At 71.2% G+C, this 57,671-nt stretch carries 43 protein-coding genes and 1 pseudogene (2 of these 44 running past the window's edge); 13 read left to right on the top strand and 31 right to left on the bottom strand.

The genetic code is table 11. The annotated features are described in order from the left end of the window. A protein-coding gene (locus ACZ60X_RS04500) for a sensor histidine kinase (protein WP_469593210.1) crosses the window boundary here: on the top strand, positions 1 to 1,604 show its 3' portion. It extends 85 nt beyond the left edge of the window; the window shows 1,604 of its 1,689 coding nt (coding positions 86–1,689); the start codon falls outside the window, past its left edge; its stop codon occupies positions 1,602 to 1,604. A gap of 4 nt (positions 1,605 to 1,608) precedes the next feature. Further along, on the top strand, positions 1,609 to 2,289 hold the full coding sequence (locus tag ACZ60X_RS04495; RefSeq protein WP_469593207.1) for a response regulator: 681 nt from the start codon (positions 1,609 to 1,611) through the stop codon (positions 2,287 to 2,289). An 18-nt stretch (positions 2,290 to 2,307) separates the two neighbouring features. Here ACZ60X_RS04495 and ACZ60X_RS04490 read toward each other — a convergent pair whose 3' ends face one another. From ACZ60X_RS04490 to ACZ60X_RS04480, 3 genes are all read right to left on the bottom strand, one after another. Next, positions 2,308 to 3,366, bottom strand: a complete 1,059-nt coding sequence (locus tag ACZ60X_RS04490) for an ABC transporter substrate-binding protein (RefSeq protein WP_469593205.1) — start codon at positions 3,364 to 3,366, stop codon at positions 2,308 to 2,310. A 65-nt stretch (positions 3,367 to 3,431) separates the two neighbouring features. Next, positions 3,432 to 4,295, bottom strand: a complete 864-nt coding sequence (locus ACZ60X_RS04485; RefSeq protein ID WP_469593203.1) for an ABC transporter permease — start codon at positions 4,293 to 4,295, stop codon at positions 3,432 to 3,434. Continuing rightward, the gene (locus tag ACZ60X_RS04480) at positions 4,285 to 5,100 is read right to left on the bottom strand and encodes an ABC transporter ATP-binding protein (protein WP_469593201.1); all 816 of its coding nucleotides are present in this window, start codon (positions 5,098 to 5,100) and stop codon (positions 4,285 to 4,287) included. The genes ACZ60X_RS04485 and ACZ60X_RS04480 overlap by 11 nt, the downstream gene beginning before the upstream one ends. A gap of 158 nt (positions 5,101 to 5,258) precedes the next feature. Between ACZ60X_RS04480 and ACZ60X_RS04475 the strand changes: the two genes are divergently transcribed. From ACZ60X_RS04475 to ACZ60X_RS04460, 4 genes are all read left to right on the top strand, one after another. Beyond that, positions 5,259 to 5,951: a response regulator gene (locus ACZ60X_RS04475; RefSeq protein WP_469593198.1), complete on the top strand. Its 693-nt coding sequence runs from the start codon at positions 5,259 to 5,261 to the stop codon at positions 5,949 to 5,951. 190 nt (positions 5,952 to 6,141) lie between these two features. Beyond that, positions 6,142 to 6,279: a helix-turn-helix domain-containing protein gene (locus ACZ60X_RS04470; protein WP_469593196.1), complete on the top strand. Its 138-nt coding sequence runs from the start codon at positions 6,142 to 6,144 to the stop codon at positions 6,277 to 6,279. Beyond that, on the top strand, positions 6,272 to 6,625 hold the full coding sequence (locus ACZ60X_RS04465; protein WP_469594371.1) for a hypothetical protein: 354 nt from the start codon (positions 6,272 to 6,274) through the stop codon (positions 6,623 to 6,625). Before ACZ60X_RS04470 ends, ACZ60X_RS04465 begins: the two co-directional genes overlap by 8 nt. A 163-nt stretch (positions 6,626 to 6,788) precedes the next feature. Then, the gene (locus ACZ60X_RS04460) at positions 6,789 to 7,175 is read left to right on the top strand and encodes a transposase (protein ID WP_469593194.1); all 387 of its coding nucleotides are present in this window, start codon (positions 6,789 to 6,791) and stop codon (positions 7,173 to 7,175) included. Between the two features lie 11 nt (positions 7,176 to 7,186). Here ACZ60X_RS04460 and ACZ60X_RS04455 read toward each other — a convergent pair whose 3' ends face one another. From ACZ60X_RS04455 to ACZ60X_RS04430, 6 genes are all read right to left on the bottom strand, one after another. Next, positions 7,187 to 8,779 carry a solute symporter family protein gene (locus ACZ60X_RS04455; protein ID WP_469593192.1) on the bottom strand — a complete coding sequence of 531 codons (1,593 nt, stop codon included), beginning with the start codon at positions 8,777 to 8,779 and terminating at the stop codon, positions 7,187 to 7,189. Then, on the bottom strand, positions 8,776 to 9,324 hold the full coding sequence (locus ACZ60X_RS04450; RefSeq protein ID WP_469593190.1) for a DUF485 domain-containing protein: 549 nt from the start codon (positions 9,322 to 9,324) through the stop codon (positions 8,776 to 8,778). The genes ACZ60X_RS04455 and ACZ60X_RS04450 overlap by 4 nt, the downstream gene beginning before the upstream one ends. A 69-nt stretch (positions 9,325 to 9,393) precedes the next feature. After that, positions 9,394 to 10,083 (bottom strand): response regulator transcription factor, encoded by a 690-nt coding sequence (locus ACZ60X_RS04445; RefSeq protein ID WP_469593188.1) that lies wholly within the window; start codon positions 10,081 to 10,083, stop codon positions 9,394 to 9,396. Beyond that, the gene (locus tag ACZ60X_RS04440; RefSeq protein WP_469593186.1) at positions 10,080 to 11,231 is read right to left on the bottom strand and encodes a sensor histidine kinase; all 1,152 of its coding nucleotides are present in this window, start codon (positions 11,229 to 11,231) and stop codon (positions 10,080 to 10,082) included. The genes ACZ60X_RS04445 and ACZ60X_RS04440 overlap by 4 nt, the downstream gene beginning before the upstream one ends. Next, positions 11,228 to 11,749 carry a DUF1453 domain-containing protein gene (locus ACZ60X_RS04435; RefSeq protein ID WP_469593183.1) on the bottom strand — a complete coding sequence of 174 codons (522 nt, stop codon included), beginning with the start codon at positions 11,747 to 11,749 and terminating at the stop codon, positions 11,228 to 11,230. The genes ACZ60X_RS04440 and ACZ60X_RS04435 overlap by 4 nt, the downstream gene beginning before the upstream one ends. 1,015 nt (positions 11,750 to 12,764) lie before the next feature. After that, entirely contained in the window at positions 12,765 to 14,888 is a 2,124-nt protein-coding gene (locus ACZ60X_RS04430) for a DNA gyrase/topoisomerase IV subunit B (protein WP_469593181.1), read from the bottom strand. Between the two features lie 438 nt (positions 14,889 to 15,326). On the opposite strand from ACZ60X_RS04430, the gene ACZ60X_RS04425 reads away from it, so the two are divergent. Beyond that, positions 15,327 to 15,557 (top strand): DUF7455 domain-containing protein, encoded by a 231-nt coding sequence (locus ACZ60X_RS04425; protein ID WP_469593179.1) that lies wholly within the window; start codon positions 15,327 to 15,329, stop codon positions 15,555 to 15,557. Between the two features lie 102 nt (positions 15,558 to 15,659). On the opposite strand, the gene ACZ60X_RS04420 is transcribed toward ACZ60X_RS04425, so the two are convergent. The 7 genes and pseudogenes from ACZ60X_RS04420 to ACZ60X_RS04390 form a co-directional block, all read right to left on the bottom strand. Continuing rightward, positions 15,660 to 16,520 (bottom strand): serine protease, encoded by an 861-nt coding sequence (locus ACZ60X_RS04420; RefSeq protein WP_469593177.1) that lies wholly within the window; start codon positions 16,518 to 16,520, stop codon positions 15,660 to 15,662. A gap of 120 nt (positions 16,521 to 16,640) precedes the next feature. Beyond that, positions 16,641 to 18,182 carry an RNA polymerase sigma factor gene (locus ACZ60X_RS04415; RefSeq protein ID WP_469593174.1) on the bottom strand — a complete coding sequence of 514 codons (1,542 nt, stop codon included), beginning with the start codon at positions 18,180 to 18,182 and terminating at the stop codon, positions 16,641 to 16,643. Positions 18,183 to 18,630: 448 nt separating this feature from the next. After that, positions 18,631 to 19,518 (bottom strand): FadR/GntR family transcriptional regulator, encoded by an 888-nt coding sequence (locus ACZ60X_RS04410; RefSeq protein ID WP_469593172.1) that lies wholly within the window; start codon positions 19,516 to 19,518, stop codon positions 18,631 to 18,633. Positions 19,519 to 19,679: 161 nt separating this feature from the next. Continuing rightward, on the bottom strand, positions 19,680 to 22,319 hold the full coding sequence (locus ACZ60X_RS04405; RefSeq protein WP_469594369.1) for an ABC transporter ATP-binding protein: 2,640 nt from the start codon (positions 22,317 to 22,319) through the stop codon (positions 19,680 to 19,682). Positions 22,320 to 22,475: 156 nt separating this feature from the next. Next, on the bottom strand, positions 22,476 to 23,234 hold the full coding sequence (locus tag ACZ60X_RS04400; RefSeq protein ID WP_469593170.1) for an NUDIX hydrolase: 759 nt from the start codon (positions 23,232 to 23,234) through the stop codon (positions 22,476 to 22,478). A 129-nt stretch (positions 23,235 to 23,363) separates the two neighbouring features. Further along, a pseudogene (locus tag ACZ60X_RS04395) lies at positions 23,364 to 25,234 on the bottom strand (glycogen debranching N-terminal domain-containing protein). An 854-nt stretch (positions 25,235 to 26,088) separates the two neighbouring features. Then, the gene (locus tag ACZ60X_RS04390) at positions 26,089 to 27,642 is read right to left on the bottom strand and encodes a DUF4192 domain-containing protein (RefSeq protein WP_469593168.1); all 1,554 of its coding nucleotides are present in this window, start codon (positions 27,640 to 27,642) and stop codon (positions 26,089 to 26,091) included. A 143-nt stretch (positions 27,643 to 27,785) separates the two neighbouring features. On the opposite strand from ACZ60X_RS04390, the gene ACZ60X_RS04385 reads away from it, so the two are divergent. Continuing rightward, entirely contained in the window at positions 27,786 to 29,951 is a 2,166-nt protein-coding gene (locus tag ACZ60X_RS04385; RefSeq protein WP_469593166.1) for a RecQ family ATP-dependent DNA helicase, read from the top strand. Positions 29,952 to 30,217: 266 nt separating this feature from the next. Further along, positions 30,218 to 30,838 (top strand): hypothetical protein, encoded by a 621-nt coding sequence (locus ACZ60X_RS04380; protein ID WP_469593164.1) that lies wholly within the window; start codon positions 30,218 to 30,220, stop codon positions 30,836 to 30,838. A gap of 419 nt (positions 30,839 to 31,257) precedes the next feature. Here the strand turns inward: ACZ60X_RS04380 and ACZ60X_RS04375 are convergent, their stop codons facing one another. The 3 genes from ACZ60X_RS04375 to ACZ60X_RS04365 form a co-directional block, all read right to left on the bottom strand. Beyond that, positions 31,258 to 31,887, bottom strand: a complete 630-nt coding sequence (locus ACZ60X_RS04375; protein ID WP_469593162.1) for a hypothetical protein — start codon at positions 31,885 to 31,887, stop codon at positions 31,258 to 31,260. A 68-nt stretch (positions 31,888 to 31,955) separates the two neighbouring features. Then, entirely contained in the window at positions 31,956 to 32,657 is a 702-nt protein-coding gene (locus tag ACZ60X_RS04370) for a ribonuclease HII (protein WP_469594367.1), read from the bottom strand. Positions 32,658 to 32,738: 81 nt separating this feature from the next. After that, a complete protein-coding gene (locus ACZ60X_RS04365; protein WP_469593160.1) occupies positions 32,739 to 33,362 on the bottom strand; it encodes a TetR/AcrR family transcriptional regulator in 624 nt (207 codons plus the stop codon). 184 nt (positions 33,363 to 33,546) lie between these two features. Here ACZ60X_RS04365 and ACZ60X_RS04360 point away from each other — a divergent pair, with 184 nt between their 5' ends. After that, positions 33,547 to 35,094: an MFS transporter gene (locus ACZ60X_RS04360; RefSeq protein WP_469593158.1), complete on the top strand. Its 1,548-nt coding sequence runs from the start codon at positions 33,547 to 33,549 to the stop codon at positions 35,092 to 35,094. Between the two features lie 351 nt (positions 35,095 to 35,445). On the opposite strand, the gene ACZ60X_RS04355 is transcribed toward ACZ60X_RS04360, so the two are convergent. The 3 genes from ACZ60X_RS04355 to ACZ60X_RS04345 form a co-directional block, all read right to left on the bottom strand. Further along, on the bottom strand, positions 35,446 to 36,351 hold the full coding sequence (locus tag ACZ60X_RS04355) for an ADP-ribosylglycohydrolase family protein (RefSeq protein WP_469593156.1): 906 nt from the start codon (positions 36,349 to 36,351) through the stop codon (positions 35,446 to 35,448). A gap of 12 nt (positions 36,352 to 36,363) precedes the next feature. After that, a complete protein-coding gene (locus tag ACZ60X_RS04350; RefSeq protein ID WP_469593154.1) occupies positions 36,364 to 37,023 on the bottom strand; it encodes a histidine phosphatase family protein in 660 nt (219 codons plus the stop codon). An 86-nt stretch (positions 37,024 to 37,109) separates the two neighbouring features. Continuing rightward, positions 37,110 to 37,715 carry a YdbC family protein gene (locus ACZ60X_RS04345; RefSeq protein ID WP_469593152.1) on the bottom strand — a complete coding sequence of 202 codons (606 nt, stop codon included), beginning with the start codon at positions 37,713 to 37,715 and terminating at the stop codon, positions 37,110 to 37,112. Positions 37,716 to 37,776: 61 nt separating this feature from the next. Here ACZ60X_RS04345 and ACZ60X_RS04340 point away from each other — a divergent pair, with 61 nt between their 5' ends. Then, the gene (locus tag ACZ60X_RS04340; protein ID WP_469593150.1) at positions 37,777 to 38,400 is read left to right on the top strand and encodes a TerD family protein; all 624 of its coding nucleotides are present in this window, start codon (positions 37,777 to 37,779) and stop codon (positions 38,398 to 38,400) included. A gap of 65 nt (positions 38,401 to 38,465) precedes the next feature. Here ACZ60X_RS04340 and ACZ60X_RS04335 read toward each other — a convergent pair whose 3' ends face one another. Both ACZ60X_RS04335 and nrdR read right to left on the bottom strand, forming a co-directional pair. Beyond that, positions 38,466 to 41,363: a vitamin B12-dependent ribonucleotide reductase gene (locus tag ACZ60X_RS04335; protein WP_469593148.1), complete on the bottom strand. Its 2,898-nt coding sequence runs from the start codon at positions 41,361 to 41,363 to the stop codon at positions 38,466 to 38,468. Between the two features lie 166 nt (positions 41,364 to 41,529). Further along, on the bottom strand, positions 41,530 to 42,078 hold the full coding sequence (nrdR, locus tag ACZ60X_RS04330) for a transcriptional regulator NrdR (RefSeq protein ID WP_469593146.1): 549 nt from the start codon (positions 42,076 to 42,078) through the stop codon (positions 41,530 to 41,532). 561 nt (positions 42,079 to 42,639) lie between these two features. On the opposite strand from nrdR, the gene lexA reads away from it, so the two are divergent. Beyond that, positions 42,640 to 43,416: a transcriptional repressor LexA gene (gene lexA, locus ACZ60X_RS04325; protein ID WP_053666267.1), complete on the top strand. Its 777-nt coding sequence runs from the start codon at positions 42,640 to 42,642 to the stop codon at positions 43,414 to 43,416. A 164-nt stretch (positions 43,417 to 43,580) separates the two neighbouring features. Here lexA and ACZ60X_RS04320 read toward each other — a convergent pair whose 3' ends face one another. From ACZ60X_RS04320 to ACZ60X_RS04305, 4 genes are all read right to left on the bottom strand, one after another. After that, positions 43,581 to 45,581, bottom strand: a complete 2,001-nt coding sequence (locus ACZ60X_RS04320) for an ATP-dependent DNA helicase (RefSeq protein WP_469593143.1) — start codon at positions 45,579 to 45,581, stop codon at positions 43,581 to 43,583. A gap of 299 nt (positions 45,582 to 45,880) precedes the next feature. Next, positions 45,881 to 46,669 (bottom strand): GNAT family N-acetyltransferase, encoded by a 789-nt coding sequence (locus ACZ60X_RS04315; RefSeq protein WP_469593141.1) that lies wholly within the window; start codon positions 46,667 to 46,669, stop codon positions 45,881 to 45,883. 121 nt (positions 46,670 to 46,790) lie between these two features. Next, complete coding sequence (locus ACZ60X_RS04310; RefSeq protein ID WP_469593139.1) at positions 46,791 to 48,758, bottom strand: IucA/IucC family protein; 1,968 nt, start codon at positions 48,756 to 48,758, stop codon at positions 46,791 to 46,793. 155 nt (positions 48,759 to 48,913) lie between these two features. Next, the gene (locus tag ACZ60X_RS04305; RefSeq protein ID WP_469593136.1) at positions 48,914 to 50,593 is read right to left on the bottom strand and encodes a diaminobutyrate--2-oxoglutarate transaminase family protein; all 1,680 of its coding nucleotides are present in this window, start codon (positions 50,591 to 50,593) and stop codon (positions 48,914 to 48,916) included. A 395-nt stretch (positions 50,594 to 50,988) separates the two neighbouring features. Between ACZ60X_RS04305 and ACZ60X_RS04300 the strand changes: the two genes are divergently transcribed. Next, on the top strand, positions 50,989 to 52,206 hold the full coding sequence (locus ACZ60X_RS04300; protein ID WP_469593134.1) for a trypsin-like serine peptidase: 1,218 nt from the start codon (positions 50,989 to 50,991) through the stop codon (positions 52,204 to 52,206). Positions 52,207 to 52,291: 85 nt separating this feature from the next. Here the strand turns inward: ACZ60X_RS04300 and hflX are convergent, their stop codons facing one another. The 3 genes from hflX to ACZ60X_RS04285 form a co-directional block, all read right to left on the bottom strand. Further along, positions 52,292 to 53,782, bottom strand: a complete 1,491-nt coding sequence (gene hflX, locus ACZ60X_RS04295; protein ID WP_469593132.1) for a GTPase HflX — start codon at positions 53,780 to 53,782, stop codon at positions 52,292 to 52,294. Between the two features lie 444 nt (positions 53,783 to 54,226). Next, positions 54,227 to 55,801: a M1 family metallopeptidase gene (locus ACZ60X_RS04290; RefSeq protein WP_469593130.1), complete on the bottom strand. Its 1,575-nt coding sequence runs from the start codon at positions 55,799 to 55,801 to the stop codon at positions 54,227 to 54,229. Positions 55,802 to 55,898: 97 nt separating this feature from the next. Beyond that, positions 55,899 to 57,671, bottom strand: the 3' portion of a protein-coding gene (locus ACZ60X_RS04285; RefSeq protein ID WP_469593127.1) for a RelA/SpoT family protein. It continues 615 nt past the right edge of the window; 1,773 of the gene's 2,388 nt are visible here — the last part of the coding sequence; its start codon lies beyond the right edge, outside the window; the stop codon is at positions 55,899 to 55,901.

Genomic DNA, 57,671 nt, shown 5'->3' with positions numbered 1-57,671 from the left:
TCGCGGCGGGAGTGGCGGTGCTCGCGACCGGGCTGTTCCTGGCGCCGCTGAGCAAGCAGCTCGACCAGGAGGCGATGCGCCGCGCGCTGGCCATCGCCCAGACCACGGCCCAGGACCCGCAGATCGCCGAGGGCGTGCGCGACACGGCGCCGGCCCCCGACGGCCCGGTGCAGAAGGAGGCCGAGCGGATCCGCGAGGCCACGCACGCCGAGTACATCGTGGTGATGGACCGCCGGGGCGTGCGCTGGTCGCACACCACCCCGGCGGAGATCGGCGCGCACGTCTCGACCGACCCCCGCGCGGCCCTGGCCGGCAAGCAGGTCATGGAGATCGACGACGGCACGCTGGGCCGCTCGGCCCGCGGCAAGGTGCCGTTGTACGACGCCGACCACCGGGTCGTCGGCGCCGTCTCGGTCGGCATCGCCTACGACAGCGTGCGGGCGCGGCTGATCAGCGCGATCCCGGGGCTGTTCGCGTACGCCGGCGGCGCTCTCGCGGTGGGCGCGCTGGCCGCCTGGCTGATCTCCCGCCGGGTCCAGCGGCAGACCCGCGACCTGGCCTTCTCCGACATCTCGGCGCTGCTCGCGGAGCGCGAGGCGATGCTGCACGGCATCCGGGAGGGCGTGGTCGCCCTCGACCACGGCGGCCGCGTCCGCCTGTTCAACGACGAGGCGCGGCGGCTGCTGGGCATCGGCGACGAGGCGATCGGCCGAACGCCCGACGAGGCGCTCGGCGAGGGCCGTACGACCGACGTCCTGGCCGGCCGGGTCACCGGCACCGACCTGCTCACCGTGCGCGGCCAGCGCGTGCTGGTCGCCAACCGCATGCCGACCGGCGACGGCGGCGCCGTGGCCACCCTGCGCGACCGCACCGAACTGGAGCGGCTGGGCCGGGAACTGGACTCCACGCGCGGGCTGATCGACGCCCTGCGCGCCCAGGACCACGAGCACGCCAACCGCATGCACACCCTGCTCGGGTTCCTGGAGCTGGAAATGTACGACGACGCCGTGGAGTTCGTCGGCGAGGTGGTCGGCGACCACCGGGTCACCGCCGAGCAGGTCACGGAGAAGATCCAGGACCCGCTCCTGGCGGCGCTGCTCGTCGGCAAGGCGACCGTGGCGGCCGAGCGCGGTGTCGCCCTGTGGGTGGCGGAACGCACCCGGCTGCCGGACCGGCTGATCGATCCCCGGGGTCTGGTCACGGTCGTCGGCAACCTGGTCGACAACGCCTTGGACGCCGTCGCGGGCACGCTCCACGCGCGCGTGGAGGTCGAGTTGCGCACCGAGGGCCCAACGGTCGTCCTCCGGGTGCGCGACACCGGTCCCGGGATCCCCGCGGATCAGCGGGATCTGATCTTCACCGAGGGCTGGTCCACCAAGGAGCCGCCCGCGCACGGCAAGCGGGGCATCGGGCTCTCGCTGGTGCGCCGGCTGGCCGAACGCCAGGGCGGCAGCGCGACGGTGGGCCCCGCGGACGGCGGCGGCGCCGAGTTCACGGTGATCCTGCCCGAAGCGCTCACCGAGCCGGAACTGGAACTGGAACCGGCCCGCGCGGATCCGGCGCGGCCGGCTCCGGAACACCTCCCACCGCTGCCGAGGAGATGACGCGATGATCGAGGTCCTGGTCGTGGATGACGACACGCGCGTCGCCCGGGTCAACGCCGCCTACGTGGCGAAGGTCCCGGGCTTCCGCGTGGCCGGCGAGGCGCACAGCGCGGCCGAGGCGCTGCGCCAGGTGGAGACGCTGCCCCGGCTGGACCTGGTCCTGATGGACCACTACCTGCCGGACGACACCGGGCTCGCGGTCGTCCGGGAGCTGCGCCGGCGCGGCCACCAGACGGACGTGATCATGGTGACGGCGGCGCGGGACGTGTCGACCGTGCAGGCGGCCATGCGGCACGGCGCGCTGCAGTACCTGGTGAAGCCGTTCGCCTTCGCCGGGCTGCGGAGCAAGCTGGAGGCGTACGCCGAGCTGCGGCGCACCCTGGACGGCGGCGGGGAGGCCGAACAGGCGGAGGTGGACCGCATCTTCGGAGCCCTGTCCGTGCCGTCGGAGCCCGGCCTGCCCAAAGGCCACTCCCCCACGACGGCCGAACTGGTGCGCCAGGCACTGATCAACGCCGGCGACCCGCTGTCCGCACCGGAGATCGCCGAGCGGACGGGCGTGAGCCGGCAGACCGCACAGCGCTATCTGAAACTGCTGGAGCGGACGGGACGGGCCCGCCTCACTCTCAAGTACGGCGACGCGGGCCGCCCGGAACACCGTTACGTGTGGGCGACCCGCGGCTGAACGGGCGTCCTCGGCACGCTACTTGACGGCCTTGACGAACTCGGTCGTGTATGTCTTGCTCAGGTCGACCTTGGCGTGCTTGATGTTGGGGTTGAACGACTTGAGAACCTTCTCGACGGTCTCGGGACCGCCCTCGGGCATCACGCCGTCCTTGGTGAACATCGGCAGGGTGCTCTTGATGGCCTGTGCGTAGAGCGCCTTGTTGCCCTGGGAGTAGTCGGCGGGCATCTTGGCGGCGATCTCGTCGGCGCTGTGGGTGGACATCCACGTCAACGTCTTGACGAAGGCATTGACCAACTTCTGGACGGTGTCCTTGTGTCCATTCACCCAGTCCGTCTGCATGTACAGACTTGACGACGGGTACGGCCCGCCCAGCGCCTCCTGCGACCCCTCGGGGGTGCGCATGTCGAGCAGGATCTTGCCCGCCTTCTTGTCCAGGATCGTCGCGACGGTCGGGTCGGTGGTCATTCCGCCGTCGATCGCACCCTTCTGCAGGGCCGCGATGAAGGTCGGGCCGGCTCCCACGGCGACCGAGCTGAACTCGCTGACGTTCACGCCGTTCTTGACCGCCAGGTACTTGGTGAGGAAGTCGGTGGAGGACCCGAGCCCGGTCACGCCCAGCTTGCGGCCCTTGAAGTCCTTGGGCGAAATGACGCTCCCCGCCGCCTTGTTGGAGACGACCTCGACCTCGCCGGGGGCGTGCGAGAACTGCACGACCGACTCCACCGACTTGCCCTTCACCTGCAGGTCGAGGGTGTGGTCGTAGAAGCCGACGGCACCCTGCACCTGGCCGGAGACGAGCGCGGTCTCGGCCTGGACCCCGGCGGGCTCGCTGAGGAGTTGGACGTTCAAACCCTCCGCCTGGAAGTAGCCGAGGCGCTGGGTGAGCATCGCGGGCAGGTAGATGACCTTGTCCAGGCCGCCGACCATGATCTTGACCGACTCGCCCTTACCGGCGCCCCCGCCGCTGCCGGCGTCGGCTGTGGAACCGGCCGCGTCATTGGCGCAGGCGGTGAGCGAGGAGAGGGCGAGCAGTCCGGCGGCGGCCAGGGAGGCGTATCTGGGGGTCTTGCGCATGGTGGTGTCACGTCCTTGTGAGAAGGCGGTGCGGGCAAGGCGTGGGGGTGGTCCGGGGAAGGCCGTCAGGTATCGGAACCGGTGGGCTTCCAGCGGAAGATGCGGCGCTCGGCGAAGGTCAGCAGTCCCTCGGCGACGAGGGCGACGACCGCGAGGATCACCATGGCGGCATAGACGCCGGCCGCGTTGAAGGTGTTCTGTGACTGCGAGACGAGCAGGCCGATGCCCTTGGTGGCACCGATGTACTCGCCGACGATGGCGCCGATCAGCGCGAAGCCGAAGCTGACGTGCAGGCTGGTGAAGATCCAGGACGTTGCCGACGGGATGACCACCTGGAGGGTCACCCTGCGGTCGCCGGCGCCGAGGATGCGGGCGTTGGCCACCAGGTTGCGGTCCACTTCCCGCGCGCCCTGGAAGGCGTTGAAGAACACGGGGAAGAAGACCAGCACGACGGCGGAGGCGACCTTGGAGGAGGGCCCGAGGCCGAACCAGATCAGGAAGATGGGGGCGAGGACGATCCTGGGTATCGAGTTGAGCACCTTGATGTATGGACCAAGCACCTCGGCAAGCAATCTGATCCGCCCGAGCGCAATACCGAGCAGCACACCGGCGACCACACCGATGACCCAGCCGAGCAGCGCCTCGTAGAGCGTGTACCAGATCTGCTCGCCCAGGGAGCCGAGCGCGGTGCCGTGCGTCACCCAGGTCCAGATCTGGTCCCAGATCCTGGAGGGCATCGAGAAGTTGAACGGATCGATGACCTTGGCCCGGGACAGCCCCTCCCACAGGCCGAGGACGGCGACCAGCAGCACCACGCGCATGGCGCTGACGAATACCTTGCGGCGGCGGGCGGCCTGGGCGCGGGTCTGCGCGCGGTCGGGGACCTTGGCGGTCTCGACGGCCGGTGTGCTGAGAACCTCAGGCGACACGGGTGGCACCCCTCTCGCGGGTGATGCGGACCTCTTCGCCGAGCGACTCCCAGATCTCGCGGTAGATCTCGATGAACCGCGGCTCCAGACGCACCGTTTCGACCTTGCGCGGTCGCGGCAGGTCGATGTCGAAGACCTGCTTCACCGTCGCGGGTCCGGCGGTCATCACGACGACCCGGTCGGCGAGCGCGATGGACTCCTCCAGGTCGTGGGTGACGAAGACGACGGAGGCACCCGTGCCTTCCCACAGCTCCAGCAACTCGTCCGACATCAGCGCCCTGGTCTGGACGTCGAGCGCGGAGAACGGCTCGTCCATCAGCAGGATCTCGGGGTCGTTGACGAAGGTGGCTGCGAGGGCGACGCGCTTGCGCTGACCGCCGGAGAGCTGGTGCGGGTAGCGATCCTCGAAGCCCGCCAGTCCCACCCGGGCCAGCCAGTCCCTCGCCTTCTCCTTCGCCTCGGCCTTCGACAGGCCACGGAAGCGCGGGCCCGCCATGACGTTGGACAGGACCGTACGCCAGGGGAAGGTGGCGTCCTGCTGGAAGACGAAGCCGACCTTGTCGCCGACGCCGTGGACGGGCTCCCCCGCCACCAGCACCTCACCCTCGCTGGGCTCCTCCAACCCGCTGACCAGCGTCAGCGTGGTGGACTTGCCGCAGCCGGTCGGCCCTACGACGGCCACGAACTCCCCGCGTCCCACGGTGAGGTCCAGGCCGCGCACGGCCGTGTGCAGTCCCCCGGACGGGGTTCTGAAGGTCTTGCTCGCGCCCCGCAGCTCGATGGCGGGGCTGGTGTCTGCGCTCATGGCCCGGGACGGTAGGTGTGTCTCCGGCCACCGCAGGAGTCTTGTGGGCACAAGCCGTTCTTTTGCTCGCAAGAGCCTGTTGTGCTCATTTTGCTCGCGCTACAACTGCGGAGCCGAACACGGGTTTGACGCCCGGTCGGCCTTGAAGGAGAGGCCTGATGATTGACGTCCTGGTCGTGGACGACGACTTCCGCGTTGCTGAGATAAACGCCAAGTACGTGGGAAAGGTTCCCGGGTTCCGGGTGGCCGCTCGCGCGCACAGCGCCGCCCAGGCCTTGGCCACCGTCGAGCGCGGCAGCGTCGACCTGGTCCTGCTCGACCACTACCTTCCGGACCGGACCGGCCTCGACCTCGTCCACCGCATGCGGGAGGAGGGCCACGGCTCCGATGTCATCATGATCACGGCGGCCAGCGAGGTGACGACCGTCCAGCAGGCGATGCGCCTGGGCGCCCTGCACTACCTGGTCAAACCCTTCACCTTCGCCGCTCTGCGCGCCCGTCTCGAGTCGTATGCGGCCCTGCGCCGCACCGTGGACCGGGTCGGCGGTCACGGCCTGACCCGTCAGGAACAGGTCGACCGGATCTTCGGGGCGCTGCGCACGTCTCCCGCACCGCCCGCGCCCGGCCTGCCGAGCGGGCACTCGGAGCCCACCACCGACCTGATCTGCGGCGTCCTGCACCGCGCCGACCAGCCGCTGTCGGCCCACGAGGTGGCCACCAGGACCGGCCTGAGCCGCTCCACGGCCCAGCGTTACCTCCGCCACCTGGAACAGGCCGGCCGGCTGCGGCTCACCCTGAAGTACGGCGACACCGGCCGTCCGGAGCACCGGTACGCCTGGGTGGCCCCGTAGCGGCCCCCGTCGTGACACTAGTGCTGCATTCCTCTTTAGCTGGGTATATGTCCTGGTGGCGGGGTAGTTGTGGGTGCTCGGGGGCGGGTACTGGGCGTCGGTTTTATGGGCACGACCGGAGCGTGATGAGGACGAGCGGGCTGTCGTTCGTCGGCTGGCGCGGGCGCGGAAGGCACCGCGGGATGCGGTGATGCGAGCCCGGATGATCGAGCTGAGCTGGTCGGGGCTGCGGGTGCCGGCGATCGCCGTGGAGCTGGACTGCAGCCAGAAAACGGTTCGCTGCTGGCTGCACCGCTTCAACCGATCGGGCCTGCAGGGGACTGGATGATCTGGGCGGGCAGGGCCGCAAACGACGGATCACCGAGCAGGAGCGATCCCGGATCATTTCCCTGGTCAAGACCGTGCCGCCGGGGCGGCTGCGGTGGGAACCTGTCGGGGAACTGTGGGCCTTCGACGAGTCAGGGCCGTCCGAGTGGACGCTGGATTCTCTGGCCGCGGCGGCGCGGGCCGAAGGGATTGAGGTGGGCCGCTCGCAGGTGCGCCGCATCCTGCTCGCCGAGGGCGTGCACTGGCGCCGCACCCGGTCCTGGATGCGGTCGAAGGACCCGGACTTCGTCCCAAAAGGACAAGGATCACCGGCCTCTACACCCACCCGCCCGACGACGCGATGGTGATCTGCGCCGACGAGCTGGGGCCGGTGATCCCCCGGACCTTCCCGCCTGCACCCGCCTGGTCACCCGACGGGCACCGGATCAAATCCGAGCTCGACTACAGCCGCGGCCCGGAGAAGACCTGGTCTACGGAGCCTTACGGGTCCGGGACGGCCAGCAGATCACCATGACCGCTTCCTCCCGCAACAGCGTGTTCTACCAGCGATTTCTACAACAGGTCGAGGACGCCAACCCGACCGGGGAGATCTGGATCGTCACCGACAACCTGTCCAGCCACAACAGCCTGTCCACCCGGATCTGGCTCGAGGACCATCCCCGCATCCGCCACGCCTTCATCCCCGTCGGCGCGTGCTGGCTCAACCTGCAGGAAGGCTGGTGGCGCATCTTCCGCAAGACCGCCCTCGCCGGTCGGTCATTCGCCACCCCCGACGACGTCGCCCAGGCCACGACCCTCGCAACCGACCAGCTCAACTCCCGTGCCCGTCCCTGGATCTGGGGTCGAACCGCACCACCAACCCGCTCTCTACGACGCCGATATGTGTACCTTCTTTGAGGAATGCAGCACTAGACGGCGCCCGCGCCGGTCAGTGACCGCACCTCCGTCTCGGCGTACTTGCCCTCGTCCGCGATCTCGTCGGAGGTGACGGTGCCCAGCCAACCGGCCACGAAGCCGAGCGGGATGGAGACGATGCCCGGGTTCTGCAGCGGGAAGTACTGGAAGTCGACGCTCGGGAAGAGCGAGTCCGGGCTGCCGGAGACCACCGGGGACAGCAGCACGAGCCCGAGCGCCGGAATCAGCCCGCCGTACACGGCCCACACCGCGCCGCGGGTGGTGAAGCCACGCCAGAACAAGGCGTAGAGCAGCACGGGCAGGTTCGCCGACGCGGCGACCGCGAAGGCGAGGCCGACGAGGTAGGCGACATTGAGGTCGCGGGCCAGCAGGCCGAGCGCGATCGCCGCGACGCCGATGCCGAGCGCCGCGAAGCGTGCCACCGCGACTTCGCCCCGCGGCTCGCGGCGCGCCCGGCGCAGTGATGCGTACAGGTCGTGCGCCACGGACGCCGACGAGGCGAGAGTGAGGCCGGCGACCACGGCGAGGATCGTGGCGAAGGCGACGGCGGCGACGACCGCGAACAGAACCGTTCCGCCGGTGGAGCCCGCGCCGCCGCCCAGGTCGAGGGCGAGCAACGGCACCGCCGTGTTCCCGGCCGGGTTCGAACGGCGCACCGCGTCCGTCCCGACCACCGCGGCCGCCCCCAGACCGAGCACGATCGTCATCAGGTAGAAGCCGCCGATCAGGCCGATGGACCACACGGCGGAGCGACGGGCGGCGGGCGCGGTGGGCACCGTGTAGAAGCGGGACAGGATGTGCGGCAGCCCCGCCGTGCCCAGTACCAGGGCGAGGCCCAGGCTGATGAAGTCGAGACGGGCCGTCCAACTCCCGCCGTACTTCAGGCCCGGCGCCAGGTACGCCCGGCCGTGACCGCTGCGTTCCGCCGCCGTGAGCAGCAATCGGTCGACGTCGCCGTGGAAGCGCAGCATGACGAGCACGGTCAGCGCGACCGTCCCGCTCAGTAGCAGCACCGCCTTCACGATCTGGATCCACGTGGTGGCCCGCATCCCGCCCAACGCCACATAGACCACCATGAGCGCGCCGACCCCGACGACCGTCCAGGCCTGGGCCGCCCCGCCCGTCCGCCCCAGCAGCAGCGCCACCAGACTGCTCGCCCCGACCATCTGCGCCACCAGGTACAGAACGGACACCGTGACCGAGGACGTGCCCACGGCGATCCGCACCGGCCGCTCACTCATCCGCGCGGCCACCACGTCGGCCAGCGTGAACCGCCCGCAGTTGCGCACCAGTTCCGCCACCAGGAACAGCACCACCAGCCACGCCACCAGAAAACCCACCACGTACAGCAGCCCGTCGTACCCGTAGAGCGCGATGAGCCCGGTGACCCCGAGGAAAGAGGCCGCCGACATGTAGTCGCCCGCGATGGCGAAACCATTTTCCATCGGGGAGAACAGCCGCCCGCCCGCGTAGAACTCCTCCGCCGAACCGCGCCGCCGACGGCTCACCCACGTCGTGATCCCCAGGGTGACGGCCACGAAAGCGCTGAACAGCAGCAGCGCCAGAGTCTGATGATCACCGGTCACGAGGCGCCTCCCCGCGCGTCGCGGGTCAGCTCCTGGGTGTCCCAGCGCAGCTCCAGCGCCGCCCGGTCCCGTCGCAGCCGCGCATGCCGGGCGTAGGCCCAGGTGAGCAGGAACGTGGTGAGGAACTGTCCGAGCCCGGCCAGCATCCCCACGTTCACGGCCCCGGCCACGGGCCGCGCCATGAGTCCCGGCGCGGTCGTGGCGGCGACCACATACCCCCCGTACCAGACCAGGAACGCGAAGACTCCCGGCACGACGAACCGCCGGTACCTGCTGCGCACCTCCTGGAAGGCCGCACTGCGCTGCACCTCCACGTATACGTCGCGGACATGCACCGCCGGCCCGCGCCGCTCGCCGCGAGCGGACGGTACCCCCGGCGCCGGCCTGCCCGCGCCGTCCAGCGCGGACCAGCCGGAGGCCAGCCCGTCGTACCAGGGGTCCTCGTACGTCATGTCACGCGAGGGCACCCGGTGATCTTGCTGGTTCCCGGACGAACTCTCGGGGCCCTCCCCGGCTCCGCGGGCACGGCCGTTGCTTGACTGCATGCCCCAGGATGAGCAGACCGGGAAGACCTCTGGCTCTTCTTCACCCGGCTCTTCACCCCATCAGGTGACTCACTGCGTGGGCGGCCTCACCAGGCCCTTGCTGTAGGCATAACGCACCGCCTGCGCCCGGTCCTTCATGCCCGTCTTGGCGAAGAGATTGTTGATGTGTGTCTTCACCGTCGCCGTCGACACATGCAGCTTGCGGGCGATCTCCTGATTGCTGAGCCCGTCGGCGATCAGCAACAGGACCTCGGTCTCGCGCGCGGTCAACCCGTCGGGCGCGGCCTCGGCTGCGGCGGGCGGGACGGGCTCGGGCTGCGACAGCCGCTCCAGCAGCCTGCGCTGGACGCTCGGCGACAGCCCCGCGTCCCCCGACAGCACGCTCTCCACGGCCCGGACGATCTCGTCGCCGCCGGCGTCCTTGGTCAGATAGCCACGGGCACCGGCCCGCAGCGCGGGGAACAGCGACTCGTCGTCCGCGTACGTGGTGAGCACCACCACCTGGGTCCGGGGATACTGGGACCGGATCCGCCGGGTGGCCTCCACTCCGTCGCAGCGGGGCATCCTGAGGTCCATCAGAACGACGTCCGGGTCGAGTTCCGCGACCAGTCGGACCGCCTCCTCACCATCCCCCGCCGCACCGACGACCTCCACGCCGGGCAGCAGCCCGAGCAGCATCACGATGCCTTCCCGGACAACGGTCTGGTCATCGGCGACCACCACCCGCGCAGGCTTCTTCTCCCCCTCCACCTCGGTCATACCGGCACCTTCAACGTCACCACGAACCCCTCCTCGTCCGGCCCCGCGTCCAGCGAGCCGCCCAGCAGCTCGGCCCGCTCGCGCATACCCAGCAGACCGTACCCGCCCCCGGACGCCGTCAGTTCGCCCGGCAGCCCGCCCGAGTCCCGTACGCTCAGCGTCACTTCGTGGTCGCCGTAGTCGAGTCGCAGCCGCACCTTGGCACCCTGGGCGTGCTTGCGAATGTTCGTGAGCGCCTCCTGCGCGACCCGGCGCACGGCCTGGGAGGCCTCGGCCGACAGGGGCCTGCGCTCACCCGTGACAGTGACCTCCGCGCCGACGGTTCCGCTGACAAGTTCGCTCAGGAACTCCTCCAGCGGGGTCAGTTCGCCCCGCAGCGCGGACAGTGCCTGCCGGGTCTCCGCGAGGCCGTCGCGGGCCATGCCGCGTGCGGCCACCACCCGTTCCAGGATCCGCTCGCGGTCGGCGCCGTTCTCGATCAGCAGGCGTGCGGCCTCCAAGTGCACGAGCTGAGCCGAGAGGCTGTGCGCCAGCACGTCATGGATCTCGCGCGCGATCCTGGCACGCTCCGCCAGCGCCGCGGACTCGGCCTCGGCGGCCCGGGCGGCCCGCTCCTGGGCGAGCAGCCGCTGAGCGCCGCCGCGGGCTTCCGCGTCCAGCCGCAGGACGTATCCGGCGAGGGCCATGCCGGCCACCGTGGCGGCCGTGGTCAACCAGACGTCGTTGTTGAACGCGGAGTACGACGCCAGGGCCACCGATGTCACGGGCAGGGCCGCCGCGAGCGGCAACCGCTCCAGGGCACTGACTCCGCAGCCGCACCAGATGACCAGGGCCGGTCCTCTGAAACCCGCGGCCTCGCCGGCGACCGCGATGGCCAGGAGTACCCCTATGAGCGCGAGGGAGGGAACCAGCCGGTGCTGGTAGGTGGTCCGGAAGAAGGCCCACGAGACCAGACCGGCGAGAAGGACTGCCGCCGCCGCTGCGAGCGCCCCCCACATTCCGACGTGCCTCTGGTTGAACGCGCCCCACAGGAGCAGGGCGAGCACAAGGACCCTGACGGCCCAGGCGAGCATCCGCCGGGGCCGGCTGACTCCCGCTCGGCCGAGCGCCTCTCGCGACGGCCAACGGGTCCAGACGGTGTCCGTCATACGCGCTCCCTCCAGGCCGACCGCATGCCGTCACCGTACGCCGGTGCAAGACGGGTCGCGGTACCGAGGGACTGGGCGCGCCAGACCAGGACCCCGCCGCGCACCAGCAGCGTGCCGGCGAGGCCGAGCATCAGGGCGGCGCTGTCCTGGTGCACGCCCAGCGCGGCGCCGACGGCATAGACACCGATTCGCAGGGCTATGCCGACGGCCCACACGGCGCCGCTCGCCATACTGCTCTTGGTCCACACGACGCCGTCCGGAGCCGTCCAGACGCGGGTCGTCCAGGCCCAGCCGGCACCGGTCGCCAGCCCGATCAGCAATTCCACCGCAAGCAGTGTGGCGGACTCCGCACGGTGGTGGGCGTCGAGGATGCCGGGCTCGCGCAGCGCGACCACCCCGAGGATCACGGGGATCAGCCACCAGCGCCGGTCGGTGTTGATCGCGCGGGCGCGGAACTGCCGCACGATCACTATGGCGACGACGGCCACGATCACCAGCGCGTTGACGAGCCCGGACATCAGAGCCTCCGTGAGCGAGAAAAAGGTGCCGGAGCAGCTGCTGCCGACACCAACGAAGCTACGGAAAATCGCAGGTCCACAGATCGGAGCGGAGGTGGATCACGGGTGGAATCCCCAAGCGGCTCCTCTCCACCCACGGGTGTAGACGCCGGGCAGGAGAGGCGAAGGTACGAGCAGGGCAGTGGTGCGAGCAGCGCAGTGGAGAGTCGGCATGGGAAGGGGCAGAGCCGGTCCGGCAGGGGAAGTGCGGACGGGGAGCTGGAGGAGGCAGGCTGCGGCCGGTGAGGTGGGGCGCCGTCGGTTCACGGCTCGGGGCGGGGTGCTGCCAGCGGTCCCGCTGACGACGTGCGGCATCCGCTGCGGCAGCGAGCCGCAGCGGATGGGGAGAGATGCGGCCGGGCGGGGTCCCCGCCCTCGGCCGTCGACCGGACGGGACATCGACGCGAGCGGGGCGCGGCGCACGGCCGAGGAGACCCGCACCCCCGCCGCCCCAAGGCGCGCACGGCGACATCGGTTGGCAGAGGCCGCACACACCGCACCGGTCAGTCTCAGACGCGCATCATCACTCCGAGCGCCCCGAATCCGCCCAGCCGCCACCGCCGCCTCCGCCACAGACCGGTCACGCCTCAATGCCCACCGCCAGCCGGACCCTCCTTCAACAGCCAACGCCAACCGGTCACGCTCGCACCGGTCACACGCTCAGCGGCCACTGTCAGCCGGCAACGTGCCCTACGGCCACCTGAGACCGGCACCTGACACGACCAACGCCCACCGGCCCCAGCCACCGGCCCCAGCCACCAGCCACCAGCCACCAGCCACCAGCCACCAGCCACCAGCCACCAGCCAGACCCAACCGCAGCACACCGTCGCTCCGACACGAGCGGCCCACGGCCCTCTGCTTCCGGCCCGACCCGGCAAGCCGGCAGGTGCCCGCCCCGCCTGCGCACTCGCCAGGACGGCCTCTCCGGCCGCCCGGCGAGGAGAAGCCCGGGTCGGCCGGAGCCCGGCGCAGCGGTCAGGCGTCGATGCGGGAGCGGTCCAGCGTCGCAGCCGAGCTGGAGATGAACTCCTTGCGGGGCGCCACGTCGTTGCCCATCAGCAGGTCGAAGACCTGTTCCGCGGCCTCCAGGTCGGAGAGGTTGATCCGGCGCAGGGTGCGGTGGCGCGGGTCCATCGTCGTCTCGGCCAGCTGGTCGGCGTCCATCTCGCCGAGACCCTTGTAGCGCTGGATGGAGTCCTTGTACCGGATGCCCTTGCTCTGGAATTCCATGAGCTTGTCGCGCAGCTCGCGGTCGGAGTACGTGTACACGTACTTGTCCTGGCCCTTCTTGGGCTGGACGATCTCGATGCGGTGCAGCGGCGGTACCGCGGCGAAGACCCGGCCGGCCTCGACCATCGGCCGCATGTAGCGCTGGAACAACGTGAGCAGCAGGCAGCGGATGTGGGAGCCGTCCACATCGGCGTCGGTCATCATGATGATCTTGCCGTAGCGGGCCTGGTCGATGTCGAAGGTGCGGCCCGAGCCCGCTCCTATGACCTGGATGATCGCGCCGCACTCGGCGTTCTTGAGCATGTCGGTCACCGACGACCGCTGCACGTTGAGGATCTTGCCCCGGATCGGCAGGAGCGCCTGGAACTCGGAGTTCCGCGCCAGCTTCGCCGTACCGAGTGCGGAGTCACCCTCGACGATGAACAGCTCGCTGCGGTCGACGTCGTCGCTGCGGCAGTCCGCGAGCTTCGCCGGCAGGGACGAGGACTCCAGGGCGGTCTTCCGCCGCTGCGCGTCCTTGTGCTGGCGGGCCGCGACGCGCGTACGGGCGGCGGCCACGACCTTCTCCATCACGACCCGGGCCTGCGCCGCGGCATCGCGCTTGGTGGCGGCCAGGAACGCCTTCAGTTCCTTGGTGACCACGTTGTTCACGATGCGGCGGGCCGCCGACGTGCCGAGCACCTCCTTGGTCTGGCCTTCGAACTGCGGCTCGGCCAGACGCACGGTGACGACTGCGGTGAGGCCCTCCAGGGCGTCGTCCTTGACGATGTTGTCCTCGGCCACGCGCAGCATCTTCTTGGCGCGCAGCACATCGTTCAGCGTCTGGGTGAGGGCCTGCTCGAAGCCGGCGACATGAGTGCCGCCCTTGGGGGTGGCGATGATGTTGACGAAGGACCTGACGGTCGTGTCGTAGCCCGTGCCCCAGCGCAGTGCCACGTCCACGCCCAGTTCACGGGTGACCTCGGTGGGAGTCATCTGGCCGTGATCGTCCAGGACCGGGACGGTCTCCTTGAAGGTGCCCTGACCGGAGAAGCGGAGGACATCGCAGACCGGCTTGTCGTTCGCCAGGTACTCGCAGAACTCGCTGATGCCGCCGTCGAAGCGGAAGGACTCCTCGCCCTTGCTGCCGCCCTCGCCCAGGCCGAACTCGTCCCGGACGACGATCGTCAGCCCCGGCACCAGGAAGGCGGTCTGCCGGGCACGCTGATGCAGGTTCTCCAGGGAGAGCTTGGCGTCCTTGAGGAAGATCTGCCGGTCGGCCCAGTACCGCACGCGCGTGCCGCTGCGGGTCTTGGGCACCTTCTTGGTCTTGCGCAGGCCGCTCCTGGCCTCGAACTTGGCGTCGGCGCCGTCGGCGGCGAAGGCGCCCGGCACGCCCCGGCGGAAGCTGATGGCGTGGGTGTGGCCGCCCCGGTCCACCTCGACGTCGAGGCGGGCGGAGAGGGCGTTGACCACGGAGGCACCGACGCCGTGCAGACCGCCGGAGGCGGCGTACGAGCCACCGCCGAACTTGCCGCCGGCGTGCAGCTTGGTCATGACGACCTCGACGCCCGACAGGCCGGTCCTGGGCTCGACGTCCACGGGGATACCCCGGCCGTTGTCGCGCACCTCCACCGAGCCGTCGTCGTGGAGGACCACTTCGATGTGGTCGCAGACGCCTGCCAGAGCCTCGTCCACGGAGTTGTCGATGATCTCCCACAGGCAGTGCATCAGACCGCGGCTGTCGGTCGAGCCGATGTACATGCCAGGGCGCTTGCGCACGGCCTCGAGGCCCTCGAGGACGAGCAGGTGCCGCGCGGTGTAGTTGGAACCGTCCCGGTCTGCTCCTGCCAGCAGCGCTGTGGACGGCACGGACGTATCGGCGGTCACGCGGTTCGCTCCTCGCTGAATTTCAGTTGACCCCCTGATGGGTAAGGGGGTGGCTTCGGTCGCCGCTCAGAGGGTACCGAGGCCTGGTAGAGCCGGTGTAACGCCACCCTCGTCGCAAACTCAGACTAGTCCAGGCTCGCATGCATGTTCGATCCCTCGATGGAGTGAAGCACACATCACGTTCCCTTGGAGGCATGAACCATTTAGGCTCCGGGCACGTCCTCATGAACAACCGGCAACCCGGCCGGGAGGACCGAGACACAACACAGCGCGAACCCGTAAGCACACAAGAGACGCACTACGGCACATTCGCCGCCAACCGGCAGCAGCAGCCGCCCCGGAAGATTTTTTCGAGGAAAAGCCACGAGCGGGAACGTTTTCGGGCTGGTTGGATGTTGACCCTGGTACGACAGCTCGTCGAGCTAGAGAAGAGGCGACGTGACTACTGTTCTGACCCCCGCGAGCCCGCTGACGGCCGCCGATCGCTGCGACCGCTGCGGCGCCCAGGCATACCTGCGCGTCGTCCTGCTGAGCGGCGGAGAACTGCTCTTCTGCGCCCACCACGGTCGCAAGTTCGAGCCGGAACTCAAGAAGATCGCCGCTGAGATACAGGACGAGACGGAGCGGCTGACGTCCGTTCCGAACGCCGCTTCCGAAGAAGAGCGCTGAATCTCGCACACACGACGAGCCAGCCCCGGCACAGGCCGGTGTAACGGGCGGCGGCTTCCAGTCCGGGAGCCACCGCCCGTGCTCGTGTTCTCGCGTGCTCCTCTAAGACCGCCCACGGGGCGGTCCAGCGTCACCTGAGGCACCGTCCAACGTTCGTACGACCTCGGAGACCCGCGTGTAGACACCCGGACTCCCCGGCCTGCCGCAGCCGCTGCCCCAGGACACGAGTCCGATCAGCCGCCCCTCGGCCACCAGAGGGCCTCCGCTGTCACCCTGGCACGCGTCCGGGCCACCGGCGGCCTTGCCGGCACAGAGCATGCTGCCCGCCCGATAGGTGCCGTCGGGGCCACCCGGGTAGGCGCGGACACAGAGGTCGTCGGACAGCACGCTCACGCGTGCCGCATGGAGCCTGCGGGCATAGGCGCCGCCGCCTGTCGTGTCGCCCCAGCCCGAGACGAGCGCCTCGGTGCCCGGCGTGTAGGCCGGGTCGCCCGCACCGGCCATGGCGACGACGGCGCTGCTCGGTAGCGGCTCGGCGAGAGTGAGGACGGCGAAGTCACCGACGTTGGTCGTCGCGTCATAACGCGGGTTGACCCGGGCGTCCCGCACGGCGATCTCCTGGCCCCCCACCGACAGCAGGTCGGTGCGGCCTGCGATGACCCTCAGGTCGCGCACCCGGTTCGGTGGCGCCCCGAGGACCTCTTCGCCCAGGCAATGGGCCGCCGTGAGCACAGTGGTCCGGGCGACCGCGACACCGCCGCAGAACTGTCCCGCCCGCTTACCGCCGAACCGGTCACGGCTGGACAGCGCGACCGTCCACGGGGCCTGGGAAATGTCTATCGGAAACCCCCCGACCACCACTCCGTCGGCGGCCGCAGAGGCCGCCCCCACCAGGGGTATGACAGTCATGGCGGCCGCCAGGACGAGCGGCCGGATCAGGGCCCGGACAAGGGAACGGCGCATGAAGAAACCTCACTCTCAGGTGGTGCCGGAACACCCAGAGTGATCCACAACGCGAACGCGCGCAGCACGACGGCCCGGCTCCTTGCAGAGAGCCGGGCCGTCGACGTCCTGCGGTAGGACCTAGTCGAGGTAGTCGCGCAGTACCTGCGAACGCGACGGGTGACGCAGCTTCGACATGGTCTTGGACTCGATCTGGCGGATGCGCTCACGCGTCACGCCGTACACCTTGCCGATCTCGTCGAGGGTCTTCGGCTGACCGTCGGTGAGGCCGAACCGCATGGAGACGACGCCGGCCTCGCGCTCGGACAGGGTGTCCAGCACGGAGTGCAGCTGCTCCTGCAGGAGCGTGAAGCTGACGGCGTCGGCGGGAACGACGGCCTCGGAGTCCTCGATGAGGTCGCCGAACTCGCTGTCGCCGTCCTCACCCAGCGGGGTGTGAAGCGAAATGGGCTCGCGGCCGTACTTCTGGACCTCGATGACCTTCTCCGGGGTCATGTCGAGTTCCTTGGCCAGCTCCTCCGGGGTGGGCTCGCGACCCAGGTCCTGGAGCATCTGGCGCTGCACGCGCGCGAGCTTGTTGATGACCTCGACCATGTGCACCGGGATACGGATGGTGCGGGCCTGGTCGGCCATGGCGCGGGTGATCGCCTGACGGATCCACCAGGTGGCGTACGTGGAGAACTTGTAGCCCTTGGTGTAGTCGAACTTCTCGACCGCGCGGATCAGACCGAGGTTGCCCTCCTGGATGAGGTCCAGGAAGAGCATGCCGCGGCCGGTGTAGCGCTTGGCCAGGGAGACCACCAGACGGAGGTTGGCCTCCAGCAGGTGGTTCTTGGCGCGACGGCCGTCCTCGGCGATGATCTCCAGCTCGCGCTTGAGCTTCGGCGCCAGCTTGTCGGCGTTGGCCAGCTTGTCCTCGGCGAACAGACCCGCCTCGATGCGCTTGGCCAGCTCGACTTCCTGCTCGGCGTTGAGCAGGGGGACCTTGCCGATCTGCTTCAGGTAGTCCTTGACCGGGTCGGCGGTGGCGCCGGCCGCGGCGACCTGCTGCGCGGGCGCGTCGTCCTCGTCCTCGTCGGACAGGACGAAACCGGCGCTCTCGGCACCCTCGGGCTCGTCGGTGACCTTGGTGTCCTCGAGAACCTCGTCCTCGAGAAGCTCGACATCGTCCTTCTTGGCAGTGGTCTTCTTGGCCGCCGTCTTCTTCGCGACGGTCTTCTTGACGGCCGCTTTCTTGGCCGTCGTCTTCTTGGCCGCGGCCTTCTTGGCAGGTGCGGCTTCCTCGGCGGAATCGGCTGCGAGTGAAGCGGCGGGCGCCGTCGGAGCGGCCGTGGTGGCGGTGGCCTTCCGGGTCGTCACCGTCTTCGCCGCGACCGTCTTGGTGGCGGTGCGCTTGACCGGACTCTTCGCTGCGACGCTCTTTCGGGTGCGCTTGGGCTCTGCGGCACTGACCATCAGCGTCACACCCTCTTCCTCAAGAATCTGGTTGAGGCTGCGCAGTACGTTCTTCCACTGAGTGGCCGGAATCTGGTCAGCTTCGAAGGCCCGACGCACATCGTCGCCGGCGATCTGCCCCTCAGCCTTTCCCCGCTCAATGAGAGCCATGACAGAGACGGACTCGGCGATCTCCGGCGGGAGCGTACGGGATGTGCTGGCCGACACGAACAACCTCTCGGAACGTTGGAAAACGGCTTCCGGCACCGTCCACTGCGGACAGGAGCCGACCACCGGCCTGGGGATGGGCCGACGGCGCGGGCGGGGCCGGGGAAGATGCACAGCGCCTGTGATGGCGTCCGTATTCCCTCCGCGGCTGTCACCTCTTAGGTCATCGCGCTGTTCCCACGAGCGTTACGCCCAATCTGCGTGGCCCGAGTCACATCCCGTAAGCGGTCAAAGACGGTCAGATGCGGGCAGAGGAGATCACCGTCAGCCCGGCCCCGACAAGTCCGCCCGCCACGGCGGCCTGTCGCACCCCCGGGCCCCGCCGGTCCGCACAGGATCCGGCGGAGTCCGGCGGCGGCCGGCACCCGAGCCCGGCATCGTCACGAGAGCCACGTGAACCACGCCGACGCCGCACACTGGCGACCGCACCGCCTTCGTCGCGCGCGGATCAGTGCTCGCGCGGGGCGGGCACCACGCGCTCCACCTCCGGGTGGACCGTCAGCAGCTGACGCATGGCCGTCTCCGCCGCCGCACCGTCGCCGGTACCGAGAGCGTCGACGATGCGCGCGTGCTGCGCGAGGGACGCCTCGTTGGGCCGGTCGCACGCTGTCACCGGTCCGCCCGATACCTGGAGGGCGGCCGACACGATCCCGGACAGGTGCTCCAGCATGCGGTTGCCGGCGATCTGGATGAGCAGGGCGTGGAACTCGTTGTCGGCGCGCGAGTAGGTCAGCGCGTCACCCTGCGCCATGGCGTGGCTCATGATCTCGACCATGTCGCACAGGCGCTGCTGCACCTCCTCGCGCCCGTGCCCGGCGGCGAGCCGGGCGGCGAGCGGCTCGATGGTCCAGCGTAGTTCGCTCAGCTCCCGGCGCTGGTCGTCGCGCTGGGGCCCGAAGGCCCGCCACTCGATGATGTCCGGGTCGAGGAGGTTCCAGTCGCTGACGGGACGCACGCGTGTGCCGACGTTCGGGCGGGCACTGACCAGGCCCTTCGCCTCGAGGACACGGAGGGATTCACGGACGACGGTGCGGGAGACCTCGAAGCGCTGACCGATCTCCTCGGGCACCAGCGGGCGGTCCGCGCCCAGGTCGCCGGAGACGATCATCTGGCCCAGCTGCTGAACGAGTTGGCCGTGCAGTCCGCGTCCGCGACTGCCCGCGGCACGCCTGCCGACGCGGCCCAGCTCGGGTTCCGCACCCTCCCAGGAGGGCGTTCCGACGCGATCGGCCACCGGGGCCTCGGCGTAGGGGTAGCGGTCGAGTTCGCCCGGGCCGGCCAGACCGGAGTCGGTGGAGCGGGCGGCGGTCATCATGGTGTGCGCAAGGGTACTCACGGATCCTTTGTCGGCGCCGCCTCCAACTCCCTTGAGGTCTTTGGTGAAAAGCACACGAAAGGGTGATCGCTCACCCCGTCGCAATTGACGCCTTATCGGAAAGAAATGGGCTTTGTGCGGGGAGTTGTGCACACAGCCAGGTCGGAAGTGGACGCACATCCTCACCGGAACCTGGTGTGCAGGACCGTGTACAGATACGCGCACAGGAGCCCTGCCAGTGACAACGCCAGCGCCCAGCCCATGGGTTGGGCGAGAACCCGTGCCAGGCCGAGCAGATATCGCTCCCCTCCGAAGGGCCACTGGAGCAGGAACACCTCTCGCATCCGCTCCGGAAATCCGGCCGCCATGCGCAGGGCGGGGCCCTGGGTCACTTCCTGAACGGCTGGGACGACGAGGACGGGTACGGCCGCTACGGCGGCCAGGCCCCCGGTGGTGGACCGGAACACGCCGGCCGCCAGGACGCCGGCCCAGGCGCAGCCGACGACGAGGCCGAACCAACTCACCGCGAGCGGAAGCCAGTCCACGGAAGCTTGTGCCGGCTCCGCACCGTAGACGATGTAGAGCGCCTCGGCGTCGCATCCCACGGTGAGGAAGGCGAGCAGCGCCGCGGTGGCTCCGGAGACCAGGAGTTTGGCGATCAGCAGCCCCAGCCTGCGGGGCACGGTGCCGCGGTCCGCCGCGAGGGCGGGGTGGCGGAACTCGTCCCCGAAGGACAGCGCACCCAGCAGACCGGCCGCGAGCGCCGCGGGCGGCAGCGGCAGCTCCCGCGGCCATGCGGCGAACAGCCGCGCCTGCGGAGTGTGGCCGAGTCGTGCCAGCAGTACGGCGGTGAGCGCCGACAGCGCGAGCGCGGCACCGCAGGTGAGGAAACCCACTCCGATCCCCGCGGCGCGCCGGATCTCGTAGCGCAGGGGCCGGAGCGGGCTGGGCGCGAGGCGGACGCGGATGGGAGGCGGCAGGGCGGGGAGTCCGTCAACGGTGCGGACGTCGTCGGTGCGGCCGGAGTGGTCGGCCCCTGCATGAGGGGTGCTCGGTTTCCTGGCGCCGGGGAGGCGCGCGCGGAGCGCGGAGATCCCCGCGACTGGAGTGCTCGTGCCCCGGGGCTGCGGTTCCTGAGCCGTCGCGGCCGGGCCCGGTGCGACGTCAGCGCCTGCGGCGTCGGCGGTCCGGCTGCCGTCGGCACCCGCGCGTACGTCCGCGGGGACCGCTCCTTCGCCCTTCCCGGGCGCGTCCGCCTCCCCGGGCGCCACGGCACCGTCCACCGTCTCGCCGGACACGGTTGCGTCGGCCCCCAGCAGCATGGCGCTGGGCCACCCGCCCTCCGTGACGCCCCCAGCAGCCGCCGTGTCCTCCACCCGCCCCCCGGGGCTGGGCGCGCCCCCGGGCGAGACGTGCTCGCCGTCCTGGACCCGCGCCTGCTCCGCCGACGCGCTGACGGACAGGGCCCGCGCCGGCTCGCCGGAGGTGAGTCCGGCCCCGACTCCGGCTCCGTCCGGTTCCGCGGTCGGCGGTTCCCCCTTCGTGCACTCCCACCGCTCCGCCGAGAGGGCTGTCGGCACGACGTCCCGTTCGTCTGCCGAGCCGGCCGACTCCGTGCCGGCCGACTCCGTGCCGTCGGACTCTGCGGTGTCGGACTTCGCGGCACTCGACGCGACGGTGCTCGGCTCCGGCGGTGAGAAGCCGAACGCCACCGTGGTCTTCTCGGGCGCGGGCGAGGAGAGCGCCAGTGCGGCGGGCTCTGCGACGGGCGTGGCAGACCCCGGGGTGCCTGACCCTCCCGCCGGGAGGGCGGACGCCGCGCTCCGTGCCTCCACCGCCGAAGCACCCGAGACATCGTCTTCGGGCTCGCCCTGCGGCTCATCCGCCGGGGAGTCGGACACCTCCGTCGGCCCGGGGCCGGACCACGCACCGGCACGCGGCCCCATGTCGCCGGTCTCGTCGGCGAGTTGGTGGACCAGAATGCCGTGCCGGAAAGCCGTCTCACCGATGTCGGCGGTGGTTGAACCGTACACCGAGAGGCGGTTGCCGCCCTCTCGCACGACTTCCACCGACCGGTGCGCGCGGCGGGCCTCCTGGGCGAGCAGGGCCGCGAGGCGCGACGCGTGCGGGCTGCGCACGGCGACGCGGGGGCGCAGCCGTGTGCGGGCGAACTCCTTCGCGTCCTGATCGGCCACGAGCCTGCCGCGATCGAGGGTGACGACACGGTCGGCCGTCCGCGCGGCCTCCTTGGGATCGGCCGTGGTGAAGACCACGGTGCCGCCCTGCCGGGCGTGGGCGCGCAGCATGCCGTGCAGCCACTGCGCCTCGCGGGCGCAGAGGTTGCCGGCGGGCTCGTCCAGGACGAGTGTGTGCGGATCGGGCAGCAGGGCACAGGCCAGGCCGAGTCGACGGTCCATGCCGCGAGAGAGAGTGCCGAGGCGCTCTTCTCGGAGGCTGACGAGGCCGACGACTTCCAGGACCTCGTCGGCGCGCCGCACGGGAACGCCCGAGGCCGCGCACAGCATGCGCAGATGGCCGCGCACGGAGCGAGCGGGGTGTCCCGGGACGTCACCGAGGAGGACCCCGACCTCCCTGGCCGGATGGGCGACCCGGTGGAGCGGCCGCCCCCTGAAGTAGGTGATGCCGCGCCCCTCTTGGAGCTCGAGCATGAGTCTGAGCGCCGTGGTCTTGCCCGCGCCGGCACTTCCGAGGAGCGCGGTGACCTGGCCGGCGCACGCTTCGAAGGAAAGGTCGTCGACGGCGGGCGGATGCGCCTTGCGGGGATTGCTGGTCAGTCCGAAGGCCTGGATCACCTGAAGCAAGATAGCGTGCAATGTCCGATTTTTCGGGCATCATCCGATCTATTGTCGGTCGCGGTGCGACCGGGTGCGGCACCCATCCGCCGTTCGCCGCAGCCGAACCTTGGTGTACGGCGGTCCGGCCCGTCCGCTGCCGGATCGGGCGAACCGCCGCGCCCCTCAGACCTCGGGCCGCAGCATCGGGGGATTGAGGAGGGTGGCGCCACCGGCCCGGAAGAGCTGGGCGGGGCGACCGCCCTGGCGCGTGGTCGTGCCTCCCGTCGGGACCAGGAAGCCCGGCGTGCCGGTGACCTTGCGGTGGAAGTTACGGGGATCGAGCGCCACTCCCCACACCGCCTCGTACACCCGGCGCAGCTCGCCCACGGTGAACTCCGGAGGGCAGAACGCGGTGGCCAGCGATGAGTACTCGATCTTGGAGCGGGCCCGTTCCACCCCGTCGGCGAGGATCTGGGCATGGTCGAAGGCGAGCGGCGCCACCGGCTCGCCGTCACGGCCGTAACCGCCCTGCTGGAGCAGCTCCTCGACCGGCGCCCATCGCGCGTTGCTGGCATCACCCCCCGCACGAGGGGCAGGCAGGTCCGGCGCGAGCGCGAGGTGCGCGACGCTGACCACACGCATGCGCGGGTCACGCTTGGGGTCGCCGTAGGTGGCGAGCTGCTCCAGATGGGCTCCGTTGTCCTGCCCCGGGGCCGCGGGACCGTGCGCCTTCAGCCCGGTCTCCTCTTCGAGTTCCCGCGCAGCGGCCTGGGAGAGGTCCTCATCGGCCCGCACAAAGCCGCCGGGCAGTGCCCAACGCCCCTGGAAAGGGGGCTCACCCCTGCGTACCGCCAGCGCGCACAGAGCATGGCGGCGCACGGTCAGCACGACCAGGTCCACGGTGACGGCGAAGGGCGGAAAGGCTGACGGGTCGTAGGGCATGCGGCGATCATAGTCGTCTGCCTGACGATAAGCACTCCCTTCCCCCACCGCATCGGGGGCGGTTCCGCTTCGTTCTGTTATGGGGCGCAGGACCGGCTCCCTCTCGTCGTTCGGTCACGTCGCACGAGGTCACACTCCCAGTTGCAGGCCGTCCGCGGCCTCCTCGACCATGGCGAGTCCCAGTCTGCTGACCCGCACCGCGAAGGGGGCGCGGGCAACACGCAGCCCGATGAGGCCGAGTTCGCCGAGCGGCGCGCTGCGCACGGGACGCACGGACCGTACGGGCCGGGGCGTCGGGACGGACGCCCGCGAGGGCGGTGAGGACCATGATCGCGGAAGCCGCGGCGGCGGCCGCGGGCCGACAGGCTGCGGGGAAGGGGAGCGCTCCCGGCGGCGCGTTGTTCACCCCCGAACATCTCCGGCAGCCGGTAACCGAAGTGTTGCGCCGCTTCCAGCAGCCCTCTCAGCAAGCCGCTGGCTTCCTTCTCATAGCCGGCGGCGGTCAGTCCGACGACGGGGACAGCGGTCTCGTGGACCCGGACGGATCCGCTCCGGTGACCGAACGGGTTGTGTCCGGCCTCCTGGGCGCCGAGACCGCGTAGGCCCCAGCCTGCGTCCAGGGCGGGGGCGCCGAGCAGCCGCGCGAGATGTTCGGTCTGCACCCGGTCGAGCAGGCCCGGGGCGAGCCGGCCGGAGCCGAGCAGTCCGGTGTCGAGCAGATGAGCGGCGGCTGAGCCCAAGTACGGTACACATCGCCCATCCGCTGTCAGGACCGCGGCCGGGCGTCCACCGCCGCGGTCCTCTACCCAGAAGTCGGTCCGGAAGGCTGACCGAAGGGTTTGCGCCCACTGACGTAACCCGGTGGCTCCTGGCCGGTCGTAGGCGTCGAGGAGGTCGGCACCGAGCAGGGCCGCACGATGGGCGTGAGCCTGCGTCTCGCACCGTGCCGGGCCTGCGGGCTGGGGGTCGGTGAGGTAGGGCTCGTCGCCGACGGTGGTCCGCAGCCAGGTGAGACAGCGTTCGGCTGCGGGCAGCAGTTCCCTGGTCTCCTGGTCGGGCAGCCCCCAGCGGCGGGCCTCGGCGAGCAGGACGGGGAAGAGCAGCGTGGCCGCCGTCCCCGTGCAGCCCGGCGGGACGAAGGGGCCGGCGTCGCGTCGCGGGCCGGCGATCATCCCGCCCCGCGCACCGGGGCCCCGGAGCCGCGTGCGGGCCAGGGTGCGCAGTGTGCCGACGGCGAGCCGGGTGCCGAGGGGCAGGGCCATGCGGGCAGCGGCGAGGGCTTCGGCGGGGGCCATCCCGCAGCGCCAGGGGGCGCCCGCCGCGAGATGGATGTCGGAGGCGTGGGCGGGGTCCCGCAGGAGGAGAGCCTGCAGGTCTGCGACGGCCGCGTGCAGCAGCGGAGCCACCCGCGGGTCGTCGCCCGTCGCCCGGGCGGAGGCGATCGGGCTGGACGTGGTCTGCTCCACGGCCCGCAAAGGCCGGGCGCCGTCGAGCCGCACCCGGATTTCCACGGTCGCCGCCGCGCCCGGCGGCAGTGCCAGTTCCCAGCGCAGCAGCCCGGCGGGCGCCAGGGCGTCGGACGGCGGCGGATCAGCGGTGACGCTGGCGGCCGCGCCGGCAGTGGCCCAGCACAGACCCGAGCCGCGGACCGTGGCCGGGAGCTCGGGGCACGTTCTGCCGGAGGCGATCGAGCCGAGTTCGGCGAGGTCCGTGCCGAGGGCGAGTTCGACGGGGAGTCTCAGCGGTCGTACGCCGGCGTTGCGCACAGTGATCCGTTCGGTCCCCTCGGCGCGACGTGTTCGTTCGAGGACGACATCAGGATCGGGCCCCGCCGTCGGCGAAATGCGCAGCGTCCCGACGAAGCGGGCGCTGTCGGCGCCGGTCATCCTGGCCTGCACGGCAAGCGGTTCGCGTCCGGCCACGCGGACCTGACACCGCGAGAGCAGGCGCCGACCACCTCGGTAGAACCCGTCCAGTCCCCGGCCGGTCAGCTGTCCCAGCTCTCAGGAGATGGCCAGGCCGGGCAGGGCGACACAGATCAACGCGCCATGGGTGGGCGGAAGTTCGGGAACCGAGCGACCGACTGTCGTGCCCGGTGGTGGGGGCGCGGCGGGCCGGCGGGCACCACGGGGAACCGTGGGCGGTCCGCCGGGACCGGCCGGGCGGGCCGATCGGGAGTCCAGGGACGGCGGCGGAGCGCCGGTGCTCCTCGTTGCCGTCTCCACCATGCTGTCCGTTCTCACCATGCTGTCCGGTTGGAACCGCTCGGACCTGTCCCAAAAGGGCGGCTCAGCGCCCGCGGCGAGGGGGCGAGTCGGCTGCTGATGCATGGATCGGCTTCTTCTGCTCTCGGTGCGCTCGGGGCACCCTGGGCGGCCGGCGGGGCGCCCTGGGGGGCGTCGGTCGGCCGGCGGCAGGGCCTGGCCAGGCGTTCCGCCACTCAGGTGAGGGGAGAGAGTGGTGCGCTGGTCACGGCCCGCCCCGCGACATCCCGCCGAATCACGGCGCGAGGGGACGGCAAAGACGCCGTTCGATACGGGCGCGATCCTGCGCCACCATCGGTCGCGCGATCCGCCCGCGCGTGCCCACGGAACGCCGAGGCACGCCCGGTGCGCCCGGCCGACCAGGCGGCCCAGGATGTCGGCCCCGCCCCGGCGGCGGCAGCCTCGGGAGGCCATCGGTCGTGCACGGGGCCGGTTCACGCGAGGTGTCCGATGCTCGGGGACGCCCGGGAGCCGGCCGACGCGGACCGGATGGGCCTGGCCGACCGGGGACCGCGCGCCAGACGTCACCGAGGCTGCCAGTGTTGCGCAAAGTCGTGCTGCGGGGGCCTGCTCGGCCGGCGCCGGGGTGTTCATCCGTCCCCCTCGGGCTCTCGAAGGCCGCTTCCCGAGGGGGCGGCACTGGCCGCGTCCCGGCCCGACGCGCGCGTGCGGGAGCCGGCCGGGCCGCGCGTGGCCGGCCGCGAGGGGTTGGCCGCCGACGGCCCGGAGTGGGAGCCTGCCGGGCGCCGCCGGCCGCCCGCGGTCCGGGCCGCGCGCCGGTCGCCGCTCTCCCCGTCGGGGCGCACCCGACGCCTTCGGCGCGCGCCCGTCCGGGAGGCCGGCTCTGCCGTCTGCTCGGGCGGTTGCGTACGCGTCGCGGGTGCCCCGCCGTCGGTGTCCTTGAGGCCACCGACGGCCGGATCCGAGGCGCTCTCCGGCCGCTGTGCGGTGTCGGTCCGCGCATGGCCGGTACGGTCGGCGCGCAGGCAACGGCGGATCGCTTCGGGGTCGAGCCCTTCGTTGCAGGCCTGGTGCAGGAGGCGGGCGAAGAGATAGTCAGGGTCAGCGCCCAGCGCCATGGCCAGTGCCTCTCGGGCTTCCAGCTCGTCGCCCGCCGACCAGGCGACCCAGCCGGCCAGGGTCAGCGGAGCGGCGGCGTGCTCGCCGTACGGCCCGACGCAGCGGCGGGCCAGGGCACGCCAGAGCCGGAGGGCCGGGCCGGCCTCCTCGCCCTCCATCCAGGCGGCCGCGCGGTCACGGGTCGTGCGGTCCTGGAGTCCGAGGATGAGTTCGGCGGCCTCGTCGTGTGCGAGCAGGCCGTCGTCGCGCACGTCCGCCGGATGCGCGCCCGAGACGGGCGCCGCCGCGGCGAAGCGGCGCATGACACGTTCGGCGAGAGCGAGAGTCCGCTCGGCCACCTCCGGACGGGACGCCTCGTCGAGGATGCGGGGCACGACGGTCATGCCCGCCGCGTCCAGCGCGACCTCCTGTTCCAGACCCGAGCCGGTCTCCCAGGGTTGCAACCTGGCGCGCAGCTCCCTGAGGGTGCCCCGCACCTGGATGCCGGCGTAGGTGGCCGCCGCGGCCAGGACCGACGTGCCGGGCAGGCCCATCGGGGAGCCGTCCTCGGGGCAGCAGTCCTTGACCGGACAGCAGTACGACCAGTAGCGGCCGTCCGAGATGCACAGCGCCTCGATGACGGGCACGTCCAGCTCGCCGCACTGGGTGCGCAGCAACTGGGCCAGCCGCTCGAGCCGTCGCTTGACGTCCCGGCCGGATTCGCCGCGGGCCGGTTCCTGGCAGACGTACGCCACCATCTGCTCCGGGCGGGAGCCACGCCGCTCGCTGCCCTTGACCAGGCCCTGGGCCAGCTGGCGGGCGGCCGGCTCCCAGTCCTCCTCGTTCGCGGGGATGCCGAGCCTTGCCCGACCACCGAACCGGCCGCCGCCGTCGCGGTCGTGGAGGGCGACCAGCACCATGCTGTCCTCGGGGCGGTAGCCGAGCAGGTAGGGCAGGGCGTCGGCCAGCTCTGCGGGGGTGCGCAAAGTCACCTGCGTGTCGGGCGCGGACGGCCCGCTGAAGGGATCGTGTCCGGAGATGTCGCTGTTTTCGAAGGGTCCGCTGGTTTCGCCGTGATTCGTCATGCGGAGACGATCTCGCGGATGGCGAAATCCCGCTTGCGCCTGTGGATAAGTCGAATCAGGAACACGACAAGGCGTCCGTGGTTGTCCACAGCCGGCAGCCCGGGGTCGCCCGGTTGTCGGTCCCGTCCTGTTGTATGGAACGCATGGAGCACACGAGCAACGCTGATCTCCGGGCACAGGCGGACGCCGTCCTCGCCCGGCTCGTCGGAGACACCACGGGCGGGGCCCGGCTGCGTGAGGACCAGTGGCGGGCGATCGAGGCGCTGGTCGCCGACCGGCGCCGGGCTCTGGTCGTGCAGCGCACGGGGTGGGGAAAGTCTGCGGTGTACTTCGTGGCGACGTCGCTGCTGCGGGCCAGAGGCAGCGGACCCACGGTGATCGTCTCGCCGCTGCTCGCGCTCATGCGCAATCAGGTGGACGCCGCGGCCCGGGCAGGGATCCGCGCCCGGACCATCAACTCCGCGAACACCGAGGAGTGGGACGCCGTCCAGGCCGAGATCGCGGCCGGTGAGGTCGATGTGCTGCTCGTCAGCCCGGAACGGCTGAACAACCCGGACTTCCGCGACCATGTCCTGCCCAAGCTGTCCGCGGCGACCGGTCTGCTGGTCGTGGACGAGGCCCACTGCATCTCCGACTGGGGTCACGACTTCCGTCCCGACTACCGACGGCTGCGCACCATGCTGGGCGAACTGCCGCCCGGCGTGCCGGTGTTGGCGACCACCGCCACGGCGAACGCCCGGGTGACGGCCGACGTCGCCGAGCAGCTCGGCACGGGCGGCACGTCAGACGCCCTGGTGCTGCGCGGCCCGCTGGACCGGGAGAGCCTGAGCCTCGGGGTATTGCACCTGCCGGACGCCGCACACCGGATGGCCTGGCTCGCCGACCATGTCGACGACCTGCCGGGCTCCGGCATCATCTACACGCTCACGGTGGCCGCCGCGGAAGAGGTCACCGCCTTCCTGCGGCAACGCGGGCACGCGGTCGCCTCGTACACGGGCAAGACGGAGAACGCCGAACGGCAGCAGGCCGAGGACGATCTGCTCGCCAACCGGGTCAAGGCGCTCGTCGCCACCTCCGCGCTCGGCATGGGCTTCGACAAGCCGGACCTGGGCTTCGTGGTCCACCTCGGTTCCCCCTCCTCCCCCATCGCCTACTACCAGCAGGTCGGCCGCGCCGGCCGTGGGGTGGAGCACGCCGAGGTGCTGCTGCTGCCGGGCAAGGAGGACGAGGCGATCTGGCAGTACTTCGCCTCGCTCGCCTTCCCTCCCGAGGAGCTGGTCCGGCGCACCCTGGACGTCCTCGCACGAGCCGAAGGCCCTCTGTCGCTGCCCGCCCTGGAGCCGCTGGTCGAGCTGCGCCGCTCCCGGCTGGAGACGATGCTGAAGGTCCTCGACGTGGACGGGGCGGTCCGCCGTGTCAAGGGCGGCTGGATCGCGACCGGGCAGCCTTGGTCGTACGACAGCGAGCGGTACGACTGGGTGGCCAGGCAGCGCACGGCCGAGCAGGAGGCGATGCGCGCCTACGCGGCCACCACCGCGTGCCGGATGGAGTTCCTGCAGCGTCAGCTGGACGACGAAGGCGCCAAACCATGCGGTCGCTGCGACAACTGCGCGGGATCGCGCTTCACCGTCGACACGTCCGCGGCGGCGGTGGACGCCGCGCGCAGCGACCTCGGCCGTGCCGGGGTCGAAGTGGAGCCCCGCCGTATGTGGCCGACCGGGCTGCCGGCCATCGGCATCGCGCTCAAGGGGCGCATTCCGGCGGGCGAACAGGCCTCCGCGGGACGGGCGTTGGGCCGGCTTTCGGACATCGGCTGGGGCAACCGGCTGCGGCCGCTCCTCGCTCCCCAGGCGCCGGACACCGCTGTGCCGGACGACGTGGCGCGGGCTGTGGTGGGCGTGCTGGCCGACTGGGCGAAGGGCCCCGGCGGCTGGGCCTCCGGCGCAGCGGACGCCCAACCCCGGCCGGTAGGTGTCGTCACCGTCGCCTCACGGACCCGGCCCCGGCTGATCCACTCCCTGGGCGCCCGGATCGGCGAGATCGGCCGGCTTCCCCTGCTGGGCTCCGTGGAGTGCGCCGAGGACCTGCCGCGGGTGCCGCGCAGCAACAGCGCGCAGCGGCTGAAGGCCCTCGCCGGCTCGCTGACGGTGTCACCCGGCCTCGCATCGGTGCTCGCCGAGGCCGACGGCCCAGTGCTGCTGGTCGACGACTTCACCGAGACGGGCTGGACCCTCGCGGTCGCGGCCCGCTTGCTCAGAAAGTCCGGGGCGCGGGGGGTGTTGCCGCTGGTCCTGGCCGTCCAGGGCTGAGCACGCGACCGGCCGCGGCAGCCCACGTGCTGCGGCTGGGCGCCCCGGGACGTTCATCTGGCAAACCTTTGGGTAGGGATATAAGCCACACACCTCCAGATAACCGCCGGTGGCCCCAATTGCTCGTTGCCGCATCCCAGTTCGACAGGAAGAATTGAGGTCCGCTCCCCGCACGGCACGTCCGTGATCCGGCTGGGCTTTGCTGCGGTGTGCGCTCCCGAATCCGACCTCGCCCGCAGTGTGGGCGCGTAGCCGAAGGGAGGAACGTGACCTTCGGATTCGCCTCGTCCTCGGCGGCCTCCTTGTCGACGTCCGCGTCCGCCGCTTCCGCCAGTCGCCTGCTCGAGCCGGCCGAATGGGCCTCCGCCGGAATCCCTCTGCTGCGCAACCCCCGTGAGGTCGTCAGCGGGTTGCATGCCCGGCACCATCCGAAGCCGTCCACGGCGGTCGTGGCGGTGCTGGATCCTGAGGAGCGGTTGTGCGCCAGCGCGTCGTTCACGCGTCGGCCGGCCCCGGCCGACGGCTGGATGTTCCGCAACGCGCTCCTCGCCCAGCTGCGCCGGGTCATCCCGCACGACCTGAGACGCCGCACGCCCGTGCGCACCGCCGTCCTGCTCTACTGCCGTGACGGCGACGCGCGCTGGACGGAGGAGGACGGTGCCTGGATGTGGGGACTGCGCGATGCCTGCACGTTGCACGGCCTGCGCTGCGGGGCGTACATCACACTGACCCACGACGGTTGGCAGGTGCTCGGCGAGGGGCGCGGTGGACGCCGCCCCAACGCCGACTCCGTCCCCGAGCCCTTCGCCCTGTCGGAGGCGCCACGGCTCGCGCCCCGCACCGGCGGGCCGGTTTCCGAGGTGCTGCGCCGCGCGGCGGCGCGCTGAAGGTTCCCGGCCCACGGCCAAGCCGTACGCCCAGCCGTATGTCCCATGCCCGCGCCGCCCATCTGGGCCGCGGAGGCGGCGAACCAGGCACGCGCGGTCCGGTCAGGGTGCCACGCAAGCCACGGGGACACGCACGAGGGCGGGCACCCGTCCGTTCCGCGCGCTACGGGCCCACGGCAGCCGCGGCGCCGTGGAGTGCGGTTCCGGCTGCTGCCGGATCGGTTCCACGCGGCGCACTCCGGAGACGACGTCTCGCCCATCCGGGCCTGGAAATCGTGCCCTCACACCGGCGGGCCGGCCGGGAAGAGCCTTCCGGAGCGATGGGCGACCGTCATCCGCGCATGCCAAAAGCCACTCCGTGCGGATTCCGCCGGAGCGGCTCCAGCGTCACCCCGGTGTCCCGGGGCGCCGGGCATGGCTCAGACGCCGGCGCCCAGCACCGCGTTGATCTGCTGCGGGTCGCCGCAGACGATCAACAGGGCACCGGCCCGCGAGTGCGCCAGCGGGAGGGCGGAGGCCGCGGCGGAGGCCGGGCCTCCGTTGACGGCCACGACCACCACGGGGCGGGACGCGGCACGGACGGCGATGGCGGCGTCCGTGTAGAAGACGTCATCACCGGCGTCGTGCTGCGCCCAGTAGGAGGCTTCACCGAAGGACAACTCGTGCTCCGCCCACGGGTGCTGGGCACCAGTGGTGATCACGAGCACGTCGCCAGGGGCACGCCCCGAGTCCAGGAGCAGGTCCACCGCCTCTTCGGCGGCGTCGAGCGCACCCTCGGCCGAGGCCGGGATCAGCTGGATCTGCGGGGTGGCCGCCGCGGCGGCGGGAGCGGCCGGACCGGACGGGCCAGGCTTGGCCGGAGCCACGTCACGCGGCGTGCGCTGCACCGGCGGCGCGGGCCGCGGAGGGCCGGGACGACCGGGGCGGGACGCCGCGGGGCGGGGGCCGGGTACGGGGCGGGGGGTCGGCGCGGTACGGCCGCTGGCCGGAGTAGCGCGGGGACCCTGGGCACTCTCGTGAATCTGAGGCTCCTCGGGAATGAGAGGCATGAGCTGATATTTATCAAACGTTGGTGCGGTGCGGGTGACCGGGTGGCACATCAGTGCGAGCGGAGCCGTCAGAAATCGAAGCCGAGCTGACCCTCGATCTCCGGAACGCCTCCGTCCGCCCAGCTGCGGACCTTCTTGAGGTGCCGCCACTGAGGCAACGCATCAAGATACGCCCACGACAAGCGGTGGTGCGGGGTGGGCCCCCACTCCTCCAGTGCGGCCTTGTGCACGGGCGACGGATACCCGGCGTTGTCCGCAAATCCGAAGTCTGCATGGTCGATACCCAGTTCGGCCATCATTTTGTCGCGCTGAACCTTGGCGATCACCGACGCCGCGGCAACGGCCACACACGAGCGATCGCCTTTGATCACCGTACGGACCTGCCAGGGGGCGCCGAGATAGTCGTGCTTCCCGTCGAGGATGACGGCGTCGGGGCGGACCGGCAGGGCGTCCAGGGCGCGAACCGCCGCGAGCCGCAGTGCGGCCGTCATCCCCAGGTCGTCGATCTCCTCTGGGGAAGCATGCCCCAGGGCGTAGGCCGTCACCCACGTCCGCAAGACCTCGGCCAGTTTCGTACGGCGCTTGATCGTCAGCAGCTTGGAGTCGGTCAGGCCCTCCGGCGGGCGACGCAGTCCGGTGATCGCCGCGCAGACGGTGACCGGTCCGGCCCAGGCTCCGCGCCCCACCTCGTCGACACCGGCGATGAGCTTGGCTCCGGTCGTGGCGCGCAGGGAGCGCTCGACAGTGTGAGTGGGGGGTTCGTACGGCATGGCGCCCTTAGCGTACGCCGCCGGGATCACCGCGCGACACCCCGGTCTCCCGACCGCCGTACGGATGACCGGCGCGCGGGGTCAGGGCCTGTGGGGCCGGAGCAGCGGGAGCATCAGCTGGTCGATCATCTCCTCGAGATCTCGATCACTCCATTCACTCGCGCACACCTTCGCTCGGTACATCATCATGGCCGGGATGGCGTCGAAGACATAGCCGTTGGCCGCGTCAGAGCGGACCTCTCCTCGCTCTACCCCACGGGCGATCACCTCACGGAGCAACGCGATCGTCGGCTCGATGACCCCGCCGACGATGACGTCCTGGAAGCGCTCCGCCTGGACATCGTCGCACTCGTGAATAACGGCACGCAGAGCGACACCGGGCGGCGAGTACATGATCTCCCGCACCTGCCGGCACAGGGTGAGGAGGTCCTCGCGCACACTTCCGAGGTCCGGGGCGCTCTCCACCCGGGGCAGTCCCGCCACCAGGGCATCCGCGACGAGGTCTTCCTTGGAGGGCCAGCGGCGGTAGACCGCGGCCTTGCCGGTCTGTGCGCCGGCCGCGACGCCCTCCATGGTCAGCCCCTTCCAGCCGACCACGCCGAGCTGCTCCAGAGCGGCGTCCATGATCGCGCGCTCCAGCACCACGCCGCGCCGACGAGGGGACGCCGTCCGGGTGGAATCGGCCGTCCAGCGCGAGGTAACCATCTGTGTCTCTCCAACGTGCAAGGGAAGCGGGGGTTCTGGGGAGGGGCGCCGCGCCGCAGCAACAGGGGGACGCGGGCGGCATGCCCGATTCAGTGAACGCTTGCGTTCACTCTTGGGGGATCACTACCGTGGAGGCGACAGTGAACGCGATCGTTCACTAACGCCTTCAGGGGGGGGACCCATAGTGACGACCTCTCAGCTGCTCCAGGATCCGAGGCCGGGCGCGGCCCGCCGGGAGGGGCATCCCGGCATCGCGCTCGCCGTCATCGCGGCCTGCCAACTCATGGTGGTACTCGACGCGACGATTGTGAATATCGCGCTCCCGCACATTCAAGACGCGCTCAAGTTCAGCACCACCGATCTGACGTGGGTGGTCAGCGCCTACACCCTCACCTTCGGCGGCCTGCTGCTGCTCGGGGCACGCGCCGGGGACATCCTCGGCCGCCGCCGGGTGTTCATGACCGGCATCCTGCTGTTCACCTTCGCCTCGCTGCTGGGCGGTCTCGCCCAGGAACCATGGCAGCTGCTGGCCGCACGGGCCCTTCAGGGGGTGGGCGGCGCGATAGCCTCCCCCACGTCCCTCGCGTTGATCACCACGACCTTCCCCGAAGGACCGGAGCGCAACCGGGCGTTCGGCGTGTTCGCCGCCGTCTCCGCGGGCGGCGGTGCCATCGGCCTGCTCGCGGGTGGCATGCTCACCGACTGGCTGGACTGGCGCTGGGTGCTGTTCGTCAACGTGCCCATCGGGGTGCTGATCGCGGCGCTCACACCGCTGTACATCAGCGAGTCGGCGCGGCATCCGGGGCGCTTCGACATCACGGGCGCGCTGACGTCGACGGCGGGCATGGCCTCGCTCGTGTACGGCTTCATCCGTGCCGCGGAGAACGGCTGGCGCGACAAACTCACGCTGGGCTCGTTCGCCGCGGCCGTGCTGCTGCTGATCGCCTTCGTCCTCACCGAGACGCGGGCCAAGGAGCCGATCACTCCGCTGAGGATGTTCGGGGACCGCAACCGCTGGGGCACGTACGTGATCATGCTCAGCCTGTCCGCGGCGATGTTCGGCATGTTCTTCTACATCGTGCTGTTCGTGCAGGACGTCCTCGGTTACAGCGCCATCAAGGCCGGTCTGGCCTTTCTTCCCGTGACGGTCGCGATCGCGGTCAGCGCGGGTCTGTCGCAGGCGTTGCTGCCGAAGCTCGGCCCGAAGCCGTTCATGGCGGTCGGCTCGGCGCTCGTGGTGGCCGGCTTGGCATGGCAGACGTTCATCCGGCCGGACAGCTCGTATCTCGGCGGAGTGCTCGGGCCGATGCTGGTGTTCGGCTTCGGCATGGGCCTGAACTTCGTGACGGCGACCGTGACGGCGGTGTCCGGCGTCGCCCAGCACGAGGCGGGTGCGGCCTCTGGTCTGCTCAACGCGATGCAGCAGGTGGGCGGTTCGCTCGGGCTGTCCATCCTGACGACCGTCTTCGGCTCGGCCAGCAAGGACGAGGCGAAGAGGCAACTGCCCCGGTTCCTCGCCAACGGCTCGCCGGAACAGAAGGCGCAGTTCGCCAAGACGCACCAGCTGCCCGCCCCCTGGGGGCATGACGTGCTCGCCCACGGCATCTCCCAGGCCTTCGTCCCGGCCGCCGCGATGGCCGGACTGGCGTTCCTGGCGGCCTGGCTGGTGCTCAGGGTCCGCAAGAGCGATCTCGACTCCCTCGCCGGCATGGCGGGCCCGGGCATGGGCTGATCCCCGCCGAGCCGCGCGGCGCCGCGGCCGGGCGGACCACCACTCGACGGCGAGGAGCCGTCGGCCCCGTCCGGCCGGCCGCGCGACGGCCGCCGACGTCCGCACCAGGGCCGGCACGACAGCCGGCACGGAAACCCGCGCCACGGACACGAACGTCATGGCATATCCCCTCCGACCCGGCTACTCCGGCTGACCGCCGGACCTGCCCCCGCAGGCGCGCTGCACAGCGGCTACGGGAAGAACGGGCGGCTGTCACGGAGAGTTCCCGGTGGACACGGAGAGTCTTTGCCGCAGGGGTGGGACCGCGGAACAGGAATGCGCTCAAGGCGCCGAAACGCGGCCGGCGCCCTGTCAGAGCCCCGTGGGCATCCAGTCCGGCAGCGCCTCGACCCGCTCCGTCCACCCGGCGGGCGGCGCTCCCGCCTTGCCAGCGGCGAGCACGCCCCCCACGATGGAGCAGGTCGTGTCGACATCGCCGCCCACCTGGGCGGTCGTCCAGAAGGCCGCCTCGTAGTCCCCGAGACTGCGCGCGGCGGACCACAGGGCGAAGGGGACGGTGTCATGGGCCGTCGTGCGGCGCCCGCAGCCCAGCACCGCCGCGACGGTGCCCGCGTCGTCGTAGTCGAGCATGTCCCGGGCGCGCCGCAGTCCCTGGCCGACCGCGCTCTTCGGGATCAAGGCGACCACGCCGTCGAGCAGCGCCTCGGGGCTCGGCGGCCCTTCCGGCGAGCCGGCCAGCGCCGCCGCGGCGGCCACGGCCATGGCTCCGACCACGGCCTCGCGGTGCTGATGGGTGGGGTAGGCCGAGATCTCCGCCTGGTGGGTCGCCTGCTCCGGGTCGTCCGCGTACCAGGCGCCCAGCGGGGCGATCCGCATCGCCGCTCCGTTGCCCCAGGACCCCTGTCCGTTGAAGAGTCCGGCCGCCAGCTCCCTCCAGTCCCCGCCCTCCCGGACGAGCCGCAGCAGACGGTTGACCGCGGGACCGTAGCCCCGGTCGAAGTCGTGGTGCTCGGCGAAGGAGCGGGCCAGCGCGTCCTGGTCGATGCGCTGGTGGGCGGCGAGGACGGCGAGGACGGAGCAGGCCATTTCGGTGTCGTCCGTCCACTGCCAGGGGCCCGGCGGCAGCTCGCGCCGCTTCAGCAGGGGATAGTGCGCCGGAACGAAGAACTGGGAGCCCAGGGCGTCTCCCGTGGCCAGTCCGCGCAGGCTCGCCAGGGCGCGCTCCAGGCGCCCGGCGGAAGAGGAGTCAGCGGTCATTGCTCTGCCACTCTATCCGTTCACCCAGTACGGCACCGGCTTGCGCCAGCGCTCGAAGGGGCGGTCGAGCGTGTACCTTCCGTCGTCCCGCAGAACGAGCATGCGCATCTCCGCGTTCCCGGGATTCGACAGCGACTCGAACTCGGCGACGGTCCAGTGGAACCAGCGCATGCAGAACAGGCGCATCGCGAGCCCGTGCGTCACGAGGAGCACGTTCGGCGGATGGTCGGGGGCCTCGAAGCTGCGGAACAGACTCTCCAGGAAGCCGCCGACCCGGTCGTACACGTCGGCGCCGGACTCGCCCTGCGGGAACCGGAAGAAGAAGTGGCCGTAGGCGTCCCGGTAGGCCTTCTGCAGGCGTACGTCGTCGCGGTCCTGCCAGTTTCCCCAGTCCTGCTCGCGCAGCCGCGGTTCCTCCCGGACGCGTATGAGATCGGGGTTCAGGTGGAAGGCGCGCAGTGTCTCGTGTGTCCGGCGGTAGGGGGAGACGTAGACGCTCACGCGTTCCCGGCCGAAGAGCTCCCTCAGCTCCTTGCCGGTCTCCTCGGCCTGCCTCCAGCCGCGTTCGGTCAGCGCGAGCGCGTGGTCGGGCTCGCGTTCGTACACGGAGTCGTCGACGTTGCCCGTTGACTCGCCGTGCCGGACAAGGACGATGCGCCGTGGTCGTGCCATGCCGAAACCCTAGATCGAGTGAGGGGGAGTCGAGCACTCGGGCGGGCTCCATACAGCGTAGGTCACATCGATCGCGGGTTGGACTTTCAAACGATCCAGCTCGGTTCCAGCTCCACGATGTCGCCGGAGAGCGCCGCGATGTCGGCCTCTGTCTGGGCACGCAGGGCGAGGCGCTCCACCCGCTCGGTGCGGTACTTGCCGTGCTCGGCCGCGGACCGCCACATCGACAGGATCAGGAACTCCTGCTCGGGCGCCTCGGCGAACATGCCGCGGATCATACCGGGCGAACCGGCCATCGCGGGGTTCCAGACCTTCTCCTGCATGAGGGTGAAGTGCTCCACGCGCTCCTCGTGCACCTGGCACAGCGCCACGCGGACCAGGTCGGCGTCCGTGAAGCGCGGCTCGAAGCCCGTCTTCACGTCGAAGCGGTACTCGAAGAGCTTGACCTGGGCGTCCTTGAACGTTCCGGACTGGGCGGCGGCCAGGCGGTCGTGCGAGCGGGCCATGAAGGAGTCGTAGAAGGCGCGGCTCTCCCAGAAGGCGAAGGTGTGCGCCACTCCCGGCCGCTGCCGGCTCCACCCGCCGCCCTGTCCCCGGAATCCCGGCTCGCCCAGAAGTCCCGCCCATTTCCGCTGCCCCCGCTCGAAACCGCGGCGGTCCACCACGGTGCAGCGAATCCACTTGACCAGCACCGCGCCATCGTAAGGCCAGCGGACGTGGCGTCGGCCACGCTCCGGCGGAGATCACCCGGGCATGCTCCACGCGCGCGTGGCACGATGGGCAAGGAACCCTGGCTTCAGGGGAGTTGGGGGCAGAGCAGTCACAGGGGGAAGGGGAAGCCCGTTGTCCGGCTTCAGCAAGGGAATCCGCAAGGTCGAGGTCGCCCTCAAATGGGATCCGAGTCCGGCGGGTCAGCCGCCCACCGATCTGGACATCGTTGCCGCGACGTTCACCTCGGACGACGCCTACGGAGCTCCGGCCTATCTCGTGCACTTCGAGAGCCGGTCGCCCGACGGCACGATCTTCCTCAACCGGGACAGCACCGACGGCAAGGGCCTCGGCTGGGACGAGGTCATGACGGTCGAACTGGACCGGCTGGCCGACCGGTACGCGCGCGTGGTGGTCGGCGCCGTCATCCAGCAGCGCCCCGGACGCAGGACGTTCGCCCACGTACTGAATCCGGCCATGCGCGTCCGGGAGGGCTACACCGTGCTCGCCGAGGACGTCTTCGGCGCGGTCCAGGACGCGACGGCGGCGACGATCGCGGAGTTCGCGCGGGACGGCTCCGGGGACTGGACCTTCCGTCCCGGCGTGCACGGGTTCGAGGAGGACCCGGCGACGTTCACCCGGGTCATGGGCAGGGCGCACGGGTGGTGACGTGCGGGCACGAGTAAGGGGCGCCGGCCTGGGCAGGCGCCCCTTACTTCAGTTACGTCGTGTCATCAGCTGCAGCCGCTGGTCGAACCGCACCCCTCGCAGATGTAGCAGGAGCCGGCCCGCTGCATCTTCGTGCCGCAGGAGAAGCACAGCGGGGCGTCGGCCTGGATGCCCAGCTGCATCTCCACCAGCTCGGCGCTGGTGTGCGCCTGCTTCGGGGCGGGCTTGACCGCCTCGGACTCGGCCTTCGGCGTGACCACGGCCTTCAGCTCCTGGGCCCGCGGCGCCGACTGGGCCAGGCCCTCGACGTCGACCTCGTCGTCGGCCGGCTCGTAGGAACCGGTCTCCAGGTGCCGCTGGCGCTCCTCGGCGGAGTGGATGCCGAGCGCGGAGCGGGTCTCGAAGGGCAGGAAGTCCAGCGCCAGGCGGCGGAAAATGTAGTCGACGATCGACTGGGCCATCCGCACGTCCGGGTCGTCGGTCATGCCGGCCGGCTCGAAGCGCATGTTGGTGAACTTCGAGACGTACGTCTCCAGCGGCACGCCGTACTGCAGACCGACGGAGACCGCGATGGAGAAGGCGTCCATCATGCCTGCGAGGGTCGAGCCCTGCTTGGACATCTTCAGGAAGACCTCGCCGAGACCGTCGTCCGGGTAGGAGTTGGCGGTCATGTAGCCCTCGGCGCCACCGACCGTGAAGGACGTGGTGATGCCGGGACGGCCCTTGGGCAGACGCTTGCGGACCGGGCGGTACTCGACCACCTTCTCGACCGCGGTACGGATCGTCCCCTCGGCCTTCTCGGCGATCTCGGCCTTCTCGTCCTCCTTCTTCTTGGCGGAGAGCGGCTGGCCGACCTTGCAGTTGTCGCGGTAGATCGCGAGGGCCTTGACGCCGAGCTTCCAAGCCTCGAAGTAGATCTCCTCGACCTCCTCGACGGTCGCCGTCTCCGGCATGTTGACCGTCTTGGAGATGGCGCCGGAGATCCACGGCTGGATCGCGGCCATCATGCGGACGTGGCCCATCGGGGAGATGGCGCGCTCGCCCATGGCGCAGTCGAAGACCTCGTAGTGCTCCTGCTTCAGGCCGGGCGCGTCGATCACGTTGCCGTGCTCGGCGATGTGGGCGACGATCGCCTCGATCTGCTCCTCCTGGTAGCCCAGGCGGCGCAGGGCCTGCGGGACGGTGCCGTTGACGATCTGCATCGAGCCGCCGCCGACGAGCTTCTTGAACTTGACCAGGGCGAGGTCGGGCTCGACGCCGGTGGTGTCGCAGGACATCGCGAGACCGATGGTGCCGGTCGGGGCGAGCACGGACGCCTGGGAGTTACGGAAACCGTTCTTCTCGCCGAGACGCAGCACGTCCTGCCAGGCCTCCGTGGCGGCGGCCCACACCGGGGTGTCCAGGTCGTCCATGCGCACGGCCGTGCCGTTGGCGTCGGCGTGCTGCTTCATGACGCGCTTGTGGGCGTCGGCGTTGCGGGCGTAGCCGTCGTACGTGCCGACGACCGCTGCCAGTTCGGCGGAGCGGCGGTAGGCCGTACCCGTCATCAGGGAGGTGATGGCGCCGGCCAGGGCACGGCCGCCGTCGGAGTCGTACGCGTGGCCGGTGGCCATCAGCAGGGCGCCGAGGTTGGCGTAGCCGATGCCGAGCTGGCGGAACGCGCGCGTGTTCTCGCCGATCTTCTGGGTCGGGAAGTCCGCGAAGCAGATCGAGATGTCCATCGCGGTGATGACCAGCTCGACGACCTTCTGGAAGCGCTCGGTCTCGAAGGACTGGTGGCCCTTGCCGTCGTCCTTCAGGAACTTCATCAGGTTCAGCGAGGCCAGGTTGCAGGACGTGTTGTCCAGGTGCATGTACTCGCTGCACGGGTTCGACGCGGTGATCCGGCCGGACTCGGGGCAGGTGTGCCAGTTGTTGATGGTGTCGTCGTACTGGATGCCGGGGTCGGCACACGCCCAGGCGGCCTCGGCGATCTTGCGGAAGAGGGCCTTGGCGTCGACCTCCTCGATGACCTCGCCGGTCATACGAGCGCGGAGGCCGAACTGGCCGCCGTCCTCGACCGCCTTCATGAACTCGTCGTTCACGCGGACCGAGTTGTTGGCGTTCTGGTACTGGACGGAGGTGATGTCGTCACCGCCCAGGTCCATGTCGAAGCCCGCGTCGCGCAGGACGCGGATCTTCTCCTCTTCCTTGACCTTCGTCTCGATGAAGTCCTCGATGTCGGGGTGGTCGACATCGAGGACGACCATCTTGGCCGCGCGGCGGGTGGCGCCACCGGACTTGATCGTGCCGGCGGAGGCGTCGGCGCCGCGCATGAAGGAGACCGGGCCGGAGGCGTTGCCGCCCGAGGACAGCAGTTCCTTGGAGGAGCGGATGCGGGAGAGGTTCAGGCCGGCGCCGGAACCGCCCTTGAAGATCATGCCCTCTTCCTTGTACCAGTCGAGGATCGACTCCATGGAGTCGTCGACGGACAGGATGAAACAGGCGGAGACCTGCTGGGGCTGCGGGGTGCCCACGTTGAACCAGACGGGGCTGTTGAAGCTGAAGATCTGGTGCAGGAGGGCGTACGCGAGCTCGTGCTCGAAGATCTCGGCGTCGGCGGGCGAGGCGAAGTACCTGTGGTCCTCGCCGGCCTTCCGGTACGTCTTCACGATGCGGTCGATCAGCTGCTTGAGGCTGACCTCGCGCTGCGGGGTGCCCACGGCACCGCGGAAGTACTTGCTGGTGACGATGTTGACCGCGTTCACCGACCAGAAGTCGGGGAACTCGACGCCACGCTGCTCGAAGTTGACCGAGCCGTCGCGCCAGTTGGTCATGACGACGTCACGGCTCACCCACTCGACCTCGTCGTACGGGTGCACGCCGGGGGTGGTGTGGATGCGCTCGATGTGCAGCCCCTTGGTCCCCGCCTTGCCGCCCTTGGCTCGGGAACCTCGTGCCGGACCGCTCGCCGTCTCTGTCATGCCGCCTCCCTGTACGGGCAAAAACGCCCTGAAGTGCCCCGTTTGTTCCCGTGGCACGGTGTTCTGTCGTGTGTTGCGGGCACCCTCAGCTGCCACCCGCAACAGGTCCTGGATCGCCGCCTCCCGGCCGGAAACCGGGCCTTGTCCCGGTTTTCCGGCCCGCCGGTCAGTCGGCGGCGTGGGCGGACACGGGGACCTGAGTGGTCCCGCCGGGCCCGCGTTCGTCTTCCTGGCCCCCCGCTTCCGCGTCGTCGTCCACGGCGGGGTCTCGCGTCGCCTCCCTCAGCTCCGCGATGGCGGCCTCGAAGTCCTCGAGCGAGTCGAACGCCCGGTAGACGGAGGCGAACCGCAGATAAGCGACGAGGTCGAGCTCCTGCAACGGGCCGAGTATGGCCAGCCCCACGTCGTGGGTGGTCAGCTCGGCGCTTCCGGTGGCCCGCACCGCCTCCTCGACCCGCTGGCCGAGCTGGGCGAGTGCGTCCTCGGTGACAGGCCGCCCCTGGCATGCCTTGCGCACGCCATTGATGACCTTGGTACGGCTGAAAGGTTCAGTGACTCCGGACCGCTTGACCACCATCAGCGAACACGTCTCCACGGTCGTGAAACGACGGGAGCAGTCGGGGCACTGGCGGCGCCTGCGGATCGACGTGCCGTCGTCGGTCGTACGACTGTCGACCACGCGGCTGTCGGGGTGCCTGCAGAAGGGGCAGTGCATGATCTCCAACCCTCCTCACAGCAGACTCAACAGCCTCGCCGAACCCATGAGCCCCGCGAAGCAGCCCTAAGCATAGGCGATCGCCGAGCCGTCTCGGACCGGGGGGACCACAACTTGTGGGCTGCTGTAGCCATCCAACCACTAGATGTGGGGATCGACTCATTCACCGAGGCAGACACGCGTGTCGCGGCGGGACAGGGCCGCGCCGCGGCGGAACCGGCGACCCGGGACACGCGCGCGTGCACGTACGCGCCGTGACGCTTACGGAGATACCGTGGGCGCCACACGGAGGACGCGTGGGACTCCGGAACAGAAGGGGGCCGAATCCAGGCCGGCCGAGTTCCGGATGGCAGACTGGGGGCACGATCCACGAGGTCGGCGACCCCGGCGGTGAAGAGTACAACAATGGGTACTTTTGTCCGCCGGATGGCGCGTTAGCTATACACCCAGACACATGATCACGGTAGGCGAATCGCACTTTTTCACTCGAACGTGTGTTTGGCGCAACCTTTCGAAAGCAACTACCGTTGTCCAGCAGGGAGACCATCGAGAGGGGCCGCCGTGACCACCACCGCAGACAGCGCCACCATCACCGCCCAGGACCGCTCCCAGGGCCGAGTCGAGCCGGTACACGCGATGAACGAAGCCACGAATCCCGAGCACAAGCGCTCCTTGCCGGGCCGACCCCCAGGGATCCGGGCGGACAGTTCCGGACTCACGGATCGCCAGCGCCGCGTGATCGAAGTCATCCGGGATTCCGTGCAACGCCGCGGTTACCCGCCGTCCATGCGGGAGATCGGTCAGGCCGTCGGCCTCTCCAGCACCTCCTCGGTCGCCCATCAGCTGATGGCGCTCGAGCGCAAGGGCTTCCTGCGCCGCGACCCGCACCGCCCGCGCGCGTACGAGGTCCGCGGCTCCGACCAGGCCGTGACCGTGCAGCCCACGGACACCGCCGGCAAGCCCGCCGCGTCGTACGTCCCGCTGGTCGGCCGCATCGCCGCCGGTGGCCCCATCCTCGCGGAGGAGTCCGTCGAGGACGTCTTCCCCCTCCCCCGCCAGCTCGTCGGTGACGGTGAGCTGTTCGTGCTCAAGGTCGTCGGCGACTCCATGATCGAGGCCGCGATCTGCGACGGCGACTGGGTCACCGTGCGCCGCCAGCCGGTCGCCGAGAACGGAGACATCGTGGCGGCCATGCTCGACGGCGAGGCCACCGTCAAGCGTTTCAAGCGCGAGGACGGCCATGTCTGGCTCCTCCCGCACAACGCGGCCTACGAGCCGATCCCAGGCGACGACGCGACCATCCTGGGCAAGGTGGTCGCGGTGCTGCGGCGCGTGTGACGCCTGCGACGGACGGGCCACCCGGCCGGTTCGCTCCCTGACCGGGCCCCGGAACCCCTGCGCCGGTTCCGGGGTCCTGCTGTGTCCGCGTATCGGCCGCACGCCGCTGTCCGGCGTCCGGGTACGCGATGGCCGCGTGGTCTTCGGCGCCCGGCATCGCGGGGTCAGGATGCCTGCGCCGCCTGCACCTGCGCCGCTTCCGACTGCTTCGCCGCCTCGTCGATCGCCGCGAGCGACTTGCGGACCTGGTTGCGGTCCGTCGTGTACCAGAAGTCCGGCAGCGACGCCTTGAGATAGCCGCCGTAGCGGGCGGTCGCCAGCCGCTGATCCAGTACGGCGACCACGCCCCGGTCCCCCGACGCGCGGACGAGCCGGCCGGCGCCCTGGGCCATGAGCAGCGCCGCATGGGTGGCGGCCACCGCCATGAAGCCGTTGCCACCCGCGTCCTCGACCGCCTTCTGCCGGGCGCTCATCAGCGGGTCGTCGGGGCGCGGGAACGGGATCTTGTCCATGACGACCAGCTGACAGCTGGGGCCCGGGACGTCGACGCCCTGCCACAGGGACAGCGTGCCGAACAGGCAGGTCTTCGGGTCCGCCGCGAAGTTCTTGATCAGCTCGCCGAGGGTCTCCTCGCCCTGGAGCAGGATCGGGAACTCCGGAATGCGGGACCGCAGCTCCTCCGCGGCGAGCTGGGCGGCCCGCATGGACGAGAACAGCCCGAGGGTGCGGCCCCCGGCCGCCTGGATGAGTTCGGTCAGCTCGTCGAGCATGTCGGACCGTTCGCCGTCCCGCGCCGGGCGGGACAGGTGCTTGGCGACGTAGAGGATGCCCTGCTTGCGGTAGTCGAAGGGGGAGCCGACGTCGACGCCCTTCCACTTCGGCATGTCTTCGCCCTCCGTGCCTTCGGGAGCGAGCCCCAGGGACGCGCCGACCCCGTTGAAGTCCCCACCGAGCTTGAGGGTCGCGGAGGTGAGGACGACGGAGCGGTCCGTGAAGAGCTTCTCCCGGAGCAGGCCCGAGACCGACATGGGGGCGATCCGCAGGGAGGCGCCGAAGCGGTCGTGCCGCTCGTACCAGACGACGTCCCACTCCGAGCCGTTCAGCACGCGCTCCGCCACGTCGTGCACCGTCTCCACCGAGGCCAGCGCCTGCTTGCGGACCGCGTCCTCGTCCTGGACCGACTTGTCGCGCGTGGCTCCGATCGCGGAGATGACCGTGCGCGAGGCGTCCCGCAGCGCCATGAGGGCGTAACCGAGGTCCTCCGGGATCTCCTCCAGGCGACCCGGCAGGGCCAGCTCCATCAGCCGCTCGAAGCCCTCGGCGGCGGTCTGGAGCTGGTCGGCGGCCTTCTCGTTGACGAGCTTGGCGGCGCGGCGCACCGCTCGGTTGACCTGGCCCGGGCTGAGTTCACCGGTGGCGACGCCCGTGACCCGGGAGACGAGTTCGTGGGCCTCGTCCACGATCAGCACCTCGTGCTGGGGCAGCACCGGGGCGCCCTCGATGGCGTCGATGGCGAGCAGGGCGTGGTTCGTGACCACCACCTCGGCGAGCTTGGCGCGCTCACGGGCCATCTCCGCGAAGCATTCGGCGCCGTAGGCGCACTTCGTCGCGCCCAGGCACTCCCGGGAGGACACCGACACCTGCGCCCAGGCGCGGTCCGAGACGCCCGGAGTGAGATCGTCCCGGTCGCCGTTCTCCGTCTCGTCGGCCCAGTGGCGCAACCGCAGCAGATCCTGTCCCAGCTTGCTGGTGGGAGCGGCGGCCTCGAACTGGTCGAAGAGGCCGTCCTCCTCGTCCTGCGGCATGCCCTCGTGCAGCCGGTGCAGGCACAGGTAGTTCGACCGGCCCTTCAGCATCGCGAACTCGGGGCGGCGGCGCAGCAGCGGATGCAGGGCGTCGACCGTGCGCGGCAGGTCGCGCTCCACGAGCTGACGCTGCAGCGCCAGCGTGGCCGTCGCCACGACCACCCGCTCCCCGTGCGCGAGCGCGGGCACGAGATAGCCCAGCGACTTTCCGGTGCCGGTACCGGCCTGGACCAGCAGGTGGGATCCGTCGTCGATCGCCTCGGCGACCGATTCGGCCATGGTCACCTGGCCGGGGCGCTCCGTGCCGCCGACAGCGGTGACAGCGGCATGCAGGAGTTCGGGGAGTGAGGGCTTCGTCATAGCCCGTCCACCCTACGGCCCGGCACTGACAAACGGGCGATCACGGCGGGATCGAGGGGCGGGATCACGGCCGGGCTCCTGGAGTGGTGAGGGGACAGAGGTCGGCGGTGGGACAGCCGAGGGTCGGCGGTCGGCGGTCGGGTGAGCACTGCGGGACTCCAGGCCCTGGCGAGGCCTCCTGCGGTCCTTGCGGTCTCCCGTGTTCGCGAGGACGACGAGCTCTTCGCATTTCTTCGGAGGAGCGGGAACCCCGACGGCACAGGCGATCGTTCAGTCCGTGAACAAGCAGTCACTCAGCGCTACAGCATATCGCGCAGGACCCGGTCCCGGATCATGAGGGCGGCCCGCTTGCCGGGCAGGTCGACCTCCGCCGCGAACCGGAATCCGGCGCTCAGGAACGCCGCGACGGAGGGGGCGTTGTGAAGATCGGGTTCCGCCACGACACGTGCGCACGCCGGCCGCCGGTCGAGGACGAGGTCGGCCACGGCGCGCAGCAGCGTGGACCCCAGCCCCCGCCCCCGATCCGCGGCCCCACCGACGAGGAGATGGATCCCCGTGTCGTGCGGGCGGGCGGGATAGTGGCGGGCCAGGGGATCCAGGTCCGCCCGGTAGATCTCCCAGTAGCTCATCGGCGTGCCGTCCAGTACGCCGAGACACGGCACGCTCCGTCCGTCGCCGTCGAGTTGCCCCCTCAGGTGCTCCTCGATCCGGCTCTGGGGCCCGGCCAGCTCCCAGAACCGGGCGACATCGGGGTCGTTCATCCAGCGATGGACGAGCGGCAGGTCCTCTTCGACACGGACGGGTACGAGACGGAAGGAGCCGACGGCGGTGGCGACCGGCCCCCACGTGGGGAGTTGGTCGAGGAGATAGGCCGTCCCTCCGGCGAACCGGGCGAGGAAGTCGGCGGGTAGATGGAGGTCCAGCGTGTCCTCGCCGTCCTCGTCCTCGGCCTCGATGGTGAACCCGGTGAACGGTGTGCCCCGGCTGCCCGAGCCGTTCGCTCCGGGGCCGTGGGGGCCCGGGTGGACGGGAGTGCCCGGGCGAACCGGGACGGGGTTGCTGCCGGCGTTGGCGTCGGTGGGAGGCACGCTGCGCTCCTCTCAGGAGACGAGGTGGGTCATGGTCCTCGGAAGTGCGGTCGAGCGGTGTGGTGCGGTACGTCGGGATCGGCGGTGCGGATACGTCCAGGAGTGGAGGGTGCGGATGCGGTCAGCAGTGGAGGGGGTTGGTCAGGGTGACGTAGACGGACTGGGTGTCGACCGGGCCGACGAGTTCGTCCAGGCCGTGCAACCGGGTCAGGAGGTTGGCCTTGCAGCGCAGGACGGGTGAGTCGAGCAGGCGGCGCGGCAGACAGGAGCGCACGGCGGCGGGCCCCGACGCGAGGTCGGTGAGGAAGCGGCGGAAGGCGGCCAGGAGCAGGCGCTCGTCGGCGAGGCGCTGGGAGCCGAACGCTCCGATCAGGCCCAGCACGTTGTTGATGGCGAGGTAGTAGGCGAAGCGTTCGTCGGCGGTCTCGTCGGGGACGAAGGTGTCGCTGCGCTCGCCGATTCCGGGCAGCCTGGCGTCCAGTTCGGCCCGTCGGGACTCGCGGAAGTAGTAGCCCTGGTTGTCGCGGTAGCGCCCGCCGGCCGGCCAGCCGTCGCGGTCGAGCAGGAGCAGGGTGTTCTGCTGGTGCGCTTCGAGCGCGATGCCGGCCTCGCCGTCCAGCCAGAGCACGGGCCGGACCACCTGCTCCAGGTACCGGAGGAACCACTCCGTGGCCACGGCTCCGGTGGGGCGGCCGGTGCGCGCGGAGAGCCGTGCCACGAGTTGGCCCAGCCGGGACCGCATCGGCCAGGCGGTACCCGGTGCCGGGGCGGTGGCGCCCGGCTCGGTGACGGGGTCTGCGACAGGCCGGGGCGAGACGAGTCCGGCGACGCAGCCGACGTCGTCGGCCGGGGCGAACGGGTTGTGCCGGATCATCACATCGAGTCCGGGCACCGGCTGTCCGCCCGGGTCGTCGACGGCCAGCCAGGCCGGGTCGCGGACGATGTCGAAGCCGGGGTGGACGGCCTGCCACTGCCGTGCCAGGCCGGTGCGCAGCAGTCGGTGCACCTCGACTCCCCGGTGCAGTTCCTTGCGGAGGTTCTCGCGTCGGGAGTTGGTGATGCGCAGGCCCAGTGACAGCTTGAGCATCGCGGGAGCGCCGGACCGGTGGACCGTGCGCACGGAGGAGGTGGGGTTCCAGGCGGTGCCGAAGGGGCCGAGGTCGCGCAGAAGACCGGAGTCCAGCAGGGCGGCGACGGGTGCGCGGTGGCGCAGCTCGCGGGCCTGCCACGGGTGCAGAGGCAGCGCGGCGTACCCGTCGGGCAGGGACAGGCCGGGGCCGGCGAGGCGTCGGGTGAGGTGATCGGCGGGGACGGGGCGGCCGCGCTCGGTCCAGGCCGAGTCGGTCGCGAGGAGAGAGGGGGAGACGGCCATCCAGTGCAGGGGGAAGGAGCCGTGCGACTCCGGTGAGTACAGACGGGCTTCGGCCTCGGTCAGACCCTCCCGGCTCTTGGGGGTCGGGTGCACGGGGTGGCCGAGGAGGAGAGCCTGCTCGGCACCGAGGAACAGGTCGGGAACCTCGGCGGGGTCCTCCCGGCGGTCGCGGATGAAGATCGCCGTACGGCGCAGGGAGTCGGCGACCCTGGCCACGAGGTCACCGTCGTCGCCCCGGCCGGGGGCGGCCGGATGGGAGGAGCGGCTGGTCGTGGCCGCGTCCGCGGGTGTCTCTCGGGTGAGCAGCGCGGCCAGGGTGACGGCGTCGACGGGAGGGGCGGAATCGGGTGCGTGCGTGAAGCGGGGTGGGCCGAAGCGGTGCCAGCCCGTCGGGGACCAGTAGCGGACCGGTACGAGGAGGGAGGTGCCGCTGGCGGGAAAGGGGAGGTGAAGGGTGCCACTGGTGGGCGCCGTGAGGTCGGTCTCGCGCACCCAGCAGCGCAAGAGGTTCTCCGTGGTCGCGCACTGCGCGGCGACGTGCGGGTCGGGATCCTCCAGCTGGTCCGCGCCGGGCTCCGTGATGCGCGTGAGATCCGCGGTGCGCCGTTTCTGTTGCGGGACCGACTCCGCCAGCGGGACGGACGAGGGCAGGGCACCGGAGTCTCCCTGGTCGTCGGGAGACCCGGAGCTGCCGTCGGGAGTGGGGATGGCGTTCATGACGGCTCCAAGAGGCCGGCCGGAGGGGTGCGGGGCTCGTGCTGTCGCTCGGTCGCCGTCTCCGGTCGCCCGCGGTGGGGCCTCGGCGGCGCCGGGGCGGATGGCGCCGGGGGTCCGCTGCGGCGGGAGAGGGCAGGCCGGTGGGCGTGCGGCGGTCAGCCGGTGCGCCGGTCAGGGCCGGGGGGCCGGCCGTGCCGGGCGCGTCTGTGCGGGCCGTGCTCGTCGTGCCGGCGGGCCACCGCGGCGACCGCGTCCGTCAGACGGTCGAGCACGGCCGCGGCCTGCTCGTCGCTGATCGTCAGCGGGGGCAGCAGCCGGACCACGGCCCCGTGCCGCCCGCCGAGTTCCACGATCAGCCCGCGCCGGAGGCACTCGCGTTGTACGGCCACGGCGAGTTCGGGCGCCGCCGGATACGGGGTCCGGGCAGGTTCCAGTCCGCTGGGCTCGCGGCCGGGGGCGCGGGGCACGGGAGCATGGCCGCTCCCCGCGGCCGCGTCACCGGCCGGGGCGCGGACATGGCCGCCGGACACGGACGTCTCAGCGCCCGACGAGGGGACACGGCGGCGGGGCGCGGACATGCCACCGCCCGTCCCGCGTGCGTCTCCGCCCGCTTGGAGAGCGTCGCCGTCCGGCGCGGGCATGTCGCCGCCGGATACGGGAACGCGGTGGCCCGGCGCCGGGGCGTGGCCGCTCGGGGTGCCGGTGTCGCCGGTCGCGTGTACCAGTTCGAGCCCGATCATCAGTCCGCGCCCGCGTACGTCCCCGACGCAGGGGAACTGGCGGGAGAATTCGGCAAGTTGGGTGAGCATGCGGGCGCCGAGGGCGGCGGCTCGGGCGGCGAGGCCGTTCTCCCGGACGTAGGCGAGGGTGGCGGTGCCGGCGGCCATGGCGAGCTGGTTGCCGCGGAAGGTGCCCGCGTGGGCGCCTGGTTCCCAGACGTCGAGGTCGTCGCGGTAGACGATCACGGCCAGCGGCAGGCTGCCGCCGATGGCCTTGGACAGGACCATGACGTCGGGGGAGATGCCGCTGTGGTCGACGGCCCAGAAGGCGCCCGTGCGGCCGACACCGGTCTGGATCTCGTCCGCGATCAGCGGGACGGACCGGTCCGCCGTGATCTGCCGCATGCGGCGCAGCCAGGCGTCCGGGCCGGGGATCACCCCGCCCTCGCCCTGGACGGGTTCGAGGATCATGCCGGCGGGCAGCGGTACGCCGGACTTGGGGTCGTCGAGGAGGGACTCGGTCCAGCGGGCGGCGAGTTCGGCGCCGGGCGGTCCGCCGATACCGAAGGGGCAGCGGTAGTCCTGCGGATAGGGCAGACGGGCGACCTGGATCTCGCGGGCACCACCGGAGGCGGCGAGGGCGCCGGCGGTCATGCCGTGATAGGCACCGGTGAAGGCGAGGATGCCGGTGCGGCCGGTGGCGGCCCGGACCAGTTTCAGCGCGGCCTCGACGGCGTCGGTGCCGGCCGGTCCGCAGAACTGCACGCGCGCCCGGTCGGCGAGGCCGGGCGGGAGGGTGCGGAACAGCTCGGTGGTGAAGGCGTCCTTGACGGGGGTCGCGAGGTCCAGGACGGAGAGGGGAGCGCCGGAGTCGAGGACCTTGCGGATCGCCTCCAGCACGACCGGGTGGTTGTGGCCGAGGGCGAGGGTGCCGGCGCCGGAGAGGCAGTCCAGGTAGCGGCGGCCGTCGGCGCCCTCGATGGTGAGCCCGCGCGCCCGGACGGGCACGATGGGCAGGGCCCGGGCATAGGTGCGCGCCGAGGATTCGCGTGCCGACTGGCGTCTGAGGATGCCCTCGTGCACACCACGCGCTTCCCCGGGCGCACCTGAAGCCATCGACTCCGTAATGGCCACGGCTCGCTGTCCTCCCGCTGTTCAGGGGCGAGTTGGTCCGCGGGGCCGCAGGGCAGCGGGCCCCCCACCGCTACAACCCCGGACCGGTCGGCGAGTTACGGGTGAAGGGAAGAACATTGCCAAGTGAGCGGAAAACGACGGGCGGTGCGCGTGGTGGCCGGGGTGAGCGGACGTCACGTCGGTGCCGGTAAAGGATCGGCCAGGTCAGGCGGCTTGTAGCCGAACCGTTGCCGTTCCACCGGATCTCCCCCACAGCGACCGCATAGTGTGGGACGCCGTTCCAAGAACGCCGTGAGACCGGCATGAACTCCTCATGAGTTCGCCACCGGTGGCACGGCGCGGCGCCGAGTTCCTTCACCACACGGGGAGTCAAGAGCATGCGATCCATACGGCCGTCGTTCACCGTTCGGCGGGGAGGGGGTACCCGCCGTACCTCCACCTCGCTCGCGGCGGTCGCCGTCGCCTCGGCGCTGGCGATGACCGCCACCGCCTGCAACGGCGACGGCAGCGCCGACAGCAAGCCGACCGCCTCCGCGGCCGCGGCCGGCGACGGCACGATCAAGATCCCGGACGACCTGAAGCAGAAGCTCAAGGATCACGGGGTCGACCTCGACAAGTGGAAGAACGGCGCCTGGAAGAACTGGGACCGGAAGGAGTGGCTGCGCGAGGCCAACGACTTCATCAACCCGATCATCAAGGGCCTGTGGAACCCGGACCGGATGCGGCACGCCAACGACCCCAACAAGGGGGTCGACACCAACGACATCTCCGGTGACCAGGGCGTGACGGATCCGACCCCGCAGCCGGTGAAGGCGCAGGCGGTGGCGACGCCGTACCACGTGAACGCGGCCGCGTCGGGCAAGGTGTTCTTCGACTCCCCCGAGGGCCACATGGTGTGTTCCGGCACGGTCGTGGAGGACCCGGCGCACCCGGGCAAGTCCAACCTGGTCTGGACGGCGGGTCACTGTGTGCACGCCGGCAGGAACGGCGGCTGGTACCGCAACATGGCCTTCGTGCCGTCGTACAACAACTCCGGCAAGTCGGTCGACCAGTTGCAGAAGGCGAGCCGGTCGGAGATCGCGCCGTACGGCGTCTGGTGGGCCGACGGGGCGCAGACCTCGCAGCAGTGGATCGACCAGGGCGGCGAGAGCGGCGGCAAGGGTGCGTCGTACGACTACGCGGTGATCCACGTGACGCCGGAGCAGGGCAACGGCGGCAAGTCGCTGGAGGAGACGGTCGGCGGGGCGATGCCGGTGAACTTCGACGCGCCGGCGGTGCCGAAGGTCAGCAGCATCACCGCGTCCGGGTACCCGGAGGCGGCTCCGTTCGACGGTCAGCTGCTGTACCAGTGCAAGGACAAGCCGGGCCGGCTGTCCACCAGCCAGTCGGACCCGACGATGTACCGGATCGGCTGCACCATGACCGCGGGTTCCTCCGGCGGTGGCTGGGTGGAGACGGGGGCCGACGGCAAGCCCGCGCTCGTTTCCAACACGTCGATCGGCCCGGTCACGTCGGGATGGCTCGCCGGTCCTCGGCTGGGCCCTGTGGCCAAGGGTGTGTACGAGTCGGTCAGCAAGAAGTTCGCCGGGCAGTAAGGGGAGCGGGCGCTCCGGTCCCCTTCGGGAGCGCAGGAAGGCCCGCCCCCTCGGAAAGGGAGCGGGCCTTTCGCGCTGCGGTCGATCAGGCGGCGGGCGCCGGAACGTACGGCGCCAGGTCCGCCGCCAGTTCCTCGTGGACCCGGACCTTGAGCAGGGTGCCCTCCGGGGTGTGCTCCTCGGAGATCACCTCGCCCTCCGTGTGGGCGCGGGCGACGAGCTTGCCGTGGGTGTACGGCACGAGCGCCTCGATCTCGACCGAGGGGCGGGGCAGCTCGTTGTCGATCAGGGCGAGCAGTTCCTCGATGCCCTGGCCCGTGCGGGCCGAGACCGCGAGGGAACGCTTCTCGACGCGCAGCAGCCGCTGGAGGACCAGCGGGTCGGCAGCGTCCGCCTTGTTGATCACGACGATCTCGGGCACGTCGGTGGCGCCGACGTCCCGGATGACCTCGCGCACGGCGGCGAGCTGCTCCTCCGGGGTCGGGTGTGAGCCGTCCACCACGTGCAGGATCAGGTCGGAGTCGCCTACCTCCTCCATGGTGGAGCGGAACGCTTCGACCAGGTGGTGCGGCAGGTGGCGCACGAAGCCGACGGTGTCCGCCAGCGTGTACAGCCGGCCGCTCGGGGTCTCGGCGCGGCGGACGGTCGGGTCCAGGGTCGCGAACAGGGCGTTCTCGACCAGGACGCCCGCCCCCGTGAGGCGGTTGAGCAGGGAGGACTTGCCGGCGTTGGTGTAGCCCGCGATGGCGACGGACGGCACCTTGTTGCGCCGGCGCTCCTGGCGCTTGATCTCGCGGCCGGTCTTCATCTCCGCGATCTCCCGGCGCATCTTCGCCATCTTCTCGCGGATCCGCCGCCGGTCCGTCTCGATCTTGGTCTCGCCCGGACCGCGCGTGGCGAGGCCACCGCGACCGCCACCCATCTGCCGGGACAACGACTGACCCCAGCCGCGCAGCCTGGGCAGCATGTACTGCATCTGGGCGAGCGCGACCTGCGCCTTGCCCTCGCGGGACTTGGCGTGCTGGGCGAAGATGTCCAGGATCAGGGCCGTACGGTCGATGACCTTGACCTTGACGACGTCCTCCAGCTGGATCAGCTGGCCGGGGCTCAGCTCACCGTCGCAGATGACGGTGTCGGCGCCCGTTTCGAGGACGATGTCGCGCAGTTCCTGGGCCTTGCCGGAGCCGATGTAGGTGGCCGCGTCGGGCTTGTCACGGCGCTGGATGACGCCGTCGAGCACCAGCGCGCCCGCGGTCTCGGCGAGCGCCGCCAGCTCCGCGAGGGAGTTGTCGGCGTCCTGGGCGGTGCCGGTGGTCCACACGCCGACGAGGACGACCCGCTCCAGGCGGAGCTGGCGGTACTCGACCTCGGTGACGTCCTCCAGCTCGGTGGACAGACCCACCACACGGCGCAGGGCCGCGCGCTCGGAGCGGTCGAACTGGTCGCCGTCCCGCTCGCCGTCGATCTCGTGGCTCCAGGCGACGTCCTCTTCCATCAGGGCATCGGCCCGAAGGCCCTCGGGATAGGCGTGCGCGAGGCGCTTGGCGTCCTGGGAAGGGGAAGAAGAGGAGGTCATTGGATCCTTACGTCGATGGGATTGCCGTTTCGGCGTCGGTTGCGTCGGTGACGGCGGTCGTGCGGGACCGCACGTCCTCACAACGTACGGGTACCCCGGGAGATTCCCGTGTCCCGGCTCGCGTCGGCCCGGAGCCGACCTGAAGATGGTCGCACGAGGCGGCCCGTCTCGTCACCGTGTTATCGCGCGCCCCGCGCGGAGCCCACACCGCCGGGCCGGCGCACCGCTCCCGCGCGTACCCACACGCCGGCCCCACGCACCGCTCCCCCGCACGGAGCCCGCACGGCAGGCTCGCGCACGGTGGCGCTCCGCACGGCACCCCGCGAGCGACGGCACCCCACGAGCGGCACCCCCGCACGGCGCTCCCCTGCGCGGCACTCCCGCACTCAGCGCGACAGCGCCCACCGCCGCGACGCCACCGCGCCCGGCGCCCCGCACGCGGCGTCATCGCCGGCCCCGGGGCGCCGCCGGCCCCGAGGTCTTGGCCGGGGCCAGCGGCTTCCAGTCCGGGTGGCCGGGCATCGGCGGGGTCTTCGCGCCGTACAGCCAGCCCTGGAAGAAGCCGCTCAGGTCGCGGCCGGAGACCGTGGAGGCCAGCCGGACGAAGTCGGCGGTGGTGGCAGTGGAGTCCCGGTGTTCGCGGACCCAGACGCGCTCCAGTCGTTCGAAGGCGGGGCGGCCGATCTCCTGGCGCAGGGCGTAGAGCACGAGCGCCGCTCCGTCGTAGACGTTGGGCCGGAAGATACCGATCTTCTGGCCGGGCGCCGGCGGCTTGGGCCGGGCGGGCGGGCCGCCGGCCTCGCGCCAGCGGTCGGAGGCGCCGTAGGCGGCCTTCATCCGGTCCTCCATCGGCCTGTGGGCGGTCTCGTCGGCGTACAGCTCCTCGTACCAGGTGGCGTGCCCCTCGTTGAGCCACACGTCGGACCACGTGCGCGGGCTGACGCTGTCGCCGAACCACTGGTGGGACAGCTCGTGCACCATGATCGACTCGCGGTACCACGTGGGGTAGCCCGGCTCGGTGAACAGGTTCTTCTCGAAGAGCGAGAGCGTCTGCGTCTCCAGCTCGAACCCGGTGGCGGCCTGCGCCAGCAGCACGCCGTAGGTCTCGAACGGGAACTTCCCGACCTTGCCCTCCATCCAGGCGATCTGGCCGGGCGTCTTCGCGAGCCAGGGTTCGAGGGCCTTGCGGTCGGCGGCGGGCACGACGTCGCGCACCGGCAGCCCCCGCGGTCCCTCGCGGCGGACGACGGCGGACCGGCCGATGGAGACCTGGGCCAGCTCGGTGGCCATGGGGTGCTGGGTGCGGTAGGTCCAGGTGGTCGTCGTTCCGGCCCTGGCCGCGCCGGTGGGCACGCCGTTGGCGACGACGGTGTAGTCGTTCGGGGCGGTCACGTGGAAGGTGAACATCGCCTTGTCGGACGGGTGGTCGTTGCACGGGAAGACCAGGTGGGCGGCGTCGGCCTGGTTCGCCATGGCGAGGCCGTCCGTGGTGCGCACCCAGCCGCCGTCCTCGCCCTCGGCGGGCCTGGGATCGCTGGTGTGGTGCACGGTGATCCGGGTCCGGCTGCCCTCGGACAGGGGGTGGTCCGGGGTGACGACCAGGTCCTCGCCGGCCTTGGCGAAGGCCGCGGGGCGCCCGTCGACCTCGACGGAGCGGACGGTGCCGTGCGCGAAGTCCAGGTTGACGCGGTCCAGATCGGCGGTCGTCCAGGCGTCGATGGTGGTGACGGCGTCGAGCGGCTTGTCGTTGGAGCCGGGGTAGGTGAAGGACAGGTCGTACGAGGCCACGTCGTAGCCGGGGTTGCCCAGGTACGGAAAGAGGCGGTCGCCGATGCCGAGGGGCTGGGGCGGGGTCGCGGCGGCCAGGAGGCAGACGGAGACGGCGGAGGCGAGCAGGGCCGCCTTGCGGTGGCCGGTGCGCCGGGGCGTGCCCGGGGAGCGGGCGTCGAGCGGCCGGGAGCGACGGGTCAGCAGCCCTGAGCGCTGGGTGAGCAGCCGGGGGCGACGGGTGAGCAGCATGCACCACCGCTACCAGTGCGCCACCGCGCTGTGACGGCGACGCGCGCCCGGCCCACTCGATCGGGTTCGGCTCATCGGCGTCCCCGCGCCGTCTCGCTCAGGATGCCGGGCCCTGGTGCTGGGCGCGTGCCACGTCGTACACGCCCGGTACGTCCCGCATGGCGCGCATCAGCGCCGGGAGATGGGCCGCGTCGGGGAGCTGGAGGGTGTACGTGTGCCGGACCCGCTGCTGGGTGGGCGGCTCCACGGTCGCCGAGACGATGTCGGCGCCCGTCGAGGAGATCGCCTCGGTGAGGTCGGCGAGCAGATGCGGGCGGCCGAACGATTCAGCGACCAGGGTGACCCGGATCTCGGTCGTGTTCCCCCAGCGCACCGCGGTCTCCGCGCGCCCCCTGCCCTTCATGTGTGCCACCGTCGCGCACTCCAGCCGGTGCACGGTCACCACTGCCCCGCGTACGGCGAAGCCGGTGATCTCGTCGGGCGGGACGGGCGTGCAGCAGCCGGCGAGCCGTACGGCGGTTCCCGGCCGGTCCACGAGGACGTCGGCGCCTGCGGAACGGGCCTGGCTTCCCCGGGCCGTCCGCCCCCGGACCGCGCCCGTTCTGGCCGCGCCGGTGCCGGTGGCGTCGGCCCGGGCGGCGACGGCCGGGGTGGCGCCGGCGTGCGCCGTGGGCTCCTCCGCCGCGTTCTCCTGGGCCGCGCTGTGACCCGGTCGGGCGGGGGCGGGGCCATCGACCGCTCGCGGGCTCGGTCCGTTCGCTTCCTCGGCACTGGCACATGCGCCAGGGCCGCTGCCGGTGCCCGCGGGGGCCTCGGCGTCGTCGGTGTCGTCGCCACCGGGGTGCGCGGCCAGCCAGCGCTGGATGGCGATGCGCGCGGCCGGGGTGTGGGCGTGCTCCAGCCACTCTCGGGAGGGCTCCGAGGCCGCGTCCTGGCCCATGAGGAGCTGGACGGTGTCGCCGTCCTTCAGAACGGTGCTGAGGGTGGCCAGGCGGCCGTTGACCCGGGCGCCGATGCAGGCGTGGGCGTCCTCGCCGTACTGCGCGTAGGCCGCGTCGACGCAGGTGGCGCCCTCGGGCAGGCCGAGGGTGCCGCCGTCGGGTCGGAAGACCGTGATCTCGCGGTCCTGGGCGAGGTCCTCGCGCAGCGTGGACCAGAAGGTGTCGGGGTCGGGGGCGGCCCGCTGCCAGTCGAGGAGGCGGGAGAGCCAGCCGGGGCGGGTGGGGTCGGCCCGCTCGCCGTCGACGGGGGCGCCGGAGGCGGTGCCTTCGGGGGCGGCCGTGTCGGAGGCGGGGGCGTACGGATTGCCGAGCGCGACGACGCCGGCCTCGGCGACCTTGTGCATCTGGTGGGTGCGGATGAGGACTTCGACGACCTGCCCGTCAGGGCGCGCGACGGCGGTGTGCAGCGACTGGTAGAGGTTGAACTTCGGTACGGCGATGAAGTCCTTGAACTCCGAGACCACCGGCGTCATACAGGTGTGGAGTTCACCGAGGACGCCGTAACAGTCCGCGTCCTCGTTCACGAGCACGAGCAGACGGCCGAAGTCGGTGCCGCGCAGCCGTCCCCGTTTGCGGGCCACGCGGTGGACGGAGACGAAGTGGCGTGGGCGGATGAGGACTTCGGCCGGGATGCCGGCCTCGCGCAGCACTCCGCGGACCTCGTCGGCGACCTCGGCGAGCGGGTCACCCGGGCGGGCGGCGTTCTCGGCGATGAGTTCGCGGGTGTGCTTGTACTCCTCCGGGTGGAGGATGGCGAAGACCAGGTCCTCCAGCTCGGTCTTGAGGGCCTGGACGCCGAGGCGCTCGGCGAGCGGGATGAGGACGTCGCGGGTGACCTTGGCGATCCGCGCCTGTTTCTCGGGGCGCAT

The organism is Streptomyces sp. NPDC104106 (assembly GCF_055584345.1).
This window is presented reverse-complemented; position numbering and strand designations above follow the sequence as displayed.

What these genes read in the sequence shown, in the direction of transcription:
- ACZ60X_RS04495 (WP_469593207.1), top strand. Translation starts at nt 1,609, where the DNA reads ATGATCGAGGTCCTGGTCGTGGATGACGACACGCGCGTCGCCCGGGTC.
- ACZ60X_RS04490 (WP_469593205.1), bottom strand. Translation starts at nt 3,366, where the DNA reads ATGCGCAAGACCCCCAGATACGCCTCCCTGGCCGCCGCCGGACTGCTC.
- ACZ60X_RS04480 (WP_469593201.1), bottom strand. Translation starts at nt 5,100, where the DNA reads ATGAGCGCAGACACCAGCCCCGCCATCGAGCTGCGGGGCGCGAGCAAG.
- ACZ60X_RS04475 (WP_469593198.1), top strand. Translation starts at nt 5,259, where the DNA reads ATGATTGACGTCCTGGTCGTGGACGACGACTTCCGCGTTGCTGAGATA.
- ACZ60X_RS04470 (WP_469593196.1), top strand. Translation starts at nt 6,142, where the DNA reads ATGCGAGCCCGGATGATCGAGCTGAGCTGGTCGGGGCTGCGGGTGCCG.
- ACZ60X_RS04460 (WP_469593194.1), top strand. Translation starts at nt 6,789, where the DNA reads ATGACCGCTTCCTCCCGCAACAGCGTGTTCTACCAGCGATTTCTACAA.
- ACZ60X_RS04450 (WP_469593190.1), bottom strand. Translation starts at nt 9,324, where the DNA reads ATGCAGTCAAGCAACGGCCGTGCCCGCGGAGCCGGGGAGGGCCCCGAG.
- ACZ60X_RS04445 (WP_469593188.1), bottom strand. Translation starts at nt 10,083, where the DNA reads ATGACCGAGGTGGAGGGGGAGAAGAAGCCTGCGCGGGTGGTGGTCGCC.
- ACZ60X_RS04440 (WP_469593186.1), bottom strand. Translation starts at nt 11,231, where the DNA reads ATGACGGACACCGTCTGGACCCGTTGGCCGTCGCGAGAGGCGCTCGGC.
- ACZ60X_RS04435 (WP_469593183.1), bottom strand. Translation starts at nt 11,749, where the DNA reads ATGTCCGGGCTCGTCAACGCGCTGGTGATCGTGGCCGTCGTCGCCATA.
- ACZ60X_RS04420 (WP_469593177.1), bottom strand. Translation starts at nt 16,520, where the DNA reads ATGCGCCGTTCCCTTGTCCGGGCCCTGATCCGGCCGCTCGTCCTGGCG.
- ACZ60X_RS04400 (WP_469593170.1), bottom strand. Translation starts at nt 23,234, where the DNA reads ATGCCCTACGACCCGTCAGCCTTTCCGCCCTTCGCCGTCACCGTGGAC.
- ACZ60X_RS04390 (WP_469593168.1), bottom strand. Translation starts at nt 27,642, where the DNA reads ATGACGAATCACGGCGAAACCAGCGGACCCTTCGAAAACAGCGACATC.
- ACZ60X_RS04385 (WP_469593166.1), top strand. Translation starts at nt 27,786, where the DNA reads ATGGAGCACACGAGCAACGCTGATCTCCGGGCACAGGCGGACGCCGTC.
- ACZ60X_RS04375 (WP_469593162.1), bottom strand. Translation starts at nt 31,887, where the DNA reads ATGCCTCTCATTCCCGAGGAGCCTCAGATTCACGAGAGTGCCCAGGGT.
- ACZ60X_RS04370 (WP_469594367.1), bottom strand. Translation starts at nt 32,657, where the DNA reads ATGCCGTACGAACCCCCCACTCACACTGTCGAGCGCTCCCTGCGCGCC.
- ACZ60X_RS04365 (WP_469593160.1), bottom strand. Translation starts at nt 33,362, where the DNA reads ATGGTTACCTCGCGCTGGACGGCCGATTCCACCCGGACGGCGTCCCCT.
- ACZ60X_RS04355 (WP_469593156.1), bottom strand. Translation starts at nt 36,351, where the DNA reads ATGACCGCTGACTCCTCTTCCGCCGGGCGCCTGGAGCGCGCCCTGGCG.
- ACZ60X_RS04350 (WP_469593154.1), bottom strand. Translation starts at nt 37,023, where the DNA reads ATGGCACGACCACGGCGCATCGTCCTTGTCCGGCACGGCGAGTCAACG.
- ACZ60X_RS04340 (WP_469593150.1), top strand. Translation starts at nt 37,777, where the DNA reads ATGCTCCACGCGCGCGTGGCACGATGGGCAAGGAACCCTGGCTTCAGG.
- ACZ60X_RS04335 (WP_469593148.1), bottom strand. Translation starts at nt 41,363, where the DNA reads ATGACAGAGACGGCGAGCGGTCCGGCACGAGGTTCCCGAGCCAAGGGC.
- nrdR (WP_469593146.1), bottom strand. Translation starts at nt 42,078, where the DNA reads ATGCACTGCCCCTTCTGCAGGCACCCCGACAGCCGCGTGGTCGACAGT.
- ACZ60X_RS04320 (WP_469593143.1), bottom strand. Translation starts at nt 45,581, where the DNA reads ATGACGAAGCCCTCACTCCCCGAACTCCTGCATGCCGCTGTCACCGCT.
- ACZ60X_RS04310 (WP_469593139.1), bottom strand. Translation starts at nt 48,758, where the DNA reads ATGAACGCCATCCCCACTCCCGACGGCAGCTCCGGGTCTCCCGACGAC.
- ACZ60X_RS04305 (WP_469593136.1), bottom strand. Translation starts at nt 50,593, where the DNA reads ATGGCTTCAGGTGCGCCCGGGGAAGCGCGTGGTGTGCACGAGGGCATC.
- ACZ60X_RS04300 (WP_469593134.1), top strand. Translation starts at nt 50,989, where the DNA reads ATGCGATCCATACGGCCGTCGTTCACCGTTCGGCGGGGAGGGGGTACC.
- hflX (WP_469593132.1), bottom strand. Translation starts at nt 53,782, where the DNA reads ATGACCTCCTCTTCTTCCCCTTCCCAGGACGCCAAGCGCCTCGCGCAC.
- ACZ60X_RS04290 (WP_469593130.1), bottom strand. Translation starts at nt 55,801, where the DNA reads ATGCTGCTCACCCGTCGCCCCCGGCTGCTCACCCAGCGCTCAGGGCTG.